The following is a 44,280-nucleotide window of genomic DNA, read 5'->3' as shown; positions in this document are numbered from 1 at the left end:
GAAGCGGTTACATTGTTAACATAAGGACCTGCTACAGAGATATTGCTGGCAGTAAAGCTGTTATTATACTCGCCAATACCAAGTGAAGCAATAGTACCGATAGGACCTTCCATATCATCAGTTATAATAATATCAGTGAGTGGAACATCACCAGTGTTGCTGACATTATAGGACCAGACAACGGTTGATCCTACTTCAACCTCATAGGAAGAAGGATCAGCGACATCATAACCATCGGTAAGTTTGACAACACTCAAAGAAGGATTAGCAGAGACTTCAGGATCAGAAGTCGGACCAACATTTGGACCACCACTGCTACCACTAGATCTTGTGATACAAATTCCCCTGTCCTTAGAGATGATAGCATCTTCCCATTCCGAGTAGGTGCTCTCATGACGATCATCTGTAGGATCGGGAGCCAGCCCAGGAGAGTTAGTTGAAATGCTTGTAAGACCACTCATTAGCAATGTGATCAAGAGTAGGATACCTAATGGTTTGATTATTGGATGCATACCGAACCGCCACCGTTTATATTATTGTATATTAATGAAGGTATAAAATAAAACCGTATATAAATATATCTATGCATTGGTGTATAATGATAATCATAATGATGCGTTTTATAAGCTTCAAAAAATAGCCAGAACAAAGCAAAACGCATGCATTAACACTGAAATCAAATGAAGAACAAATTAAGGAATACTAATTCACAAAATCAAGATCCGAATCAATATTGAAAAAATAAAAACGATAGAAGAATCAGCAAGTAAATTCCATTTATTTTGAACGCTGAAACGTCTTATTGAATGAGATGCGGCAATTTATCCTGCTATCAGAACATAGGGAGCTTTTTACCTACAACTTTCTCCTTTGCTGCATTATAGACAAGAAGTGCAGTTGCAACATCCTGTATCGCAAGACCTGTAGAATCAAATACCGTTATGTCCGAATCATCCAGCCTTCCGGGTTTTAGCCCTGCGATGACTTCACCAAGCTCGCAGCAGATATTATCGACTTTAATGACCCCACTTGACAAAGGAACATTTATCTCCCCGGAGTGTGATGCTTGGGCAATATCATCCACAACTACCCGGGAACGCACTAATATAGACGCTTCAAGTTCTTCCTTACCTGCAGCATCGGCACCAATTGCATTTATGTGAGTGCCTGGTTTGATCCACTCACGCTTCACAATGGGTTCCCTTACAGGAGTTACAGTAACAAGGATATCGCAATCGCACACATCCTCTATTGATGAACAGACAGTAATACTACAACCTGCTTTACACTCCATCTCCTGCTTAAACTGCTCAGCACGATCTCTATGTGCACTATAGACTTTAACTTCCCCAAGATCGAAAACATTAGCAATAGCAAGTAATTGTGTTCTTGCCTGATTACCTGACCCCACAATTCCCATAATACGGGATTCCGGACGTGCGAGATGTTTTACTGCTATTCCACCTGCTGCACCAGTCCTGATATCCGTCAGATAAGTAGCATCCATAACCGCAAGTGGAGCACCTGTTTCAGTGGAGTTCAGGACAAAAAGTGCCATAACCGTAGGTAGCCCTTTCTGGCGATTATCCGGATGGACATTCACGATCTTAACACCTGCCACATCCTGCTCTTCAAGATATGCAGGCATCGTACGCAGATCACCATTATGACCTTCAAAATACAGATAGGATTTTGGTGGCATCTGAACTTTCGTCCTACCATGCTGCTCAAATGCTTTTTCAACAGCATCCATTGCATCAGATATATTAAGCAACGACCTGACGTCGTTCTGGTCCAGCCATAGAATCTCCAAGATTTATCACCCATTAATAGATGGATAATGGACCGTATAAACTTTCTGGATTACTTTAGCACATCCAACTAGATTTTGCGACATCTTGATGTACTTTTAATATTAGTTATTTATAATGAAACAGATAGGGATCATTGTAACAGATCCTGATGATCCGACAGCTATTGCCTTTGGACAAGCTTGCCAAAAGAACAAGGTTGGTCATCAGATCATGGATCTTCAGAAAGCAGAAGTATCAACCGGGGGTCGAACTGAGTGGCATATAGGAAAGATCGACCCATTGCAATTCGATGCTATCGTTGTAAGGGATGTCGGTGCCGGAGCGTTCGAGGGAGTATCTTTCCGATTCGACATACTCAGACAGCTCGAGGAAGAAGGAGTCCTTGTTGTCAATTCACCCTCTGCAATTCAAAATGCTGCTAACAAATATTATGCATCCTGCCTGCTGTCCAACAAGGGACTACCCATCCCAAAAACAAAGGTTGTTCAGGATACTGAAAGTGCAATAGAAGTACTCGAAGAAATGAAGGATGTCGTAATAAAACCGGTTTTTGGATATAAGGGCATGGGGATCCACAGGATAAAAAACGGCATGATCATACCTGCCAATGGAACAGACCAGAAAAAACTTATTCCGGAACAAATAGATCAACTTCTGGAACAGAAAGGAATGTTATACATACAGGAATTTATCGAGAATCCGGGAAGGGATATTCGTGCATTTGTTGTCAATGGAAAACTCATCGGTGCAATATACAGGACTGCACCGGAAGGATCATGGATCAACAATCTGAGTCAGGGTGGATCCGTATCTCAATGCAAATTATCTACGGAGCAGGAAGAGATCTGCGTAAAAGCTGCCGGATCGATCGGAGCTTTCTTTGCAGGAGTCGACCTTGTAGAAAAGAGAGATACAAGTAACAATAAAGTAGACGAGAGTCTCATATTAGAGGTCAATGGTACACCCTCGGTGGCAGGGATATATAAGGCATGGGGAATTAATGCTGCTGATGATATCATAAGGGATGTTATTAAAGAAATATAACATGATAATTCATATTCATCGGGGAACTTTCAAATGGCAGAATATAAACAGTGTATCGTGATAAGGGATGACCTGAAGCTCTCAAAAGGGAAACTTGCAGTACAGGTAGCCCACGCTGCTGTATCAGCTGCAGAATGGGCTGGCCGCTCCGACCTTGAAAAATGGAAAGAGGGAGGACAGAAGAAAGTGGTCTTAAGGGCAGAGAAACTTCAGGACCTCTTTGAGCTTAAGGAAAAAGCAAGACGTGAAGGGGTAGCTACAGCATTGATCACAGATGCAGGCCTTACCGAGATAGCACCTGGAACGGTAACTGTCCTTGGGATCGGACCGGCAAAAGCGGAAGCTATTGACAAGATCACTGGTTCCTTGAAATTGTTATAAGTCTTATGGGGTGAAGCAATGGTATGTCGTCACTGCCTGTTAATAACCATAATATATTTTCTGATAGTGGTTTCGATAGGAGCATTTGCTATATCCAACATTCCAATTGATTCCCAGGACATACAAGAACTGCCTATATACAACTATTTAACAGCCGACAAGGGCAATTTTGTTATCGATGCCGAAGAACTGACAGTTCCAAAGGTCATTTATGAGAAAGCTGACCGTATCGAAGACAAACCGCATGCCACCTCGACCAGGTCTCCTGCATTGGGGATCGCTACTTCATATTACTACACTAATTTCTATGAGAATAGCCCAGCAACAATAGAAGTCTTTGTTGAGAACCGGGCAGACACACCTATCTTCGTTTATAGCTATGGTGTCGAATTATCTGATGAAAAATTTAAGGGACAGGAAACAGGACATACTATAGAACCCGGCGAAAAAGAAAAGATCGGATTTATCTGTATTGATATTCCTGCAAATGTCGATTCCATGGACGTGAAACTGGGATTTGGGATCCTTGCTAGAACGAGCTCTAACCAATGGTATGATTATGGATTACAGTTTTTGGAAGAGATCAGTCTTGAAGTAATGCCCATAGTGAATGAAACCACTATAGAGTACGTATCTAACGAAGAACCGTTATTCACGATCACAAATGACAAGGTGGACCCAAGAAGTGAAGATGTGCGTGCACTTGCCGCCTCCGGTGCAATGGTATATCCTGGGGAGTATAATATCTATCAGGTATGTTCACTTTTCGAACATGTTAAGAACGAGATCAAATACATGAGCGACCCCAGGGGAGAGGATTATTGGGCTACGCCTGATGAAACACTAAAAGTCTATGCCGGCGATTGCGACGATTCGGCCATCCTGCTTTCATCCCTTATAGAAGCTATTGGCGGAAGCACCCGGATGTACTTTACCGACACTCATGCTTTTACAACTGTATACATAGGAAAAGATGAGGAAGCAAGGGATAACATTGATGCAGTAAAAAAATACAATGGATGTGTTCCCGTGTATTATACAACCGATGAATATGGATCATGGCTGATACTGGACACAACATCCGGCCTTTATGCAGGAGACCTTCCAGCCGGAGCAATGCCAACAGATGATGCCTGGGTCTTTACGAACACAGAAACAGTTAATATAATAGATATTATTCCTGACTGAAGGAGAAAAACATGTACAAAGTCCCACCTGTAGAAGAACAGATAGGTATTGACCTTTATAGCAGCAATACTCCCGGTATAGGAGGAGCCCTTCGAACACAGATAGAGGATTTCATGGTCATTGAGATCACAAACCGTGAAGAAGGGGAAAAAGGAAAATACACTATTGTTGAGCTTACCAAACATAATTGGGAGACACACCATCTAATAAGGGATATTTCCAGGATACTGAGAATCAGCCAGAAACGCATTGGTTTTGCAGGTACCAAGGATAAGAGAGCAGTTACAACGCAAAAGATAAGCTTCTACGATGTCCCCGAGGAAAACATCGAAAAGATCAACCTCAAGGATGTTGAACTAAAGGTCCTCGGAAGATCTAACCGGAGTGTGGAGCTTGGGGACCTTACAGGAAACGAGTTCATTATAACTGCAAGAGATATCGATCTCGAGAAGGATGAACTGGAAAGCAGAATGCAACAGACCACGGAATCCATAAAGGAGCAGGGAGGAGTGCCCAACTTCTTTGGGATACAACGTTTTGGTGCATTCCGACCCATCACACATGTTGTCGGGGAATCCATCGTAAGGGGTGATATCGAAAAAGCAGCGATCGACTATATAGCAGCTGCCTATCCCGATGAGCCGGAAGAAACAAGAGAAGTACGTGAAATGGTCTTTAACAATCGGGATTATGTTGAGGGATTGAAAGGTTACCCATTACAATTGAGGTATGAGCGTGCCATGATGCATCATCTGGTATCTGATCCGGATGATTTTGCCGGAGCCATTGAAACCTTACCAATGAACATCAGGAAAATGTTCGTCCACGCATACCAATCATACATCTACAATACCATTATTTGCCAGCGCATAAAGAAAGGTCTGCCACTTAACAAGGCTGTCGTGGGAGATATTGTCTGCTTTAAGAATAAGGCAGGTCTTCCTGATAATTCCCGTATTGAAAAGGTCACCGAGGACAACATCGATGGCATGAACAATCTTGTCAAAAGGAAAAGGGCGTTTGTGACAGCACCGTTGATCGGTTATGACACGGTAATTGCATCCGGGACACAAGGAGAGATCGAAAGAAATGTGCTGGAAAAGCTGGATGTGCCTCTTGAAGGATTTAAAGTACCTGCCATGGAGAAGATGGGATCCAAAGGTCTTCGACGGGAGATCTTACTTGGAGTGGAACCGCAATATAGCATCAGCGAAGATGAACTGAACGCTGGAAAATACAGCGTTACACTTGATTTTAACCTTCCAAAGGGAAGCTACGCTACAACTGTTCTGAGAGAATATATGAAAGTGGAACCTTCAAGAATGAGCTGATCAGAGAAGGACCAAAAAAAAACAAGATCAAAAATAAGTATAAAATAAAAAAAAGGAAAGGAATGGTTTTTAGATCAGTCCTTTCTTTCCTTGCTCTTTTTAAGCATTGCGTCCATAAATGCCTTGAACGGCGGGGATGGCCTTCCGGGTCTTGACCTGAATTCCGGATGGAACTGGGATGCAAAGTAGAAATCGTTTGCAGGGACCTCTGCGATCTCCATCCTGTTCTTGTTCTTTCCAGAAAAGATCATACCAGCTTCCTCAATACGATCAACATAGTTCGGATTGACCTCATACCTGTGCCTGTGACGCTCGATAATGGTGTTTTCACCATATATCTTCTCTGCAAGTGAACCTTCCTTGAGGATGGCTTCATAGTCACCAAGACGCATTGTTGCACCCATGTCCACTACATTTTCCTGCTCAGGCAGCAGGTCTATAACCGGATAAGGTGTGTCCTCATTGAACTCGCTGCTGTTTGCACCTTCCAGTCCGACTACATTTCTTGCAAACTCGATCACTGCAAGCTGCATACCAAGACAAAGTCCAAGGTAAGGTATGTTGTTCTCCCTTGCAAATTTGATCGAGAGGATCTTGCCTTCAGTACCACGTTCCCCAAATCCGCCCGGAACAAGTATTCCGTCAAAACCAGCCAGATCATCAACACCCTTTGGATCATCATCAAAAGCTTCTGCATCGAACCATGTAATATCGAACTTGCAACCACATCCAATAGCACCGTGTTTAAGAGATTCCACAATGCTTATGTAGGAATCTTCAAGATGAGTATATTTTCCGACAATTGCAACCCTGACATTAGCAGTAGAGTTGTTCATTCTCTGAACCATCGTTTCCCACTTTGTATCTTCCAGAGTGGACTTAAGATCAAGTTTCTTTAAAAGGAAATCACTGAGACCTTCTTTCTCAAACCGGAGTGGGACCTCATAGATGTCCGCGGAATCGTGGGCACTGATGACCGCTTCGACCGGAACATCACAGAAAAGGGCGATCTTGGAACGAGTGCTTTCCATAAGTGCACTTTTGCATCTTGCAACGATCACATGTGGAGTGAGACCCAATTCCCTTAGCTCTTTAACAGAATGCTGTGTGGGTTTTGTTTTCTGGTCACCCTGCGAATCCATAGGCACCAGGGTCACGTGAAGAAATGCAATGTTCTCAGGAGACTCTTCCCTGTACATCTGCCTCAATGCTTCGAGGAATGGCATACTCTCTATATCACCAACAGTACCTCCTACCTCGATGAGACAGACATCCGCACCGCTCTTTGCTGCTATCCTGCGTATGCGGTCCTTTATCTCATTGGTTATGTGAGGAATGATCTGTACAGTTTTGCCAAGATACTCTCCCCTACGCTCTTTGTTTATGACTGCCTCGTAGATCTTACCGGTGGTCAGGTTGTGATCCCTTGTAAGTTCGGTATCAAGGAAACGTTCATAGTTCCCAAGATCGAGATCAACCTCCCCACCGTCCTTCAGAACGTAGACCTCACCGTGCTGATAAGGACTCATGGTACCTGCATCAATATTGATGTAAGGGTCGATCTTTATGGCTGTAACATTGTAACCTTTATTTTTTAGATTTCTGCCGACAGATGCTGTGGTGATCCCTTTCCCCAGACCACTCATAACTCCACCGGTGACGATGATATATTTCATGTGGATTCAACTACCTCATTTATTTTTAAATATTGGAAGCCTCGTTAACAGGTAAGCGATTAAAGATGTGAATACTATGGTAAAAGCTAATGCTGTATAAAAGTCGACCTCAAGTTCAATTTCCATATTGTTGCCTGATACAAGGCGTACAGCTATGTAGATCAGAGCTAAAATAATAATTAATGCCGAAAATAGTACAAGATTACGTACGTCAAATACTTGAATAAAAGACTCGGAGATGCCCGAAAATATATCCGATAAGTACCTTCCGGAATCGGATTCTTTATTTCTGGTTGTAACCGGAGCAGGTGATGACAGACTTTCATCTATATCGATCGGAGCAGGGGCATTTAACTGACCAGACATTCCGATATTGATAGTGAAACTTTCTGTTTTTGAACCATATCCTACCGTTACAAATATCTTGCCTTTGTTCAGGAGGCGCCCGTCAAAGGGAATGCGTGCAATGACAGGTATATATTCCTCATGTGAAACATAGGGATTGTCTTCCAGGAATGTCAGGTTGTCCTGAAGCCCATCGCTGGCAGATAAATGTACATGGGTCGGTGAACCGTAATTTATGATCACGATCTCAAAACTGTGTTCTCCACCGGGGGATAAGGGTATCTCCACTACATCAGATTCAAATTCAATGGAATTTACGCCAAGACGATTTATATGTACCTGTTGCAAGTGTACTCAACCTCGTTTATAGATCATTCCTTTTTTATATCATTCCCTCAGTTCAGGAGGGAGCATGTTAGGGATGCCATCCTCAATAGGGAAATACTCGTTACATTTTGAACAATAGAGTGTTCCAGAGATAATTTCCTTTTCATCTTCTTTTGAGATATTCAGGACAAGATCACCTTTGCATATAGGACATGCCAGAATATCCATGAGATCTTTCTTCATTTACGATCACCAGACAAAAAAGCATTACAATTCATATCAAGGTTTTGGTTTTTCACAAAAACATAATACCTTCATTCAAATAGATTAATCTATCAGTTATTCTCATTATAGGATTATGTTCGATCTGCTTATAAGGGTGCTTGATTTTGCATTCCCTATAATAATTACTATATTCATAGGACTTTTTGGAACGGGCTTCCTTATTGAAATGGGGCTTATGCAAAAGTTCTCAAGGTTCACAGAACCTATTTTCAAGCATACTCACCTTCCACAGGCCTGTGCATCTGCGTTCCTTGTATCACTTGGATCGACCGTTGCGGCGAACAGCATGGTTGTGAAAGTTAAGGACGAAGGATGTCTTGATGAGCGTGAAACAATGCTTTGTGCGATCCTGAACAGCACACCTGCATATATAAGGGAGATATTGACCTACCAGATACCTATTGTGCTACCGGCACTTGGTCCCGTTGTAGGTGGTTTCTATGTAATGGTCTTCATACTCAGTGCCTTTGTGAAGGTCTCTGTTGTTATCATCCTGAGCAGGATCTGGTTCAAGGAGCACACGTGTGCAATACCCAAGCCGGAAAGAACAGAACGCCCACATGTAAAGGATGCTATAGGAAAGGCATTCAAAAGACAGAAACGCCTTTTCACGAAGATAGCCATCATTTACCTGACAATGACAACCTTGGTCTTTGCTTTAAGAGAAAGAGGTGCTTTTGAGATGTTCAACGTCCTCCCACTTGCAGACATCTTCGGCATACCACCTGAAAGTATAATTCCCCTTTCAACGTATGTCGCAAGTCCTATCCTTGGAGTATCACTGCTTGGACCTATGATCAATGATGGAGGAATATCACACCTGCAAGCAATGATAGTACTTATGCTCGGAAGCATGTTCATGCTACCTATATTCAGTGTCAGGGCGATTATTCCACGTTACGTCTCTATTTTCGGACCAAAGATAGGATTGAGGATAGTGGCCTTTTCAACCGGAATGAGCATGCTTATAAGACTCATACTTTTGATCGTATTGTTATCCATAGCAAGAATATGAGTTATGGACCAGAAAGTTGACCAAAAAGAAAGAAAAACGACTGAAATTTAGAGAACTTATCAAAAAGAAGAAAAGAAAGGTCAGTCAGACTGACCTTTAGTGATGTTCACCTAACAGTTCATCCTTATTTTTATAGGCTTCACTGATTTGCTCAAGGCATTTCATGCAGATTTTTTTCCTCTCAAGCTCATAACCTTTTGAGAAGGAAGGGATGTTTATCTCCACATCCTGTAACTGCCCTTCTGCTCCGCAAAGGTCACATTCACCAAATGTTCCTGTTGTTTTGCTTTCGGTAGCCTCGTCATGGGCCTTTTTAGCGTTCTCAAGACAACCGCCACAAAGACCTTTCCATACACCCTCGGGATAGGAGTTCTCGAACTTTGGCGAGAACACTTTTACCGGGCATACTGTTGGAATTGCTACTCCGCAAAGATCACAATCTGCCATTTCACATTCCTCCTGGGATCAAAACGTTTGCGGCTTCCATTGCCATGTTCACAAATGGTTCCGGCCAGAGACCAATTGCCAGTACACCTGCAACAGCAAGGAGCAGTGCAACGACATATGGTGCTGGTTCTGAGATCCTCTCACCCTCTGCTGGCATAGCATACATGTATCTGACAACTCTTGCGTAGTAATACAGTGAAAGTGCGCTGTTAAGAATCGCGATCACTGCAAGCCAGACAAGTCCTGATTCAATCGTTGATGAGAACAGGACAAATTTGCTCATGAAACCTGCTGTCGGTGGGATACCGGCCAATGCGAATACAAAGACGGTCAGACAGAGTGCGGTTATAGGCATTCTCTTACCAAGACCTTTGAAGCTGTCAAGATGGTCAGCTTTCAGTATATCCTTGTTCTCTGATGTTGCCATGTAAACCACAGCAGCTGTTGCAATGAAAGCTCCTGCTTTCATAAAGCCGTGTGACATTGCATAGAGTATACCACCGGTCAATGCCATTGGGGTCATGACCACAAATGCCATTGAAATGTATCCTGCCTGAGCAAGGGATGAGTATGCAAGCATGCGCTTTACACTGGTCTGGGACAGAGCCACGATGTTACCGTAGGTCATTGTGATAACTGCAAGGATAGCAAATGCCATCTGCCAGTCTGCCTGAAGGGCTATCAGACCTGTGATAAAGACCTTGAAAGCTGCAACAAAACCCATCTTCTTGGAACCGGCTGCCAGAAGTGCAGATACCACGGAAGGTGCACCCTGATATGTGTCAGGTGCCCACATGTGGAATGGCACAAGTGCGATCTTGAAACCAAAACCTGCGATCAGCAGTACGAGGGAAAGAATTCCCATTGGACTGCTTGCCAGCAGGCCGATGTTCTGAGCAACTTCAGGAATGTTAGTGGTTCCTGTTGCACCATAAACATATCCGATACCGAGCAGCAGCAGAGCAGCTGAAAGGGATCCGATCATGAAGTACTTCATTGCGGCTTCAGTGGATGCAGGGTTCTTCTTCTCGAAACCTGCAAGACCGTATGTTGCAAGACTTGCAAGCTCGAATGCAACGAAGAGTACCATGAGATCGTTTGCTGATGCTACCATCATCATACCGATGGTTGCGAAGAGCACAAGTACATAGTACTCATCAGCGTGATCGTTGCCGTCAGTGTATTTGATGGATGCTATGGATACGAGTGTCGCAACTGTAAGGAACACGAGCTTGAAGAACTGTGATAGTGCATCGATGCTCAGTGAGTTCGAGAACATGAATGCAGTGGTACCAAAGCTGTTGAGTGTCAACACAAAGGCAACAAGACAACCAAGTGTTGCTATGTATCCGAGTATTTTCTTAGAGTGAGCTGAAAGGAACAATCCTAACAGCAGTACAGTAAGTCCTGTTACCAGGAGCGTTATTTCAGGTGCGAGTAACATTAGATCTGCCATAATCTCACACCCCCATTACAGCCATAAGGCTGACGATCTTTTCTGAATTCGTTATCATCATATCCAGCACCGGACTTGGGTACAGTCCAAAGTACAGTATAAGCAGGGCGATTATTCCCATGGACAGGGTCTGGTAGGACGAGATGTCCACGATCTCACCAAGCTTCTCATTGAAAGTGCCGAACATTGCCCTTTGCAATGCCCACAGGTGATATGCCGCTGTTATCACGATAGCCAGCAGTGCAATGATCACATAGATTGGCACATTAATGAAACTGAATGTCAGCACTAGGAACTCTGCAATGAAACCGGTCAGTCCCGGCAAACCAAGTGATGCCATGAAACCGAGTACCATGATCACTGTGAGCTTTGGCATCTTCTGTGCCAGACCTCCGAGATTGTTGATGATCCTTGTACCTGTTGCAGTCTGGATCACTCCGCATGACATGAACATAATGCTCATGATCAAACCGTGTGAGAACTGCTGGAACATTGCACCGGATACTGAGAGGCTCACAAGACCAGCGCAACCAAGGGTAACGTATCCCATGTGGCTTATACTTGAGTAGGCGATCATTCTCTTCAGGTCCTTCTGTGCAAGTGCAAGGAATGCACCATAGAGAATGCTCACTGCACCAAGAGCTCCCATGATCGTAATCATAAGGCTTGGAGTTGCTGTGAACGGTAACATTGGAAGCATTACCCTGAACAGACCATATCCACCGATCTTAAGCAGTATGAAAAGCACACTGCCTGCTGTTGGTGCCTCGGAATATGCATCCGGTAACCAGGAATGGAATGGAACTACAGGAAGCTTTACAATGAATCCAAAGAGCAGTGCAAGGAATATTGCATCTCTGAGAATTCCGGATTCAAAGAACTGGAACTGGCTGATCAGGTGATCAATGCCCATGTTCGGAGAACCGGTAAGTGCCCATGCGTTGAAGTATAGTCCAAAGATACCCAAAAGCATCACAAGGGATGCAACGTGGGTGTAGATGAAGAATTTAATACCTGCATGCTTCTTGTTGGAGCCACCCCAGATGTTCACCATGAAGAACAATGGTACGAGGGTAAGTTCCCAGAATATGTAGAATACGAAGAAGTCAAGTGATACGAAAACACCAATGACTGCTCCCTGCATTGCAAGCATCAGACCATAGAATCTGTTAGAAGCTGATCTGACATCATCCCATGTATAAATGATCAACAGTGGGATCACTATAGCATTGAGCAGTATAAGAGGCATGGAAACGCCATCAACACCAAGGTGATAGCTGATACCCAGGGATGGGATCCAGTTTGCCATTTCCTCGAACTGCATAGCTGCGGTCGTACTGTCGAATGAGAAATACATGTAGAGGGTCAGGACCAGCGTGATGAGAGTACCCACTAAAGCGGATATCCTTGCCTGTTCCTTTGTTTTTGTTAAGAATGTCACGGCTGAGAACAAAATCGGGATCAGCACGATCAAAGATAATATTGGTAACATTAGAAGACCTCCATGACCAACTTGATCAGTATGACCAGTAGTCCTACACCTGCAACAACTGCTGCTGCATAGTGCTGTATGACACCTGTCTGGAATTTCCTCAGGGAGTCACCTGCCTCAATAAGCAAGGTACTGGTACCATTGACAAGCCAATCCAGCATCTTGTCTGAATAGAACCCTGCGAGTGCTAAGCCCTCATAGATTATCTTTATAGAGAAGATCTCAACAAAGATCTGGTGCTGATAGTACCTGTTGTAGAGCAACTTGTAAACAGGGTTGTTCCTTGAAACAATGCTGCTCATGTCAACTACTCTCCTGTTATAGATCAGATAGGCAATGACAAGACCTGCAACTGCAACGATCAGAGGCATCCAGAGAACAAGAAGTGGTTCATGTCCGTGGTGTGCGAGGTGGTAGCCACCAAGCTCAGCAAGTGCTCCAATATCCAGGTGTTCAAAGTTCTTTTCAATGAAGTGATAGAATGAAGTCCTTGTCAATGCACCGAAGACCACTGCGAACACAGCAAGGATCGCAAGAGGTACTGTCATGGATGAAGGGGACTCGTGTCCACCATAATCTGTCCTTGGTTTCCCTGTAAAGGTCATGAAGATCAACCTGAAGATATACAGGGATGTAAGGAATGCTGCTGAGATAGCAAACAGGTATGGCAACCAGTTTCCGGTAGATTCTGCGAAAAGGTATGCACCCTCGATTATCGGGTCCTTACTCAGGAAACCACTGAAACCGATACTTGTACCAGGAATACCGAAACCTGCTAGCGCAAGTGCTGCAGCTGTCATTGTAGCAAATGTAATAGGCATTACCTTACCGACACCGCCGAGCAGTCTCATGTCATGTGTACCTACAGCGTGGATGACACTTCCTGCACAGAGGAAGAGCAATGCCTTGAAGAATGCGTGGTTGATGAGGTGGAAAATTGAAACTCCAACTGCCTCTGCACCGATTACTGCACCCAGACCAAGACCAAGGACCATGTATCCAAGCTGACTTACTGTTGAATAAGCAAGTACTCTCTTCAAATCGTTCATCACGATACCCATTGTAGCTGCGAACAGTGCGGTGAAAGCACCAAGGTATGCAACGACCATTAATGAATCAGGTGCTGCAATGAACATTGGGAAAGTACGTGCTACGAGATAGACACCAGCTGTAACCATTGTTGCTGCGTGGATAAGAGCGGAAACGGTCGTTGGACCTTCCATTGCATCAGGCAGCCACACATGAAGCGGGAACTGACCTGACTTACCAACTGCACCACCGAAGAACAACAGTGTAACAAGTGTCAGATGACTTACTTCCATACCCAGTACCGTTGAATTGATAGCAACGAGGTCAGGGATCAGTTTGAACATTTCGTTGAACTGAAGGACATATACTCCTTCCGGAAGATTTCCATTGAATACTGTGAATATGTCTGAAAAGAGCAGGACGATACCTGCAAGGAACATAACATCTCCGACTCTGGTGGTCAGGAATGCTTTCTTTGCTGCGGAAGCTGCTCCAGGTTTGTGGAACCAGAATCCGATAAGCAGGTATGAGCTAAGACCTACAAGCTCCCAGCAGATGAACAGCTGAAGGATGTTGTCTGAAAGGATCAGACCAAGCATAGCTGCTGTGAAGAGAGCAGTCTCTGCAAAGTATCTTGGCTTGGCAGGGTCATGTGACATGTAACCCACAGCATAGATGTGGATAAGCAAACTCACAAAACTGACCATTGAGAGCATTACCGCTGCAAGCGGGTCGATCAATATTCCGAGATTGAGTATTGCGAACCAGTGAACTGACTGAGTTACAAAATGCTCAGGATTCTGCAACAGGCCCACAGTGATAGCCAGTGATATCACACATGAAATGGCTATTGCCACGATCGGAATAATTGCACCGCCAGATGGCAATTTCTTCCCAAGGAAGAATGTAAGCACAAAGGCAAGTGCGGGAAGTAGTGGTATTAAAAATGCAAGGTTTTCCATTGCCATTTTTACCACCTCAGTATGTTAAGTTTATCAACATCGATCATATCTCGCATCCTGTAAATTGACATGAGTATCGCAAATCCGACAGCTGCTTCTGCTGCAGCGATTGCAATAGAGAACAGTGCAAATACCTGCCCTGTCATGTCATCGTTGTAACTTGAGAAGGCGACTAGGTTTATGTTTGCGGAGTTTAACATAAGTTCCACACACATAAGCATCCTGATACCGCTCTTCTGTGACATGAATCCATAGAGACCTATGGAGAACACGATAGCTGAAAGACCAAGATACCAGTTTAATGGGATCATCAGTTATCATCTCCTTTTGCCAAATAGATGGCACCTATCAGTGAGGAAAGTAACACTATTGAAAGGATCTCGAATGGTATCACAAAGTCTGTAAAGATAAGGACACCCAATCCTTTGATGTTACTCGGATCAGCGATATTCTGGGGAAGCTGTTCAACAGTTGTCCATCCTGTACCATAAAGTGAAACCAGTACCACTGCGAGGAACAAGCCTGCAATGATCATCCTTGTAAATGCCTTAAGGATGGTCTCGACTGAAGGAACCTCCATATCCAACAACCTTAAGATCTGTCTCTTTGGGTTGAACTGATGGACAATTGAATCCATGATAGTTGGACGTTCATTAGTCATTGTTCTCACTTCCCATATTCTTCTTAGTCAGCATAACTGCGAAGAGTATCAGAACTCCAATTGCTCCGACATACACAAGGATCTGGACAATACCCAGGAACTGTGCATTGAGCATGATGTATACGATAGCCACTGTGAACATCGAGAGAACGAGTGCAAGTGCTGCACGTACTATGTCCCTTGACACTACTGTCAGGATCGCAAATGAGATCAGCACAAGAGCGACAATAGCAAAAATGGCACCTTCAATTATACCTGTCATTTCACTCACCATTCTCCCCTACCGGAACTTCACGTGCCAGCATGTCCGGAGTATACAGTAATTCTTCATGTGTCCATCTGATCACACCTGTTGTGTAGACCTTTGTGCTTGAAAGAGCACCTTGTGGACATTGATCTATACAGAGACCGCAGAACATACAGTGAGCAATATCAATGGCAGGGAACCATCTTGTCTTTTCACTGTCCGGGCTAACCCGTGCCCTTACAATCTTTATCGCACTGTTAGGACAGGAGTTAGCACAAATACCACAGCCTATACATTTACTTTTATCAAGTTTTTGAAGCCCTCTGAACCTGTCAGGCAACTCGGAGGGAACCTCAGGATACCTTCTGGTAATAGGGGGCTTGTAGATGTTTTTAACCGCTCTAACAATATTTTTCAATACCATGGTATCACACTCCCAGATAAATACCCAAGATTATTGCCCATCCGAGGTTCAATAATGATAAGGGAAGAAGTCTTTTCCAGCTAAGGTCAACAACCTGATCGATCCTGAACCTTGGAACTGCCCATCTTAGCATGATGATTGTCAGAATAACAAGAGCAGACTTCAACAGGAAGTACACTGTTGGAAGGAAAATTCCCAGTATCGTGATATTGGTCAGGGCTGCAGGTAAATTCCAGCCGCCGAGGAACAATAATACAACAAGCATTGAACCAAGGATCAGATGGATATATTCAGCAAAGAAACCAAGACCGAATCTCATACCACTATATTCAGTGATCCAACCTGCCACCAGTTCTTCTTCAGACTCGTTCTGGTCGAACGGAAGACGTCCCATATCGGCCATCAAAGCAACGAAGAAGACAAGGAAACCAAGAGGTTGAAGGAATATGAACCAGATCGGGCTCTGTGCCTGTGCGATCTCAACAATGTTCAGTGAACCTACCATGATAGCTATACTTACCATAGTGATCCCGAGTGGAACCTCGTATCCGATCATTCTTGCAAAGTTCCTGAAAGCACCCAGAAGAGAGTACTTGTTGTTTGAACTGTATGCATACATGAACGCACCGATTATAGCGATCGAAGATACCGCTTCAATGTAAAGAAGACTAATATCCATCTCAGTTGCCACGATCGGGTACTCTACGCCATTAACAACAACAGCACCGAATGGGATCGCAACCAGCATCATGAATACAGATCCCATGAGGGCGATAGGTGCAGAAACGAAAAGCAACCTGTCAGCTTTTGAAGGGATCAGATCTTCTTTGGTCATCAATTTGATAGCATCAGCAACAAGCTGGAACAATCCAAAAGGACCTACATATTTAGGACCAAGCCTGAACTGAATATCACCTGATAGTTTACGCTCGAACCATACAACGAGCATTGCACCGCCGAAAACTACGCCGATCATACAGAGGCCAAGTAATGTACGGAGCCAGGGGTTGAATATAATATCAATACTTTCTGCTGACATTGTTATCACCTGTCCGCCTCACTGGTACAACCGTCCATACTACCTGCAATAGCTGCCACATCAGCAACCGTGGTCCCTGTTATGAGTGGAGGCAATGCCTGCATGGTCGGATAGACCGGTCCTCTTATCTTTACACGATGAGGTTTATCTGAGCCATCTGAAACTACATAGAAGCCCATCTCTCCACGTGGATCCTCTACCCTGTGGAACACATCGCCTTCAGGAACCCTCATTACAGGGGTCCTCACGCCATACGGGGAATCCTCATAGAAGAGTGGTCCGCTTGGCATCTGGTCCAGGCACTGTTCTATAATGTACATGGCCTCTAACATCTCATCGAGCCTTACCTCGATACGGGCTGCAATGTCACCATCTGTAGCTGTGCACACCTTGAAATCAAGGTCCTTGTAAACAAGATATGGTTCATCTTTCCTTATATCAAAGGCAACACCTGTTGCACGGAGGGCAGGTCCGGATACACCCAGATCCCTTGCGGTCTTTGCCTCAAGGATACCGACACCGAAACAACGCTGTTTGTAGATCTCATCGTCATTGAACAGTTTTCTGTAGTCAGCGATCTGTTCCCTAAGACCGGCGAAGACGGCAGCAGATCTTTCCTTGAATCCTTCAGGAAGATCGCCACGTACACCGCCGTACTTGAGGAACGTGTGTGTAACACGTGCTCCTGTTACCATGTCCATCAAAGACAGAATATCTTCCCTTTCCTTGATGGTGTACATGAACATTGATACAAAGCCAATGAACTCACCGAACTCACCCATACCAAGCAGGTGGCTCTGAAGTCTTGAGAGCTCCTCGAGGATGACCCTTATATACTGGGACCTTTCCGGAACTTCGATGTCTGCAAGTTTCTCTACAGCACCAACGTATGCTTCTTCGTTGGTCATTGCTGTTAGGTAGCATATCCTATCAACGATAGGAATACCCTGGAGATACGTCTTGCTCTCTAAAATCTTTTCAATACCCTTGTGAATGAAGCCTAACTCGATCTCAGCATCAACTACAGTTTCTCCTCTGAGCCTCAGGTTCAACCTGAAAGGTCCGGGCTGCATTGGGTGCTGTGGTCCGAGGTGGACTATCATTTCTGATGGGCCTACATTTTCATCCATATTTAAGCCTCACACCAAATTTCTGGCAGTCCTGTTCGGGAAGCCTTCATAATCTTTTCTCAAAGGCCAATCCCCTAACAGCTCCTCTGGAAGAACAAGCTGTCTGAGGTCCGGATGGTTGTTGAACTTAACACCGAACAGTTCGTAAGTTTCTCTTTCGTACCAATTAGCATTCCAATAGACAGGAACGATGGACTCGATCTCAGGAGCATCCCTTGGAAGCTTCACCTTAATGGTAAGCAATACAGGATGGTCGTATGAAGCTATATGATAAACAACCACGATCTCGTTCCTTTTAGGATAATCTATTGCAGTTTCGCTTGAAAGATGGTCAAATGCAAGTTCATCTTTCAGGTACTGACAAACGTCTTTGATCATTTCAGGTTCCAGGTAAGCAGAGATCCTTATGTCAGAATCTACCTTTGCGTCCGTAAGGGAGTCCTGGAACTTGTTGACCAATGAATCAATAATGCTTTTTGCATCCATGATATAACCTCAATAATCCGTCCCATGGTCCTTTTTGGCCATGATCTTCTTCTGAAGCTCAAGGAATCCCTGAAGCAGGGCTTCCGGCCTTGGTGGACATCCTGGAATAAAAACATCTATAGGGAACATTTTGTCAATGTTCTGCACTGTGCTGTAGGATTCATAGAAAGGACCGCCACTAATAGAGCAGTCACCCATGCATATTACCCACTTTGGTGCAGCCATCTGTTCCCACAGTTTCTGAAGTGCAGGAAGGTATTTCCTTGTCACGTATCCACTGATGATCATGACATCTGCGTGCCTTGGGGAATTACGTGGGATGATACCGAACCTGTCAGTATCATAGTGAGCACAACCTGTAGCGATCATTTCCACACCACAGCAACCCATTGGCTGAGTCATGAACCATAGGGAGTTCTTTCTACCCCAGTTTATTACATCCTGTGCTTTTGTCTTTTTCAAGAATTCATTAATAGCCATGGAAGTGGTGGTAATAACATCTGGAATCTCTTCCACGTACTCCTCCTGATCCTTGACCGGTACATTATCGTTTAATTCATCCATTTAAGAGCACCCTTCTTCCATAAGTAGGCATATCCAAACAACAAAACGAAAATGAAGATCAACATCTCAACGATCGCTGTTACCATATCGACACCATTGCCTATGTATACCATAGCCCATGGATAAAGGAAAAGAACTTCGATATCGAACACAACGAATGCGATCGCATAAAGATAATACTCAACATTGAACTGTATTCGCGCATCTCCTAACGGATCGGAACCACATTCATAGGTCGCATATTTATTAGGTGATTTGCTTCTGGGGCTTAGCAACTTGACCATGGCCATTGTTGCAGGTGGCATTAGAAGCGAAACAACAAGAAACACAGCAACCGGAATGTAACTATTGATAATATTGCTACTATCGATTATTACTGACATGATGAATCACCTGATGATTACTAATCGTAGATATTACAATCGTAAATATAGTATTCTCTATATAACTATTTCCAAAAAACAGTCATTCATGATAAAACATGACGATATATAGCATAGAAAGTATACAGAATGAAAGACTAAGATAAGTCATCGATATTTCTATTTTGAGTCATAATAAACGATATTTACAACAAATAATAGAAATAATAAACAAAATAATTATAAAATAGTAATTAAAATAAGAATGCTGAGAAGCAGGTAATGACCTGCCCTCTCGATCGTCAGACCAGTTTTGGCGAGAAATATTTCTTAATCATAGCACCACAGTTCGAACAGGAGATAACGAGCCATTCACCAACTTCTTCCGATTCATACTTGTCAAAGATGGATGAGCCGCAACTGGGGCACATATAATGCTCCTTAAAGTAGTAATGATAGAACTGAGGAGTCTTCTCAAGCCAGTCAAGAACTTCATGCATGCGCTCAAAATAACGCTGTTTTGAAGGTGTCTTGCTCTCTTGAATAGCATCATCAGCACGCTCACTGACATCTTTTGTATACTTCTGCGATTTAGAGGTTATCTTCTTGTAATCGCTTACATAGCGGGTAGTATTGTCCAGATAGTGCAGATATCCTTCATGTGCTTTTGGCTTTGAAGCATCCTGCACGGTCTTCATGAAATACTCGCCCATTACATCTTCCATAATATCTGCACATGCAGTACAGATATTATAGCCCTCATATTGCTTATAGTCCTGATCTTCTCCGCAGATCACGCATTTTTCCATATAGGATACCCCCTGCAGCTCTTCTTATTTGACCAGGACAGGCTTCATAGCTTCCCTTGTGAACATGATAGGGAAGATGTTAAGCACACCTAGAAGGTCTCCTGCCCGGACCTTTCCGGTCTCTTGCCCGAAAGCATAAACATATTTGATAGTTCGTGGCTTCTCCACAAGACAATTACCTTCCTTGGAAGATACCTTCAGGACAGAAGCTACCGCATGGTAAGTAAAAGCACACGGAATTGCAAGAGTGTCCGCATCTAATATGACCTCCTGTATAGCGATCTTCTTGTATTCGCCAGCGCGAAGTTCCACATCCTCATCAGCGATCATCATCTCCCACTTTGCACGGGTGGCGATCGTGAATTCATAGGGTGCGGCCTTGAACTTCGTTGAAATCAATTCACCGTCTTTACGAGCTACTACTTGTATCGTTTCCGTGGACATAAAATCACCATAATAGATGTTGGCATTTTAGTATAAATAGATTGTCATTATTGTTAATGAACAATTTGTAGTTGGCACTCCCGGAACTTCAATGATAGCTTCGACCCCCAAGTACCCAAAATAATAATTATAAGATAATATGGCATTTCAATATTAATAATTACTTCAAGATCCTCATATAGAAAAGAGCAGGTTCAAAAATGAAGCGTGTCAATTAATTACTGACACATGAATTGAACAAAATCCTTTTGAGTATTGAAGGACTTAAAAGGACAAAACTCGAGGGAAATTAATGAAAGTCAATGAAAACTGTGTTGGATGTGGCCAGTGCACTGCATTTTGTAAAAAAGATGCGATCATTGTTAAAAGTAAGGCATATATCACAGATAAATGCGTAGAATGCGGGATATGTGCAACATACTGCCCCATGAAAGCAATCGAGGTAGCTGAATGAAGGTCATAGTAATAGGAGCGGGACTTGGCGGTTTGCTAAGCGCGGCTAAATTATCAGGATCAGGATATGAGGTTGAGGTATTCGAACGCTTGCCTGTGACAGGAGGTAGGTTCACCAATATTGATATCAAAGGTTACCAATTGACCACAGGCGCGCTCCACATGATACCACATGGTCCAACCGGACCGTTGGCACAACTCCTCGAGGAAGTGGGCGCAGATGTCACCATCGAGCGCGATGAAGGAATGGCTTTCATGCGTATCTTCGAAGACATTGAGAACAACATTTATGAAGATGTGCCCTTTGGAAAGTTCGGGAAGGTATTCTCACTCTGGAACAGGATCAAGCTTGCGATTTTCATGATAACTACCAGAAAAAATCCCCCAAAGGACTGTTCCTTTGCAGAATGGATTTCCAGGAACTTTAATACACCTCTTGCATATCAAATGGCAGATTCCTTCTGCGGCTGGGCCCTTAGCCTGAAAGCAGCTGATGTTCCTGCAGAAGAAGTATTTGAAATATTTGAGAACCTGTACCGCTACGGTGGCCCCGGAGTACCTATCGGAGGTTGTAAAGCTGTTACTGATGCACTGGCGGATGTCGTCAGGAGCAACGGTGGAACCATGTACACCGATAAAGAGGTATCAGAGATCATCATCAAAGATGGAAAAGCTTCAGGCGTCATTATAGATGGTCAAAAATATCCGGCAGACCTTGTGATCAGCAATATAGGACATAATTTTACACATGACCTTTGTAAAGATGTGAAGATCAACGAAGAACACCAGCAATACCTGGACAGGATAAAAGTAACAAAGCCTTCTGCCGGAGTTAAGATCTGCCTTGCTGCAAATGAGCCACTGATCGGACATGGAGGTGTTCTGTTCACACCCTCGGCCAGACTTGTAAATGGTATTAACGAGGTGACCAACATCGATCCGGATCTGGCACCACAAGGTAAACACCTTGTTATGGCCCACCAGACAACCCAATGGGAAAGGATCCCTTATCTTGAGGATGAGATCGACCTGGGTATCAAGGATGTCGAAGAGATCTTTGCAGGCAAGGACTTCGAAGTGCTCCTTACACAATCATATTATAGTGGCTGGCCCGTCAACAGGTCATCATCAGGTTCAGACATCGGCAATACAACACCTATAGAAGGGCTGTATGTAGTGGGCGATGGTGCAAAAGGCAAGGGCGGAATTGAAGTTGAAGGCGTAGCCCTTGGTGTTAAGAACACCATGGAGCTCATTCTGGACAATTAAAAACTGACAAAAACTCTTTTTGATGGCGGCTTATTGTCCATCATCAATATTTGCCCCCTATATTCAGAAGTGGAACTGTCCCCCACCAACAATTATTTCTTTTTCGCAGAATTTCCAAACCTTTGACCCACTTTACCCCTTCAGGTCTGATCTGCGTCACAAATGTATCTTCGATTAAACTTATGTACTAATTCCTTCATTCATTCACCAATTATGCCCGAATTTGTGACCTTCTCACGCAATGTCTTCATTCCTGTTACGAACATTTGCAGGAACCGTTGCGGATACTGCACATTCAGGCGCGATCCGGACCATCCGGAAGCCCGCCTCATGAGTGTAGAGGAGATAATACCGATCCTGAAAAATGGAAAAGAAGCAGGATGTACTGAAGCGCTTTTTGTTTTTGGAGAATATGCCGAAGAGGTTCCCGAATACAGAAAGGAACTCAAAAAGATGGGGTATTCCAGCACCATCGAGTATGTCACTGAACTTTGTGAACTTGCCATCGAGATAGGACTACTGCCGCATACCAATGCAGGCATTCTTAACCGTCGCGAACTAGAGATGCTAAAACCACTCAACGTTAGCATGGGCCTTATGCTGGAAACCACTGCAGAATTGAAAGCCCACTGCGAATCTCCCGGAAAAGCTCCTTCAAAGCGCATCGAGATGATACGTACTGCCGGTGAACTGCGGATACCTTTCACAACAGGCATACTGGTAGGCATCGGAGAAAGCATAGAGGACAGGAAGCATTCCCTGGAAACTATCGCATCCATCCATAAAGAGTTCGGACATATCCAGGAAGTTATCATCCAGAACTTTATGCCTAAACCGGATACCCCCATGGCCGACCATATTCCACCTACAAAAGAAGAGATGATCCAGACAGTCTCCCTTGCAAGGGAAATCCTGCCGGATGATGTTGCAGTTCAGGTCGCACCAAACCTTATCGAGCCCCATATACTGATACAACATGGAGCTACCGACATTGGAGGAATATCACCCACCACCATCGACTGGATCAATCCCGAAGCTGAATGGCCAAGTGTGGTCGATCTTCAGCAGATGACAGGAGAAATACCCCTGAAAGAAAGATTACCGATCTATCCACATCATATTAAGAAAGGATGGTACAGCAGCAACCTTTCCGACCTTATAGAAACACTTACCGATAAAAACGGATTCAAGAGGAAACAGCAATGATCCCTGAAGATATCGTAGAAAGAGCATACCAGGGCACCACGACCAAAGAAGATGCTCTTAAACTACTGGAAGTGAAACCCTTTGAACTATATGCATTGGCAGACCAGCTAAGATATGAGGCAGTTGGAGATAACGTTACCTATGTTGTCAACCGCAACATCAATTTCACAGACAAATGTATCGGAACATGTGGATTCTGTGCATTCAAGAATAAAAAAGGATACGTGCTCTCACCTGAACAGATCAGGGAAAAAATTGATGAGGCAGTTGCAGCAGGCGCCACAGAGCTGTGCATTCAGGGAGGATTGATGCAGGATGTAAAACTCGACCTGTATCTGGACATTCTCAGGGCAGTTAAAGAAGACCACCACCACATTCATACCCACTGTTTCTCACCAATGGAAGTTTACCATGCCGCCACTTCCAGTGGCCTGACAATTGAAGAAACTCTTGCTGAACTTAAGAAGAATGGATTGAACACCATGCCAGGGACCGCTGCAGAGATACTGGCAGACCGGGTACGCGATATCATCTGTCCTGAAAAGATCACGAAACAGCAGTGGGTAGATATAGTAACATCCGCGCATCAGGCAGGGATCCCCACAACTGCCACGATGATGTACGGACATGTGGAAACATGGGAAGAACGCATTGATCACATACTCACCATCCGTGAGATCCAGAAAAATACCGGGGGTTTCACAGAGTTCGTGCCACTTCCTTTCATGCCCTACAATAACAGGATAGGGGACGAGATGCTTAAAAGTGGTCAGTTCATGACAACAGGAGTGGAAGACCTGAAAGTCTATTCGCTGGCACGTATTTTACTCAATACACATATAGAGAATATCCAGGTAAGCTGGGTAAAGCTTGGAAAGAAGATTGCACAGGTTGCCCTGCTATGCGGTGGCAACGATCTTGGAGGCACGCTAATGGAAGAAAGTATCTCAAGATCAGCAGGAGCATCTAATGGGGAAGTCATCACTGTGGAAGAACTGGAATGGATCATCAGGGCTGCAGAAAGAACGCCGGTTCAGAGAGACACCCTTTACAGGAGCATATTATAATGACCATTCCCAAAGATATCATTGAACGGGCATACAAGGGAACCGCAACAAAAGAAGATGCACTTGCACTTCTGAATGTTAACCCCTTCGAGCTTTACACACTCGCAGATGACCTGCGCAAAGAGGCAGTTGGCGATACAGTGACCTATGTAACCAACCGGAACATCTACATCACCAACATGTGCAAAGGAAACTGCGGATTCTGTGCTTTCCGGGAAGGAGAAGGATACATACTGACCATTGAAGAGATGCTCGAGCAGGTCGGCCAGGCAGAAAAAGCCGGTGCTGTTGAGATCTGCATCCAGGGCGGTTACCTTCCACAACTTGACCTTGAATTCTACAATGATATCGTAAAGAGCATACACACCACTTATCCAGATATGACCATACATGGATTTTCACCAATGGAGATCCACTATGCTTCGTCCCTTTCAAAAACACATCTTGAGGATGCTTTTGCCGAACTGAAAAGGAACGGACTGGGCACACTTACCGGGACATCTGCAGAGATCCTTTCAGACCGTGTACGAAATATCATCTGTGAGGATAAGATAACAACCAACCAGTGGATAGAGACCATTAAGGCATCTCACAGGGTCGGCCTGCGTACCAATGCCACCATTATGTACGGTCATGTGGAAACATGGGAAGAACGGTTCGACCACATACTGACAGTGCGCAATATACAGGAAGAGACCGGAGCGTTCACCGAACTGATAACAATGCCTTTCATGCCTTACAACAACCGTGTTGGCGAGGAGATGCTGAGTTCAGGGAAGTTCATGACCACTGGAATGGATGACCTCAAACTCATAGCTATTGCAAGAGTACTGCTCAACAACCACGTGGACAACCTTCAGGCATGCTGGGTCAAGCTCGGCAAGAAACTTGCACAGGTAGCTTTATCCTGTGGGGCAAATGATCTCGGAGGCACTCTTATGGAAGACCAGATCACCCTGGCATCCGGAGGAGCGAACGGGGAATACTTATCACCGGAAGAGCTGGAATGGATCATCACAAGTGAAGGCCGCAAGCCGATGCGAAGGAATGCATTATACGAGGAAATCTAATATGCGGGCAGTGATCCCATATAAAAAAGAGAATGCCAAATCAAGGCTATCTCCGGTACTTTCACAGAACGAGCGCGAGGAATTCGTCGAACTCATGCTAAGGGATGTGGTCAGCTCATTATGCTCCGCAGGGATAACAGAAATAGACATCCTTACTACCTCCAGCGAAGGAGTGCCTGACGATTTAGATGTGGATCTTATTGTAACCGATCCCGGACTTAATGAATCTATCAACTCATACCTTCAAAATGTTGATGAGCCAACCATGGTCATCATGGCAGATCTGCCCCTTGTGCGAAGCAGTCACATCAAAAAGATAGTATCATACCCCGAAGACGTTGTCATCGTTCCCGGAAAAGGTGGCGGTACGAACATACTGTTCATCCGGCAACCAAAGGAATTTACTGTCAAATACCATGGCTGCAGCTTTATAAGCCATTATGAGATCACAGAAGACCTTGGGAAGAGCATACGGATCTTTGACTCATTCCTTGCAAGCATCGATATCGATGAACCTCATGATATTGTAGAATTACTATTATACGGAAATGGTCTTTCAAAAGAATACGCTGAAAAACGATTTTGTGCCGAAACCGGAAAAGGGCGCGTAACGATATCACCGCTTTCAAAGCTTTCCGGTTTCATCTGAGATCCACTGGAGATATTTTTTCTCACCAGTGACCTCCCATGAAATTATGCATGGAAGATCATAGCTGTGAAGTAATACAACGGTTTCTTTTAATGCATCGAATCTTTCAGAGGTCGTTTTCAATATAAGTGCAACCTCATTATCCTCCACCATTTTATCATTCCACATATAGATGGAATTTATTGGATGGATATTAGCACATGCGGCAAGCCGCCTTGACACCAGCTCTTTTCCAAGCATGCGCGCTTCGTCCATACTTCCGGCTGTAATGTAAACTATAATATGTTGCATAATACAAAATATTGGCAGAGGACATATCTAGATATCGTCTGTTCATCTGCAGACCATGTATAATAGTCAAAATGAAACCTATCAACATAAAGCAATATTAACCTAAATATGCCAATTAGGTAGTATATATTAGTAGCACTTTCCGAAAAAGACATATTTCGTCGTTTTATTAGCTTCCAACAAACAGACACATATAAGAATTTCCATAAGCCAGTGAGCAACTCACGAAACCTATATTATTATCAAAGTAATAATGGTACATCACATCTGACTATCGGTGATAATGAATGAGCATCATTATAAATAAATATAAATGTGGGTACTGCGGTGCATGTGTGGGCGTCTGCCCAACTGGAGCATTAGAGCTCATCGAAACATGGATAGAAGTAGACAGTAAAAAATGTACAAGATGTGGCATCTGCCAGAAGATATGCCCGCTTGGAGCTATCGAGGTGGACAGATGAAAAAGGAATATGATCTTATTGTAATCGGCGCCGGTCCCGGAGGATCCATTGCTGCCAAAACAGCTGCAAAGGAAGGACTTGACGTACTTCTAATAGAGAAAAGACAGGAGATCGGAGATCCGATCAGATGTGCTGAAGGTGTGGGTAAATACAACCTGAAGCAACATATCGAACCCGATCCCAGATGGATATGTGCTGATCTGAAAGGCTCACGTATCTTTTCGCCGGATGGAACTGAGATCGAAATGGCAGAGGAGATCGCCGGCGGAGAGGTTGGATATGTACTTGAACGAAAGATATTCGACCGGGCACTTGCTAATGAAAGTGCTATTGCCGGGGCAGAAGTGATGGTTAAGACCAGGGCCACTGACCTTATAATTGAGAATGAGACCGTCTGCGGGATAAAGCTCATGCATATGGGAGATGAATATGAAGTGCGCTCAAAGATCGTCATCGGTGCTGACGGAATGGAATCAAAGGTCGGACGCTGGGCAGGTATCGACACATCGGTAAAGCCCGCAGACATAGAAACATGTGCACAATATCTGGTATCCAATGCAAATATCGACCAGGAATTCTGTTATTTCTACCTTGGAAATGAGATCGCACCTGCAGGGTATATATGGTTGTTCCCAAAAGGTGGCAACAAAGCCAATGTTGGAATTGGAATACTGGGTAGTAGATCCGGTGAAAATAGACCTATTGATCTTTTGAATGAATTTATTGAAAAGAACATGCCTGATGCAAAGATCATTGAAATGGTCGTAGGAGGAGTTCCGGTATCAGGTACCATAGACAGGACTATCGCCAATGGCCTTATGCTCGTCGGCGATGCTGCCCGACAGTCCGACCCTATCACCGGCGGAGGGATCATTAATGCCATGGATGCAGGAAAGATCGCCGCAGAGATTGCTGTAAAAGCAATAAAGAAAGGAGATTATTCTACAACGACCTTGCAGGAATACGAAGACCTCTGGAGAGAAACAATTGGCAGGGAGATCGACAACAGCCTGATAGTCAAGGAAACGTTTGTCAATTTCACAGATGAGGATCTGAACTCACTTGCTAACTCACTCAAGAACGTTAACTTCACAAGCATGAGCCTTCTGGACCTCTTACTTGCTCTTTTCAAAGCAAACAAAAAACTTCTCTGGAACCTCAGGGGACTCTTTAAGGACATTGTTAAGAACGACGTTGACTTTAAATATAGATCCTGATCCGACCTTTTTAGTCCCATCCTAAAATGGATGGAACAAAATCTTATTTTAAATTATCTTCTCCAGAACTCCGGAGTAAGCATAACTATAACAGTGAACACTTCAAGTCTGCCTATCCACATATTGGCGATCAGCACAAGCTTTCCAATGTCAGGAATAGTACTGAAGTTTGCCATGGGTCCGACAATATTAAAGCCTGGACCTATGTTACCAAGAGTTGCTATGGATGCTGTAATGGAACTGGTAAGGTCCATTCCAAATATGGAAAGGATAGCTGAACTTACCAGAAAGATAAGGAAATAGATCACCACAAATGAGATGATCGCATGCATAATGTCAACTGGAACGCTCTTTCCATTGAATTTGATAGGCCTTACAGCTTTAGGGTGGATCGCTTTGAAAAGCTCACTTCGTGCGTATTTTAGCAAAAGGAGAAGACGTACGACCTTTATACCACCTGCAGTAGAACCAGCACAACCACCAATGAACATCATCGCCAGTAAGACGACCTTCCCCGAATCAGCCCACAGGTTGAAGTCAGTGGTCGCATACCCTGTTGTCGTCAGTATAGAGACAACCTGGAAAACGGCATACCTGAAAGATGTGGGAATCGAATCGGGCGTGTCCCTCCAGAGTATCAATGTCAGAAGGACCGTCGCAAGACCTACGATCACAAAATAGAACTTGAACTCATTGTCCTTTAGAAGGCTTTTTTTATCCGAATATAAGGTCTTGTAATGCAGGGCAAAGTTCGCACCTGCAATGAACATAAAAAGCGTGATGATACCTTCGATGAGAGGACTGTTAAAAGCTGCAACACTGTCTGCATAAGGTGAAAAACCTCCACAAGCCATCGTGGTAAAAGTATGCGTACAGGCATCATAGAAGGACATACCTGCAATGAGCAGTAGAAGAAGCTCCACTACGGAAATAGATACGTAGACAGCCCAGAGTATCTTTGCGGTTTCCCTTATCCTTGGCTTTAGCTGGTCCTCCTTGGGACCCGGGGCCTCAGCACGGAACATCTGACGCCCTGCAACTCCCAGCTTTGGGAGAATTGCAATGAACAACATGATAATCCCCATACCACCAATCCATTGGGTCATACTTCGCCAGAACAGAAGACTTCTTGAATGGGTTTCAATATCTACGAAGACTGTTGCTCCGGTCGTTGTAAAACCTGACATTGATTCGAACAGGGCATTAAGAAACGTTACTCCGTCGAACATATACGGAATAGAACCAAAGAGTGCTGCGGCAAACCATCCAAAAGCAACTATAGCAAAGCCTTCACGTTTCTCCCATTCCCTTTCATCTGATGAGGAATACCTAAATGAAAGTATAGATCCAACGATGGTAGTAAATGAAAACGCGACTGCAAAAGGATATGGGGATTCACCATAATAGAGGGCAACTCCCAGAGGGACCAGCATCATTGGACCAAGAAAACGAAGAAGTGAGCCCAATACGCTAAATACGATCCCGAAGTTCATAAAAACACGCCTATTTTAAGTTACTTGAACAATCTTTCGACATCCTGATGTGCAGAAGGCAATGAGAATATGAGCACACGGTCGCCTTCCTTGATAATATAGTTACCGCGAGGTACGAAAGTATCGCCTTTATGGACCACCATGCTGACAAGTGCACCTTCAGGGAACTTGACGTTCTTCAAAGGTTTTCCAACTACCTTTGACTTGCTTGATGCAGTATATTCAATGATCTCCGCCTTTTCACCCTCGATCATAGTCAGGGCTTCAATGCCTGTACCCATGGTCAGTTTCAATACTTCATTAATGGTGGCTTTCCTTGGACTTACAGCACGATCCACACCTACAAGTTCGAACAGTGGAACATAATCAAGATGATCAGCACGTACAACGACCTTTTTGGCACCAAGCTGCTTTGCAAGCAGAGCACATAACAAGTTCTTTTCATCACTGTCCGTCACAGCGATAACAACATCCATATCCTGAACACCTTCTTCTTTGAGAAGGTTGATGTCCGTTCCATTGCCTTTCAGAACAAGTACTTTTGGAAGTGCTTCAGCAATGAACTCACAACGGTCCATATCCTTTTCGATAATCTTTATAGATACATGACTTTTTTCAATAAGCTTTGCAAGATAGAAACCAACGGTACCTCCACCGATGATCAGCACCCTGCTGACGTTATCCTCATGCCCTGCAAAAAGGCCTCCTACATCAGCCATAGCATCAGATTTCCCGATGACAACAACATGATCAGCACTATGTATCACATCGTCCCCATGAGGAATAATAATGTCTGACTGCCTGTAAATAGCACTAACTATGCAGCAATCAGAAAGATCCAGGTCCTTCATATTCTTGTCCACAAGATCGCTTTCTTCAGATACGACGAATTCCATCATCTTGATCTTGCCATCTGCAAAGACCTCAGCATCAATAGCCGAGGGGATAGAAAGGATCTCGGCAACCTCTGAAGCGAGGGAGAGTTCCGGACAGATCATGACATCAATACCTATCTGTGTGCGGGTTGCAACCGGCCTGTCAATATAATCAGGATTTGTGACCCTTGACATTGTTTTGAATGGTCTGTAAGAAGGAGCCAGCAGTTTGGCTGCTGTACATGCAACAATGTTCACTTCATCTGAACCGGTCACAGCAACAAGAAGATCGGCATCGTTGATCACCTGTCCTAATATGGATATATTGGCACCATTCCCATGAATGACCTGTACATCGAGCTCATCTGCACGTGCACATGCATCCTCATCATTATCAATGACGATAACATCATTGTTGAGATAAAGGGAACTTGCTATATGATACCCTACCTCACCGGCTCCGACGATTATGATTTTCATAAAGATCACACTAACCTATGAAAATAAATTGGAAGTATAAGATATGGTTAATAACCGGTATCTGTGTTAAAGTTTACTCCACAGAAATGACGACCTATAAAAAAATAAGAAATTTCCCCGTCCTGTCATCAGGAATCAACAGGACCGGGAATAGCATTAGAAATAGTAGTTTCAAAAGCGTCTTTCATCTTGTCAAAGAATCCTTTGCCACCTTTTGATCCTTTGGACTTACTACCACTGAGCTTATCGAGCTGTTCCAGCAGACCTTTCTGTTTATCAGTGAGGTTTGTAGGTGTCTCAACAACGATCTTCACAAGCTGGTCACCCTGGCCATGTCCATGAAGATGTGGCATTCCCTTGCCTTTCAGACGTAGTATTGAATGTGTCTGGGTTCCTGCTTTGATCTTCATCTTGACCTTGCCATGAAGCGTCGGGACCATAACTTCAGAGCCAAGAGCTGCCTGAGAGAACGTAATCGGGACCTCATAGACAATATCATCACCTATGCGATCGAACTTCTCATGAGGTTTTATATGGATCACAACATAAAGGTCACCCGATGGTGCACCCGGACTTCCTGCTTCACCCTCTCCGCCGATCTTCAGACGCAGACCGGTATCAGCACCTTTTGGAACTCTTACTTCGATCTTGCGTACTTTCTTCTGCTTACCTGAACCTTTACAGACAGGACACGGAGATTCGATGATCTGACCCCTACCGTGACAATTGTCACATGTAGTAGTGGTCATGAAGTTACCAAGAGGGGTTCTTCGTGAATGGGTCATCTGACCGCTGCCACGACATTTCGGACAGGTGGTCGGACTTGTACCCTCCTTTGCACCCGTACCTCCACAGGTCTCACAGTTCTCTGCCCTTGGAACATTGATCTTCACCGGTTCACCGAAAGCAGCCTGCTCCAGAGTTACGGCCAAGTCATATCTCAGATCAGAACCCCTTGTCGGACCCTGCCTGCGACGACCTCCACCGCCAAAGCCTCCAAAACCACCAAAGCCGCCTCCGAAGATACTGCCAAAGATATCACCAAGGTCTTCGAAACCGCCAAAATCAGCATTCCTGAAAATATCTTCTGTGCTATATCGACCGTCTATACCTGCATGGCCAAACCGATCATACTGTGATCTTTTCTCATCATCGGATAGCACAGCATAAGCTTCGGATATCTCCTTGAACTTCTCTTCAGCACCATCACCCTTGTTCTTGTCAGGATGGAATTTCATCGCAAGTTTGCGATATGCTTTCTTGATATCGGTCTCAGAGGCATCCTTGGCTACACCAAGTATTTCGTAATAATCACGTGTGGTCGACATTAAATCTCCTTCATGGATAAATTAAAGTGCAGATGGGAAGCATCTGCACCTATACAGTCAAGATATTTATTTGTCTTCGTCGACAACCTCATAGTCCGCATCGACAACAGTTTCATCGGATCCGGAGTCTGAAGTGGATGCCCCTGCATCTTCGGAAGCTTCAGCACCTGCAGCTGCTTCCTGCTGTGCCTTCTCGTACATTGCAGCGGAGACCTTGTAAACAGCTTCCTGTAATGCTTCGGTCTTAGCTTTGATAGCTTCGATATCTTCGCCTTCCAGAGCCTCTTTCAGATCAGCCATAGACTTTTCGATCGTGGCCTTCTGTTCGTCGGTTGCGACATCTCCAGCCTCTTTCAGGGTCTTCTCAGAAGCATTGACAAGAGATTCTGCATTGTTCCTGATATCTACCTCTTCCTTACGTGCCTTGTCCTCTTCCGCATGGGATTCAGCATCCTTCACCATTTGATCGATCTCCTCATCGGACAATCCACCAGGTTTCTGGATAGAGATAGACTGTTCTTTACCGGTACCAAGGTCCTTTGCATTCACATGAAGGATACCATTGGAATCAATGTCAAAGCTCACTTCGATCTGTGGCATTCCCCTTGGTGCAGGTGGTATGCCATCCAGTACAAAACGACCAAGTGTCTTATTAGCAGAAGCAATTCCTCGCTCACCCTGCAAGATGTGGATCTCCACAGATGGCTGGCTGTCTGCAGCAGTTGAGAATATCTGGCTCTTCTTTGTAGGAATGGTAGTATTCCTTTCGATCAGCGGTGTTGCAACGCCTCCAAGGGTTTCGATACCAAGTGTCAGAGGAGTAACATCGAGCAACAGAACGTCATGGACCTCTCCACCAAGTACACCTGCCTGAATGGCTGCACCTACTGCAACTGCCTCATCAGGATTGATGTTCTTGTATGGGTCCTTTCCAATGAAATCCTTCACAAGATTATATACCGCAGGGGTTCTGGTAGAACCACCGATAAGAAGCACTCTGTCAATGTCCTTTGGAGTTACTTTTGCATCACTAAGAGCCTGTTTCATGGAAACAAGTGTCTTCTCTACAAGATCTTCGGTCATCTTCTCGAACTGTGCCCTTGTAACATCAATATCAATGTGTTTTGGCTGGCCGTTAGAATCTGCTGTAATGAAAGGCAGGTTCACGTTAGTTGAAGCAACGCCCGAAAGCTCGATCTTTGCCTTCTCAGCAGCATCATTAAGGCGCTGGAGTGCAGCCTTATCATTTGACAGGTCGATACCTTCAGCTTTCTTGAACTCATCGACCAGGAATTCTGTGAGCCTGTGATCAAAGTCATCGCCACCAAGATGTGTGTCTCCACTTGTGGAAAGTACTTCAAAGATACCGTCTCCAAGCTCAAGAACGGATACATCAAAAGTGCCTCCTCCGAGATCGTACACAAGGATCTTGTGGTCGCCTTCCTCTTTGTCAAGACCGTATGCGAGAGATGCAGCTGTAGGTTCGTTGATGATCCTCATTACCTCAAGTCCGGCGATAGTACCGGCATCCTTGGTAGCCTGCCTCTGGGAATCATTGAAGTAAGCAGGTACAGTTATAACAGCCTGTGTGATGGTCTCACCAAGATATGCTTCAGCGTCATCCTTGAGCTTGCGAAGGATCATTGCAGAAACTTCCTGTGGAGTGTAATCCTTATCGTTCAGATTTACTTTATAGTCTCCCTCACCGATGTGACGCTTAATGGAGCTTACACTGTTATCAGGGTTGGCGATCATCTGTCTTTTTGCGACCTGTCCTACAAGCTTTTCCCCTTTCTTGGAAAAACCAACTACTGAAGGAGTGGTCCTTGCGCCCTCTGCGTTAGGGACAACAGTAGGTTTTCCGCCTTCGATAACAGCCATACATGAATTAGTAGTTCCAAGATCAATACCTAATATCTTTCCCATGATAATACCTCACTTGTCTTTGATTATTAAATACTTAATAGCAATTTGGTTTTCTTTATGATATTACTAAAGAGATATACCCTATAATATCAAATGTTAGTTCTCATCCGGATTATCTGCAATTGTTACCATTGCATGACGTATGACCTTCGAGTTCAGTTCATATCCGGGCTTACAGACATCAACAACATGGTTGTCAGGATGTTCTGAGGTCTGGACATGCATCATTGCTTCATGAAGGTGCGGGTCGAATTCTTTACCGGTGCAATCGATCTTTTTCAGGCCTTCCTTTTCAAGGATAGAGACGAATTGTCTGAATACCATCTCAACACCTTCAATAACTGACTGAACGTCATCAGCCTTTTTTGAAGATTCAAGAGCACGCTCAAAGTTATCATATACTTCCAGCATTTCGACCATTATATTTTCCAGAGCGAACTTGCGGAAGTCTTCCTTCTCACGCACACTTCGCTTTCTGAAGTTCTCGAACTCAGCCCTCTGGCGGATCAGTTGTTCTTTAAGTTCTATTATATCAGAATCCGTGGAAGTGCCATCGTTATTTTGGTTATCGGCCCCATTCCCGGCCAGGTTTTCCGACAAATCGTCACCTTTACAGCCAGTACACGAATCCTTCTCTTCTTTAGTTTTAGATTTCTTTCCAGATTTACCTACCATTGATCACGACTCCGCCATAATTTATTAGCGGTATAACATAACAGCAGATGATTGTTTGAAGTTCTATAAATGCGTTACGGTATTGTGTGCATGCTAAACTAAAAAAGAAGAGACCAAAAACAAGCTCCAACAAGCGCCTTTGGTCAAAATAGTTCAGGCATATTCGGCCTGCATCTTATAGGAAAGCAATTTGACAAGCAACATGCTTGCTATCATACAGATCGCAAGTGCTGACACCAGCCGATCCCATCCCAATACACTGAGACCGTCCTTCAGGACAAAATCAACGCCTCCAAAGAACGAAAAGATAGAGATGGTAGCTGCAAGTGACACGACACATCCACCGATAAGCGCACCTATCTGGTCGGCACCCCTCTTCTCAAAAAATACCGAACCTACTATGAAAACCACAGCAAATATCAGCAATATGACAGAAGAAGGCATTGGACTGATGCCACTAGAAAGAATGTTCATGACTCCAATAGCCATACCTATCATAAAAATGGACATGGTACCTGAAACAGCAAGCGCCTGTAAAAAAGGATTATCTGAAATTTCCGCATTCATCCTTTGTATCCCTCGCGTTGTAATTTGTATTGCTGATATATATAGTAATTGTCGAGGACACACAATAAATAAAGAATATATTCAGGCCACCATAATCCACAGTAAATAACAAATAATATGATAGAATCTCACCTTACATGAAAATACTTCTTTCGGAATATGCTGTCAGCACCGGCATGGGTGGAACCTACCTATTAGAAGGTAAAGCAATGCTCCACACCCTGGCATCAAGTTTTTCACGCCTTGGCCATGAGGTGATATACACATCGTCCGGACCATCGATAGAATATGGCAGTTCTGTTGCTTCCAGCGAGGACAGTATCAATGAAATTCTGGAAAAACAGGCAAAAGATGGCGATGCAGCCCTTGTGATCGCACCTGAAGAGCTTTTACCCGGGATCACAGCCATAATCGATGATAACACACTGAACCTCGGCTGCTCCTTTGAGTCAGTAACTATTTGCTCGGATAAACTGGAATGTACCAGAAAACTGGAAGCCGCATCCATTGCGATCCCGGGAACTTATTCTGCTGACCAGGCAATACCAAAAGGTAAACGCTGGATAGTAAAGCCAAGATACGGGTGTGCATCAGAAGATACATTCGTATGCCACGACCCGAAATTGGAAGAAGGTCAGCTCGCAACGGAGTATATCGAAGGAGAACACCTAAGTGTCAGCCTAATCTGTGGAAAGGAGACACTCCCATTAACAGTGAACAAGCAGATGATAGATATCGATCCCGAGAAGGATGAATCTTCTGTTAATTACTGCGGCTGTACGACACCATACCCCACCGACAGGAAGCAGGAGCTTTATGAAACTGCCATCGAGGCAACCAGAATACTTGAATGCAACGGATACACCGGAGTGGACATAATACTGGGAGACAGGCCATATATAATAGACATAAATCCAAGACCCACAACATCCCTTGTGGGTATTACTAAGATAATGGACAGGGAGATAGCAGAACTTCTGATAGCTAATGCTCTTGGGCAACCACTCCCACAGATAAATATTACAGGAAATTACTCGTTCACCAAAGAGGAATTGATATGAGATATATTGGAATAGATATTGGTGGAGCTAATACAAAGGTCTCCTCCTCTGATGGAGAAATCAAAGAACTGCTCTACATCCCTTTATGGAAGGACACCACACTTCCATCAGCCCTTAAGGAGCTATCAAAAAGACTCAAACCCGATGCTCTGGCTGTTGTGATGACAGGAGAACTTGCAGACTGTTTTGCGGACAAGGATGAGGGAATCAGCTTTATTATGAACGCTGTGAACAACGCTTTCGACTGCAAGATCGAATACGTGAACAACAGCGGACACTTCCAGGACAGTACCCGGAACACAAGGGACCTTGCTGCTGCCAATTGGGCTGCATCTGCCCGTCTGATAGGAAAAGAGGTAGGAGATTGTATTTTTGTGGACGTGGGTAGCACCACAAGTGACATAATACCTATCAAAAAAGGCAAACATGTGGCAGGAGATACCGATTTTTCCAGGCTGCTTCGCAGTGAGCTGGTATATGCAGGAACCTTGCGTACGAACCTTGCTGCCCTGCTTAAGACCGTAGAACTGAAGGAAGGAACATGTCGTGTCTCATCCGAGCTTTTTGCCACCACTGCTGATGCATACATGCTTCTTGGGGATATAGAAAGGGACCTGTTCACATGCGAGACCTCGGATGGTGCCGGCAGGGACAGAATCGATTGCATGAGAAGGCTTGCACGTGTCGTATGTGCCGACCTTGCAGAGATCTCTGAAGAAAACCTGCTAATGATAGCAAAAGATGTGAAAGAAACACAGATATCCCTGCTTTGTGAGGCTATATCCACCGTGGCTGAGAAGAACGGGCTTGACACTATTGTCTCCGCCGGACTGGGAGAATTCATGATCGAAGAAGCTGCAATGCGTCTTGGCCTTGATTGCTTCTCCACTTCCGACAAGTGGGGACCGGAGATCTCAAAGGTTTTCCCTGCTTACGCTGCTGCAAAGTTGCTTGAAGAAGAAGAAAATGTGAACTAATATCCTGCGATAAGAAATGAAAGTAGTCCTTAAGATCGGTGGAAGCCTGATAGAACAAGCCGAGGATCTGTTAAAAGCAGTCACGGAACACATTGCCAGCACAGGAAGCAAAGTAAAGATAGTGGTCGTGCCGGGAGGAGGTATCTTTGCCAATGGCATTAGAGAAGCAAGCAGGGCACATTCGATCGGTGATGAGGCTGCCCACTGGATGGCTGTGGCAGCAATGGAACAATATGCATACCTGCTTATGGACAAGAGCAGGGTGCCTTTGATAGATGATACGGATGATGTGCCTGAAGGGATATCCATCCTGCTGCCATACCAATTGCTAAAAACCACTGACGAACTCGAACATTCATGGGATGTCACATCAGACACCATAGCTGCGTGGGTTGCGCATCGAATCGATGCAATACTTGTCAAAGCCACAGATGTTGATGGCGTGCTAAATGAAGGTGAACTTATCGAAGAGATAACTGCTAAAGAGCTTGAGAGCATGGGTGAGACCTGCACTGACCGGATACTACCACATATATTGGACAAATATGGTATGGACTGTGTCATCGTTAACGGAACCTGTCCGGAAAGAGTGGTTGCTGCTATCGAAGGGAAAATGGTAAGGAGTACACACATCAAGGGGAATATTTAAATTACATACCGCGTATGTACAGAAATCGTTATAGCTTATCGCGACACGAACCGTTTCGTTCAAGCATTATACATATTTACAGAATCAAAAGGAGTATTACAATGGCAAAAGTTGAACAATGCACATCATGTGGAGTTCGCCTTGCTGAGAAGGGATACACAAGATTCCCATGCCCAGCATGTGACACCGAGCTTGGAAGATGTACCAAGTGCAGACAACAGAGCAACCCTTACACATGCCCTAAATGCGGCTTTGTAGGACCCTGAGGGACCAATATGGGAGAAGTAGCAGCAACAATGAAGATCATGCCAGCAGGCGTCGAGACCGACCTGGATGACCTGAAGAACAAACTCGAAGCAGCATTGCCAGAAGGTTCATCGATCTATGCATCAGAGACAGAACCAATTGCATTTGGATTAAAGGCACTTAAGGTAGTAGTCCTTGTAGGCGACCTTGAAGGTGGCACAGAACCTGTAGAAGAAGCTTTTGCAGCTGTCGAGGGTGTCGAGAGCGTGCAGGTTACCGAATTGGGCAGACCTGTATAATCGCAAAGAACTTTTTCTGTTCTCTCTTTTTTCTTTTATTTTAATTTGCCTTAATTTCTAGTAATTTCTCTAAATATCATCACGGGCTCGTAGATCAGGGGGAGATCGTTACGTTCGCAACGTAAAGGCCGCGGGTTCAAATCCCGCCGAGTCCATATTGGACCCTCATAACATTTCTGCATTAGCAATTCAATTTCATTTTTTATTCGTAGACCTTTATAGAATCCTTATTAAGAAATAAAGTTACAGCAGGTCAGACCTTAAAGAACATAAATATCCATACGGCATAATAATACAAATACTATATATTCAAGTAAATAATCGCAATTTATTTAAAGTTCGTGTTACTTCATATGTATGGAATAATAACTATTCTTACGAAAGGGAGAATGAAACATGAAGAAAACAATAATTATCGGATCAATTATTGCACTTATCTGCCTTACAGGCCTTTCAAGTGCACATTTTACGATGATATTCCCAAGTGACAGTGAAGATAGTGTATGGGATATCACCCCGGAAGACTACATTGCAGAACTTGGCGATACAAAGACCATCTATGTAATGTGGGGACATCCTTATGAACACATCTCATTTAACATGTCAGACGTACCTGAGATCAAGGTAACAAAACCTGACGGTGCAGTCGAAGTTCTCACTCCGGAAGAAGTCATGATGGACAGCATGGATGAGGAAGGTAACATGGGAACTTTCCTTTCATACAAAGCATCATTCACAGTCGACCAGTATGGCGACACTGTTGTATCAGTCAAGTATGAAGATGCGGACGAAGACATGATCGATTACACCAAAGCAGTAATCCACTGTGGAGAAGAAATGTGGTTCGGCTGGGATTCAATGGTTGACCAGCAGACAGAGATCATCCCATACATGCGCCCATATGGCATGGAAGAAGGATTCGTCTTTGCAGGAAAAGCACTTTACAATGGTGAACCCCTGGCAGACGCCGATGTTGAGGTTGAGATATACCACGACCTTGAAGCAGGAATTGAGATCGTAGAACAAGCAGAAGAACTTTACCCATATGATGCGCCAATGGTATTCACAAGGCTCACAAGATCTAATGCTGACGGAGAGTTCATGTACACTCTCGATGAACCTGGCATCTGGTTCGTTGGTGCTACCATGGAACCTGAAGAAGGACAACCTGTAAGAGGAGTGTTCATAATTCCGGTACTTGAAGAATTCCCTGCAGAAGAGACAGAAATTGCAGTTAGCGAAGAACCTGAAGAAGAAGAAGAAGAAGAAACTACACCAGCCACACCCGGATTTGAATCTGTGTTCGCAGTTGCCGGACTTCTTTCAGCATTGTTTATCGCAGGAAGAAAATTATAAAATGAATTAGGGGGATGAATTCCCCATCAATCTTTTTTTATACTTGATTATCAGTCATCCACATTAAATTAGATAAAACACAAAACTCGTTATAATAAATATTACAAAGGAGAAAACAAGTATGCATATATCTGACGGCGTGCTATCCCCTGCAGTGATAACTGCAGGTTGGGTAATAACGATACTTCTACTCCTTGCAACCCTCTGGTGGAGCAAAAGGGATGTGGACATCGCCGAAGAGATACCAAAGATCTCCGTCATGACAGGAGCTTTCTTTGTGGCATCCCTGATACATGTATCAATTGGACCTACCAGTGTCCACCTTGTCCTCAACGGACTTCTTGGAGTGGTCCTCGGGACCCTCGCATACCCTGCTATCTTCATTGGCCTTGTCCTTCAGGCTTTATTGTTCCAGCATGGCGGCATAACAAGTATTGGCGTCAACGTCATCAATATGGGTATACCTGCACTGATCGCCTACGGGATCTTCAAAAAAGGGTATTCAACAGGTATCAGCCCCTCCATACTTGGAATTATCTGCGGTTCAATGGCAACAATGCTCTCTGCAATAATGCTCGCCATCGTGCTCATATCCACAGGAGAGGAATTCACAGAGGTTGCCTACGCGGCTGCTGCTGCCAACATACCGATAATGATAATCGAAGGAATATTGACAGGATCTGTGGTCACATTCCTTCTAAAGGTCAGGCCTGAACTGCTACCCATCAACAAGGAGAAATAAAAATGGCCAATTATAAGATAATATGGGCACTGGCATTTGCATGTGTTCTTTTAACAGTAATTGCACCTGCTGCATCCGCACACCGCGTCTATGCACAGGAGCAGGTAACTGAGGTACAAATACGATCATGGTATGGAGGCGGAGACCCAATGCCAAATGCCGAAATCAACATTTATGCCATAAAGAACGGCGAGGAAGAGCTTTACATCACAGATATGACCGATGAGGAGGGGCTATACTACTTCGAACCAAAACTTGGTGTTGTAGAATACAGAGTAGTAGTTTCCAAAAGCGGACATCAGAAAGAGATCACTTTCAACGTTGCAGGTTCTGAAGGCTCCGGTGAAGAAGCTGAACTCCCACTCTCAGCAAGAATAATAGCAGGATTTGGGTACCTTGTGGGGCTTGCTGGTTTTGGAATGTACCGGTCAGCGCGCAAAACAAAATAAAGAACAACTACTAAAAAACGATACAGGAGAATAACACATTGGACTACCCCGAAATAGACAGGTATGCTTCAATTGATTCACCCATACATAATTTCGACCCGCGTGCTAAGATCATTACGTTCATGGTAATGATATTCTCCTTTGTTTTTTTGGACAGCATTACAAAAGCCCTTGTTGGCCTGGGGATAGCCAGCCTGATATACATTATAGCAAAACTTCCAAAGGCATTTGTGATACATCGACTGAAAGTTGTTTTCCTGTTCCTGTTCCCCCTACTTATCATCATGCCGCTTACCGTTGACGGACAGGTCATCGCACAGTATCACAGCATAACGATCACACTGGAAGGATTCCAGTACTCCTCTCTGGTCATAATAAGAGCGCTTTCAGCTGTTACACTTGCACTTATAATGCTTGGGACCACACGTTTTGATATCACGATCAAGGCACTCTATATGCTCAAAGTACCGGGAACGCTCATACAAATGTTGATGTTCACTTACAGATACATATTCGTGATAATGGATGAGTTCCAGAGAATGTGGAAAGCCATGGGATCAAAAGGATTCAAACTTAAAGCGAACAGGTATGGGTTATCCGTTCTCGGGAACATGATAGGGATGCTGATCATAAAAAGCTATGACAGGGCACAGCGTGTTTACCAGTCAATGATATCCAAAGGCTATACTGGTAACCCCGGGACAATAGTGAACTTCAAAATGCAAGCAAAGGACTATGCTATCGCCCTGCCCATGATCCTAATTGCACTCTTTATGCATACCTATCACCTGGTGTTATAATGAAAGAAGCGATTTGTGTAAAAGGACTTACATATTCATACCCTGACGGAACCCCTGCACTGGAAGACATTAACATCACCATCAATGAAGGGGAAAAGATAGTGATCATCGGACCAAATGGTGCCGGAAAGACCACTTTCTTCTTACATCTTAATGGGACTCTCAAAAGCCAGGATAACAGGATACTGATAAAAGGAAAAGACATAAACAGAATGAGCAATAGTGAAAGGATCCGAAAAGTAGGGATCGTATTCCAGGATCCCGATGATCAGCTATTCATGCCAACAATATTCGATGATGTTGCTTTCGGACCCATAAACATGGGGATGCCTGAAGAAGAAGTTAAAGAGAGAGTAAAGAAGGCACTTTCAAAAGTCGGACTTGAAGGATTTGAAGAAAGAGTTCCACATAATCTGAGCTACGGACAGAAAAAAAGGGCAGCACTTGCAGCCGTACTTTCAATGGAACCGGAAATACTTATCCTTGATGAACCTACTGCAAACCTCGACCCGAAGAGCAGGGCAGACTTTATCAAAGTAATCAACAACCTGAACAAAGAAGGAATTACTACGATGATAGCTATGCATGATGTTAATGCATTACCCGATCTTGCAGACAGGGTCTATGTGCTCAACAAGGGCATCATTGCTGAAGGTTCACCAATGGAAATATTCTCTGATTGGGACCTGCTGAAAGATAATAACCTCGAGGCTCCGGATATTTTTAAATTCTTCAAGGTTCTGGGATGTTTCGGATACAATTGCGAAGATCTGCCACTCTCACTTGATGAAGCTGTAGAGGTACTTACCAGAACCATTGAAAAAGAGAACGGACATGTGCATCTGCATATCCATGAGCATACACATGCAGAAATAAAGGATGTTATGCACTCATACAACCATCATACAACATGGCATGAGTAAAAAAAATAAAAGCCGGTCACTCATCGCCTATGAAGAAAGATCTTGCGTTCGTAACCGCATCCATTACCATTTCTTCAATATCAAGCTTTTCTTCTTCCCTGACAATTAGATCGAATGCAGCATTGATCTCCGGGCGTGCAGGAACTGCACCACATCCGGATGTCGGCATAATGGAGACATCATAGGTACCAATACGCCTTGCAAGATCAATGATCTCAGTCTTGTCAAGTCCGATCAAAGGATGATAAAGAGGTATTCCAAGGCCGTATATCTCAGCATGCATGTTAGCAGCTGTCTGTGAAGCGACCTGCCCGATGGAAGAGCCAGTAACAATGCCATCAGCGCCTTCTTTTTTCATTATTTCATATGCCATGCGATACATAGTGCGCTTGCACAGAAGGCAGGTGTTCTTCTCATTACATTTTTTAATGAATGTATCAAGATTCTTGCCATGTGGAACATCATACATCTTGATGCGATCTGCAGGAGACCACCTCTGTAACACTTCCACACATTTTCTCGCTCTTTCATGCGCACTTTCCTCAGCAAAAGGCTCATTGTTAGCATAAACAGGTATTATCTTCACACCCCGCCTCATCATAAGCCAGGCTGCTACCGGAGAATCAATGCCTCCAGACATTAGAACGATCATCTTACCCTGAGTCCCAAGAGGTAATCCGCCCACACCTTTCACGATATCAGTGAATACATATGCCCTGTTCTGCCTCATTTCAACGAAGATCTCACGATCAGGATCAGAAAGGTCCACTTTCGGAGTCTTTCCAAGGGA

General features: G+C 44.2%; 50 protein-coding genes, 1 tRNA gene and 1 pseudogene (1 of these 52 running past the window's edge). 24 read left to right on the top strand and 28 right to left on the bottom strand.

Going from position 1 to position 44,280, the window contains the following annotated elements:
- Both E7X56_RS06980 and ala read right to left on the bottom strand, forming a co-directional pair.
- A pseudogene (locus E7X56_RS06980) lies at window positions 1-461 on the bottom strand (hypothetical protein); the annotation flags it as partial.
- A 371-nt stretch (window positions 462-832) separates the two neighbouring features.
- Window positions 833-1,813: an alanine dehydrogenase gene (gene ala / locus E7X56_RS06975; RefSeq protein WP_135606085.1), complete on the bottom strand. Its 981-nt coding sequence runs from the start codon at window positions 1,811-1,813 to the stop codon at window positions 833-835.
- A gap of 115 nt (window positions 1,814-1,928) precedes the next feature.
- On the opposite strand from ala, the gene mptN reads away from it, so the two are divergent.
- Genes mptN through truD form a run of 4 tightly spaced genes read left to right on the top strand, consistent with a single transcriptional unit; the run spans window position 1,929 to window position 5,758 of the window.
- Window positions 1,929-2,858: a tetrahydromethanopterin:alpha-L-glutamate ligase gene (gene mptN / locus E7X56_RS06970; protein WP_135606084.1), complete on the top strand. Its 930-nt coding sequence runs from the start codon at window positions 1,929-1,931 to the stop codon at window positions 2,856-2,858.
- Between the two features lie 33 nt (window positions 2,859-2,891).
- Entirely contained in the window at window positions 2,892-3,239 is a 348-nt protein-coding gene (pth2, locus tag E7X56_RS06965) for a peptidyl-tRNA hydrolase Pth2 (RefSeq protein WP_135606083.1), read from the top strand.
- An 18-nt stretch (window positions 3,240-3,257) separates the two neighbouring features.
- The gene (locus E7X56_RS06960) at window positions 3,258-4,427 is read left to right on the top strand and encodes a transglutaminase family protein (protein ID WP_135606082.1); all 1,170 of its coding nucleotides are present in this window, start codon (window positions 3,258-3,260) and stop codon (window positions 4,425-4,427) included.
- An 11-nt stretch (window positions 4,428-4,438) separates the two neighbouring features.
- Window positions 4,439-5,758 (top strand): tRNA pseudouridine(13) synthase TruD, encoded by a 1,320-nt coding sequence (gene truD, locus E7X56_RS06955; RefSeq protein WP_135606081.1) that lies wholly within the window; start codon window positions 4,439-4,441, stop codon window positions 5,756-5,758.
- A gap of 74 nt (window positions 5,759-5,832) precedes the next feature.
- Here truD and pyrG read toward each other — a convergent pair whose 3' ends face one another.
- Genes pyrG through E7X56_RS06940 form a run of 3 tightly spaced genes read right to left on the bottom strand, consistent with a single transcriptional unit; the run spans window position 5,833 to window position 8,349 of the window.
- Window positions 5,833-7,434, bottom strand: coding sequence for a glutamine hydrolyzing CTP synthase (gene pyrG / locus E7X56_RS06950; RefSeq protein ID WP_135606080.1), 1,602 nt, complete (start codon window positions 7,432-7,434; stop codon window positions 5,833-5,835).
- 15 nt (window positions 7,435-7,449) lie between these two features.
- Entirely contained in the window at window positions 7,450-8,127 is a 678-nt protein-coding gene (locus E7X56_RS06945; RefSeq protein WP_135606079.1) for a hypothetical protein, read from the bottom strand.
- 39 nt (window positions 8,128-8,166) lie between these two features.
- A complete protein-coding gene (locus E7X56_RS06940) occupies window positions 8,167-8,349 on the bottom strand; it encodes a methytransferase partner Trm112 (RefSeq protein ID WP_048195261.1) in 183 nt (60 codons plus the stop codon).
- A gap of 115 nt (window positions 8,350-8,464) precedes the next feature.
- On the opposite strand from E7X56_RS06940, the gene E7X56_RS06935 reads away from it, so the two are divergent.
- Entirely contained in the window at window positions 8,465-9,406 is a 942-nt protein-coding gene (locus E7X56_RS06935) for a nucleoside recognition domain-containing protein (RefSeq protein WP_135606078.1), read from the top strand.
- 96 nt (window positions 9,407-9,502) lie between these two features.
- Here the strand turns inward: E7X56_RS06935 and E7X56_RS06930 are convergent, their stop codons facing one another.
- From E7X56_RS06930 to E7X56_RS06860, 15 genes are all read right to left on the bottom strand, one after another.
- Window positions 9,503-9,853, bottom strand: a complete 351-nt coding sequence (locus tag E7X56_RS06930) for a F420H2 dehydrogenase subunit FpoO (RefSeq protein WP_135606077.1) — start codon at window positions 9,851-9,853, stop codon at window positions 9,503-9,505.
- Window position 9,854: 1 nt separating this feature from the next.
- Window positions 9,855-11,309, bottom strand: coding sequence for a F(420)H(2) dehydrogenase subunit N (fpoN, locus tag E7X56_RS06925; RefSeq protein WP_135606076.1), 1,455 nt, complete (start codon window positions 11,307-11,309; stop codon window positions 9,855-9,857).
- Window positions 11,310-11,313: 4 nt separating this feature from the next.
- Entirely contained in the window at window positions 11,314-12,801 is a 1,488-nt protein-coding gene (gene fpoM, locus E7X56_RS06920; RefSeq protein WP_091688486.1) for a F(420)H(2) dehydrogenase subunit M, read from the bottom strand.
- Complete coding sequence (gene fpoL / locus E7X56_RS06915) at window positions 12,801-14,798, bottom strand: F420H2 dehydrogenase subunit FpoL (RefSeq protein ID WP_210409254.1); 1,998 nt, start codon at window positions 14,796-14,798, stop codon at window positions 12,801-12,803. The genes fpoM and fpoL overlap by 1 nt, the downstream gene beginning before the upstream one ends.
- 2 nt (window positions 14,799-14,800) lie before the next feature.
- A complete protein-coding gene (fpoK, locus tag E7X56_RS06910; protein ID WP_135606074.1) occupies window positions 14,801-15,103 on the bottom strand; it encodes a F420H2 dehydrogenase subunit FpoK in 303 nt (100 codons plus the stop codon).
- Window positions 15,103-15,453, bottom strand: coding sequence for a F420H2 dehydrogenase subunit FpoJ (gene fpoJ, locus E7X56_RS12195; RefSeq protein WP_256360051.1), 351 nt, complete (start codon window positions 15,451-15,453; stop codon window positions 15,103-15,105). The genes fpoK and fpoJ overlap by 1 nt, the downstream gene beginning before the upstream one ends.
- On the bottom strand, window positions 15,446-15,715 hold the full coding sequence (locus E7X56_RS12190; RefSeq protein ID WP_091688481.1) for an NADH-quinone oxidoreductase subunit J: 270 nt from the start codon (window positions 15,713-15,715) through the stop codon (window positions 15,446-15,448). The genes fpoJ and E7X56_RS12190 overlap by 8 nt, the downstream gene beginning before the upstream one ends.
- 1 nt (window position 15,716) lies before the next feature.
- Window positions 15,717-16,124, bottom strand: a complete 408-nt coding sequence (fpoI, locus tag E7X56_RS06895) for a F420H2 dehydrogenase subunit FpoI (protein WP_135606073.1) — start codon at window positions 16,122-16,124, stop codon at window positions 15,717-15,719.
- A gap of 4 nt (window positions 16,125-16,128) precedes the next feature.
- The gene (gene fpoH, locus E7X56_RS06890) at window positions 16,129-17,163 is read right to left on the bottom strand and encodes a F420H2 dehydrogenase subunit FpoH (protein ID WP_135606072.1); all 1,035 of its coding nucleotides are present in this window, start codon (window positions 17,161-17,163) and stop codon (window positions 16,129-16,131) included.
- A gap of 5 nt (window positions 17,164-17,168) precedes the next feature.
- On the bottom strand, window positions 17,169-18,293 hold the full coding sequence (gene fpoD, locus E7X56_RS06885; RefSeq protein ID WP_135606071.1) for a F420H2 dehydrogenase subunit FpoD: 1,125 nt from the start codon (window positions 18,291-18,293) through the stop codon (window positions 17,169-17,171).
- Between the two features lie 9 nt (window positions 18,294-18,302).
- A complete protein-coding gene (gene fpoC, locus E7X56_RS06880) occupies window positions 18,303-18,779 on the bottom strand; it encodes a F420H2 dehydrogenase subunit FpoC (RefSeq protein ID WP_135606070.1) in 477 nt (158 codons plus the stop codon).
- A 9-nt stretch (window positions 18,780-18,788) separates the two neighbouring features.
- The gene (gene fpoB / locus E7X56_RS06875) at window positions 18,789-19,343 is read right to left on the bottom strand and encodes a F(420)H(2) dehydrogenase subunit B (RefSeq protein ID WP_135606069.1); all 555 of its coding nucleotides are present in this window, start codon (window positions 19,341-19,343) and stop codon (window positions 18,789-18,791) included.
- On the bottom strand, window positions 19,331-19,726 hold the full coding sequence (fpoA, locus tag E7X56_RS06870) for a F420H2 dehydrogenase subunit FpoA (RefSeq protein ID WP_135606068.1): 396 nt from the start codon (window positions 19,724-19,726) through the stop codon (window positions 19,331-19,333). Before fpoA ends, fpoB begins: the two co-directional genes overlap by 13 nt.
- A gap of 281 nt (window positions 19,727-20,007) precedes the next feature.
- Entirely contained in the window at window positions 20,008-20,514 is a 507-nt protein-coding gene (locus tag E7X56_RS06865; protein ID WP_091688467.1) for a hypothetical protein, read from the bottom strand.
- A gap of 24 nt (window positions 20,515-20,538) precedes the next feature.
- Window positions 20,539-20,958, bottom strand: coding sequence for a DUF22 domain-containing protein (locus E7X56_RS06860; protein WP_135606067.1), 420 nt, complete (start codon window positions 20,956-20,958; stop codon window positions 20,539-20,541).
- Window positions 20,959-21,250: 292 nt separating this feature from the next.
- Between E7X56_RS06860 and E7X56_RS06855 the strand changes: the two genes are divergently transcribed.
- The 6 genes from E7X56_RS06855 (at window position 21,251) to cofC (ending at window position 26,672) form a co-directional block, all read left to right on the top strand.
- Window positions 21,251-21,412: a 4Fe-4S binding protein gene (locus E7X56_RS06855; protein WP_135606066.1), complete on the top strand. Its 162-nt coding sequence runs from the start codon at window positions 21,251-21,253 to the stop codon at window positions 21,410-21,412.
- Window positions 21,409-22,680, top strand: a complete 1,272-nt coding sequence (locus tag E7X56_RS06850; protein WP_135606065.1) for an NAD(P)/FAD-dependent oxidoreductase — start codon at window positions 21,409-21,411, stop codon at window positions 22,678-22,680. The genes E7X56_RS06855 and E7X56_RS06850 overlap by 4 nt, the downstream gene beginning before the upstream one ends.
- Before the next feature lie 213 nt (window positions 22,681-22,893).
- Window positions 22,894-23,886, top strand: coding sequence for a 7,8-didemethyl-8-hydroxy-5-deazariboflavin synthase CofG (gene cofG / locus E7X56_RS06845; protein WP_135606064.1), 993 nt, complete (start codon window positions 22,894-22,896; stop codon window positions 23,884-23,886).
- Window positions 23,883-24,953, top strand: coding sequence for a 5-amino-6-(D-ribitylamino)uracil--L-tyrosine 4-hydroxyphenyl transferase CofH (gene cofH, locus E7X56_RS06840; protein ID WP_135606063.1), 1,071 nt, complete (start codon window positions 23,883-23,885; stop codon window positions 24,951-24,953). Before cofG ends, cofH (E7X56_RS06840) begins: the two co-directional genes overlap by 4 nt.
- Window positions 24,953-26,023 carry a 5-amino-6-(D-ribitylamino)uracil--L-tyrosine 4-hydroxyphenyl transferase CofH gene (gene cofH / locus E7X56_RS06835; protein WP_135606062.1) on the top strand — a complete coding sequence of 357 codons (1,071 nt, stop codon included), beginning with the start codon at window positions 24,953-24,955 and terminating at the stop codon, window positions 26,021-26,023. Before cofH (E7X56_RS06840) ends, cofH (E7X56_RS06835) begins: the two co-directional genes overlap by 1 nt.
- A 1-nt stretch (window position 26,024) precedes the next feature.
- On the top strand, window positions 26,025-26,672 hold the full coding sequence (gene cofC, locus E7X56_RS06830; protein ID WP_135606061.1) for a 2-phospho-L-lactate guanylyltransferase: 648 nt from the start codon (window positions 26,025-26,027) through the stop codon (window positions 26,670-26,672).
- Here the strand turns inward: cofC and cutA are convergent.
- Window positions 26,649-26,963, bottom strand: a complete 315-nt coding sequence (gene cutA, locus E7X56_RS06825; RefSeq protein WP_135606060.1) for a divalent-cation tolerance protein CutA — start codon at window positions 26,961-26,963, stop codon at window positions 26,649-26,651. The two genes, cofC and cutA, sit on opposite strands and share 24 nt — an antisense overlap.
- 287 nt (window positions 26,964-27,250) lie before the next feature.
- Here cutA and E7X56_RS06820 point away from each other — a divergent pair, with 287 nt between their 5' ends.
- Window positions 27,251-27,427: a 4Fe-4S binding protein gene (locus E7X56_RS06820; protein WP_135606059.1), complete on the top strand. Its 177-nt coding sequence runs from the start codon at window positions 27,251-27,253 to the stop codon at window positions 27,425-27,427.
- Window positions 27,424-28,644 (top strand): NAD(P)/FAD-dependent oxidoreductase, encoded by a 1,221-nt coding sequence (locus E7X56_RS06815; RefSeq protein WP_135606058.1) that lies wholly within the window; start codon window positions 27,424-27,426, stop codon window positions 28,642-28,644. The genes E7X56_RS06820 and E7X56_RS06815 overlap by 4 nt, the downstream gene beginning before the upstream one ends.
- Window positions 28,645-28,697: 53 nt before the next feature.
- On the opposite strand, the gene E7X56_RS06810 is transcribed toward E7X56_RS06815, so the two are convergent.
- From E7X56_RS06810 to E7X56_RS06785, 6 genes are all read right to left on the bottom strand, one after another.
- On the bottom strand, window positions 28,698-30,137 hold the full coding sequence (locus E7X56_RS06810; RefSeq protein WP_135606057.1) for a TrkH family potassium uptake protein: 1,440 nt from the start codon (window positions 30,135-30,137) through the stop codon (window positions 28,698-28,700).
- Window positions 30,138-30,157: 20 nt separating this feature from the next.
- Entirely contained in the window at window positions 30,158-31,492 is a 1,335-nt protein-coding gene (trkA, locus tag E7X56_RS06805; protein ID WP_135606056.1) for a Trk system potassium transporter TrkA, read from the bottom strand.
- Between the two features lie 128 nt (window positions 31,493-31,620).
- The gene (gene dnaJ, locus E7X56_RS06800) at window positions 31,621-32,820 is read right to left on the bottom strand and encodes a molecular chaperone DnaJ (protein WP_135606055.1); all 1,200 of its coding nucleotides are present in this window, start codon (window positions 32,818-32,820) and stop codon (window positions 31,621-31,623) included.
- 66 nt (window positions 32,821-32,886) lie between these two features.
- Window positions 32,887-34,746, bottom strand: a complete 1,860-nt coding sequence (gene dnaK / locus E7X56_RS06795; RefSeq protein WP_135606054.1) for a molecular chaperone DnaK — start codon at window positions 34,744-34,746, stop codon at window positions 32,887-32,889.
- A gap of 96 nt (window positions 34,747-34,842) precedes the next feature.
- Window positions 34,843-35,421 (bottom strand): nucleotide exchange factor GrpE, encoded by a 579-nt coding sequence (gene grpE / locus E7X56_RS06790; RefSeq protein WP_135606053.1) that lies wholly within the window; start codon window positions 35,419-35,421, stop codon window positions 34,843-34,845.
- Window positions 35,422-35,574: 153 nt separating this feature from the next.
- Window positions 35,575-35,988, bottom strand: a complete 414-nt coding sequence (locus E7X56_RS06785) for a heat-shock protein (protein ID WP_135606052.1) — start codon at window positions 35,986-35,988, stop codon at window positions 35,575-35,577.
- Between the two features lie 137 nt (window positions 35,989-36,125).
- Here E7X56_RS06785 and E7X56_RS06780 point away from each other — a divergent pair, with 137 nt between their 5' ends.
- The 11 genes from E7X56_RS06780 to E7X56_RS06730 all read left to right on the top strand — a co-directional run bounded on the left by E7X56_RS06780 (window position 36,126) and on the right by E7X56_RS06730 (window position 43,490).
- Window positions 36,126-37,049 carry an ATP-grasp domain-containing protein gene (locus E7X56_RS06780; protein ID WP_135606051.1) on the top strand — a complete coding sequence of 308 codons (924 nt, stop codon included), beginning with the start codon at window positions 36,126-36,128 and terminating at the stop codon, window positions 37,047-37,049.
- Window positions 37,046-38,026: a hydantoinase/oxoprolinase family protein gene (locus tag E7X56_RS06775; RefSeq protein ID WP_135606050.1), complete on the top strand. Its 981-nt coding sequence runs from the start codon at window positions 37,046-37,048 to the stop codon at window positions 38,024-38,026. The genes E7X56_RS06780 and E7X56_RS06775 overlap by 4 nt, the downstream gene beginning before the upstream one ends.
- Before the next feature lie 16 nt (window positions 38,027-38,042).
- Window positions 38,043-38,675, top strand: a complete 633-nt coding sequence (locus E7X56_RS06770) for an amino acid kinase (RefSeq protein WP_135606049.1) — start codon at window positions 38,043-38,045, stop codon at window positions 38,673-38,675.
- A 101-nt stretch (window positions 38,676-38,776) separates the two neighbouring features.
- On the top strand, window positions 38,777-38,941 hold the full coding sequence (locus E7X56_RS06765; protein WP_081955807.1) for an HVO_2753 family zinc finger protein: 165 nt from the start codon (window positions 38,777-38,779) through the stop codon (window positions 38,939-38,941).
- A 9-nt stretch (window positions 38,942-38,950) separates the two neighbouring features.
- Complete coding sequence (locus E7X56_RS06760) at window positions 38,951-39,220, top strand: elongation factor 1-beta (protein WP_091688425.1); 270 nt, start codon at window positions 38,951-38,953, stop codon at window positions 39,218-39,220.
- 83 nt (window positions 39,221-39,303) lie between these two features.
- Window positions 39,304-39,375 (top strand) — tRNA-Ala (locus tag E7X56_RS06755).
- Window positions 39,376-39,616: 241 nt separating this feature from the next.
- Entirely contained in the window at window positions 39,617-40,576 is a 960-nt protein-coding gene (locus E7X56_RS06750) for a DUF4198 domain-containing protein (RefSeq protein WP_244603437.1), read from the top strand.
- Between the two features lie 121 nt (window positions 40,577-40,697).
- Window positions 40,698-41,318, top strand: coding sequence for a cobalt transporter CbiM (gene cbiM / locus E7X56_RS06745; RefSeq protein ID WP_135606048.1), 621 nt, complete (start codon window positions 40,698-40,700; stop codon window positions 41,316-41,318).
- Between the two features lie 2 nt (window positions 41,319-41,320).
- Window positions 41,321-41,767 carry a carboxypeptidase-like regulatory domain-containing protein gene (locus E7X56_RS06740; protein ID WP_135606047.1) on the top strand — a complete coding sequence of 149 codons (447 nt, stop codon included), beginning with the start codon at window positions 41,321-41,323 and terminating at the stop codon, window positions 41,765-41,767.
- Window positions 41,768-41,805: 38 nt separating this feature from the next.
- Entirely contained in the window at window positions 41,806-42,567 is a 762-nt protein-coding gene (gene cbiQ / locus E7X56_RS06735; protein ID WP_135606046.1) for a cobalt ECF transporter T component CbiQ, read from the top strand.
- Window positions 42,567-43,490, top strand: a complete 924-nt coding sequence (locus tag E7X56_RS06730; protein ID WP_135606045.1) for an energy-coupling factor ABC transporter ATP-binding protein — start codon at window positions 42,567-42,569, stop codon at window positions 43,488-43,490. The genes cbiQ and E7X56_RS06730 overlap by 1 nt, the downstream gene beginning before the upstream one ends.
- 16 nt (window positions 43,491-43,506) lie before the next feature.
- Here the strand turns inward: E7X56_RS06730 and thiI are convergent, their stop codons facing one another.
- On the bottom strand, window positions 43,507-44,280 hold the 3' portion of the coding sequence (thiI, locus tag E7X56_RS06725) for a tRNA uracil 4-sulfurtransferase ThiI (protein ID WP_135606044.1). Its footprint extends 405 nt past the window's final position; 774 of the gene's 1,179 nt are visible here — the last part of the coding sequence; its start codon lies beyond the right edge, outside the window; it ends in the stop codon at window positions 43,507-43,509.

This window comes from Methanococcoides sp. NM1 (genome assembly GCF_900774285.1).
GTDB classification, from domain to species: Archaea; Halobacteriota; Methanosarcinia; order Methanosarcinales; family Methanosarcinaceae; genus Methanococcoides; species Methanococcoides vulcani.
This window is presented reverse-complemented; position numbering and strand designations above follow the sequence as displayed.

Coding starts and splice junctions, on each gene's coding strand:
- E7X56_RS06815 (WP_135606058.1), top strand. CDS start 27,424: ATGAAAAAGGAATATGATCTTATTGTAATCGGCGCCGGTCCCGGAGGA.
- mptN (WP_135606084.1), top strand. CDS start 1,929: ATGAAACAGATAGGGATCATTGTAACAGATCCTGATGATCCGACAGCT.
- dnaK (WP_135606054.1), bottom strand. CDS start 34,746: ATGGGAAAGATATTAGGTATTGATCTTGGAACTACTAATTCATGTATG.
- cutA (WP_135606060.1), bottom strand. CDS start 26,963: ATGCAACATATTATAGTTTACATTACAGCCGGAAGTATGGACGAAGCG.
- fpoI (WP_135606073.1), bottom strand. CDS start 16,124: ATGGTATTGAAAAATATTGTTAGAGCGGTTAAAAACATCTACAAGCCC.
- trkA (WP_135606056.1), bottom strand. CDS start 31,492: ATGAAAATCATAATCGTCGGAGCCGGTGAGGTAGGGTATCATATAGCA.
- E7X56_RS06960 (WP_135606082.1), top strand. CDS start 3,258: ATGGTATGTCGTCACTGCCTGTTAATAACCATAATATATTTTCTGATA.
- truD (WP_135606081.1), top strand. CDS start 4,439: ATGTACAAAGTCCCACCTGTAGAAGAACAGATAGGTATTGACCTTTAT.
- E7X56_RS06775 (WP_135606050.1), top strand. CDS start 37,046: ATGAGATATATTGGAATAGATATTGGTGGAGCTAATACAAAGGTCTCC.
- dnaJ (WP_135606055.1), bottom strand. CDS start 32,820: ATGTCGACCACACGTGATTATTACGAAATACTTGGTGTAGCCAAGGAT.
- E7X56_RS06850 (WP_135606065.1), top strand. CDS start 21,409: ATGAAGGTCATAGTAATAGGAGCGGGACTTGGCGGTTTGCTAAGCGCG.
- cbiM (WP_135606048.1), top strand. CDS start 40,698: ATGCATATATCTGACGGCGTGCTATCCCCTGCAGTGATAACTGCAGGT.
- E7X56_RS06935 (WP_135606078.1), top strand. CDS start 8,465: ATGTTCGATCTGCTTATAAGGGTGCTTGATTTTGCATTCCCTATAATA.
- fpoC (WP_135606070.1), bottom strand. CDS start 18,779: ATGGATGCAAAAAGCATTATTGATTCATTGGTCAACAAGTTCCAGGAC.
- E7X56_RS06780 (WP_135606051.1), top strand. CDS start 36,126: ATGAAAATACTTCTTTCGGAATATGCTGTCAGCACCGGCATGGGTGGA.
- cofC (WP_135606061.1), top strand. CDS start 26,025: ATGCGGGCAGTGATCCCATATAAAAAAGAGAATGCCAAATCAAGGCTA.
- E7X56_RS06730 (WP_135606045.1), top strand. CDS start 42,567: ATGAAAGAAGCGATTTGTGTAAAAGGACTTACATATTCATACCCTGAC.
- fpoA (WP_135606068.1), bottom strand. CDS start 19,726: ATGTCAGTAATAATCGATAGTAGCAATATTATCAATAGTTACATTCCG.
- cofH (WP_135606063.1), top strand. CDS start 23,883: ATGATCCCTGAAGATATCGTAGAAAGAGCATACCAGGGCACCACGACC.
- pyrG (WP_135606080.1), bottom strand. CDS start 7,434: ATGAAATATATCATCGTCACCGGTGGAGTTATGAGTGGTCTGGGGAAA.
- fpoL (WP_210409254.1), bottom strand. CDS start 14,798: ATGGCAATGGAAAACCTTGCATTTTTAATACCACTACTTCCCGCACTT.
- fpoM (WP_091688486.1), bottom strand. CDS start 12,801: ATGTTACCAATATTATCTTTGATCGTGCTGATCCCGATTTTGTTCTCA.
- fpoJ (WP_256360051.1), bottom strand. CDS start 15,453: ATGACTAATGAACGTCCAACTATCATGGATTCAATTGTCCATCAGTTC.
- E7X56_RS06750 (WP_244603437.1), top strand. CDS start 39,617: ATGAAGAAAACAATAATTATCGGATCAATTATTGCACTTATCTGCCTT.
- E7X56_RS06785 (WP_135606052.1), bottom strand. CDS start 35,988: ATGAATGCGGAAATTTCAGATAATCCTTTTTTACAGGCGCTTGCTGTT.
- E7X56_RS06860 (WP_135606067.1), bottom strand. CDS start 20,958: ATGTCCACGGAAACGATACAAGTAGTAGCTCGTAAAGACGGTGAATTG.
- E7X56_RS06765 (WP_081955807.1), top strand. CDS start 38,777: ATGGCAAAAGTTGAACAATGCACATCATGTGGAGTTCGCCTTGCTGAG.
- E7X56_RS06820 (WP_135606059.1), top strand. CDS start 27,251: ATGAGCATCATTATAAATAAATATAAATGTGGGTACTGCGGTGCATGT.
- pth2 (WP_135606083.1), top strand. CDS start 2,892: ATGGCAGAATATAAACAGTGTATCGTGATAAGGGATGACCTGAAGCTC.
- E7X56_RS06770 (WP_135606049.1), top strand. CDS start 38,043: ATGAAAGTAGTCCTTAAGATCGGTGGAAGCCTGATAGAACAAGCCGAG.
- cofG (WP_135606064.1), top strand. CDS start 22,894: ATGCCCGAATTTGTGACCTTCTCACGCAATGTCTTCATTCCTGTTACG.
- fpoK (WP_135606074.1), bottom strand. CDS start 15,103: ATGATCCCATTAAACTGGTATCTTGGTCTTTCAGCTATCGTGTTCTCC.
- E7X56_RS06740 (WP_135606047.1), top strand. CDS start 41,321: ATGGCCAATTATAAGATAATATGGGCACTGGCATTTGCATGTGTTCTT.
- fpoN (WP_135606076.1), bottom strand. CDS start 11,309: ATGGCAGATCTAATGTTACTCGCACCTGAAATAACGCTCCTGGTAACA.
- E7X56_RS06760 (WP_091688425.1), top strand. CDS start 38,951: ATGGGAGAAGTAGCAGCAACAATGAAGATCATGCCAGCAGGCGTCGAG.
- E7X56_RS06855 (WP_135606066.1), top strand. CDS start 21,251: ATGAAAGTCAATGAAAACTGTGTTGGATGTGGCCAGTGCACTGCATTT.
- fpoB (WP_135606069.1), bottom strand. CDS start 19,343: ATGGATGAATTAAACGATAATGTACCGGTCAAGGATCAGGAGGAGTAC.
- grpE (WP_135606053.1), bottom strand. CDS start 35,421: ATGGTAGGTAAATCTGGAAAGAAATCTAAAACTAAAGAAGAGAAGGAT.
- E7X56_RS12190 (WP_091688481.1), bottom strand. CDS start 15,715: ATGACAGGTATAATTGAAGGTGCCATTTTTGCTATTGTCGCTCTTGTG.
- E7X56_RS06865 (WP_091688467.1), bottom strand. CDS start 20,514: ATGGAAAAATGCGTGATCTGCGGAGAAGATCAGGACTATAAGCAATAT.
- fpoH (WP_135606072.1), bottom strand. CDS start 17,163: ATGTCAGCAGAAAGTATTGATATTATATTCAACCCCTGGCTCCGTACA.
- fpoD (WP_135606071.1), bottom strand. CDS start 18,293: ATGGATGAAAATGTAGGCCCATCAGAAATGATAGTCCACCTCGGACCA.
- cofH (WP_135606062.1), top strand. CDS start 24,953: ATGACCATTCCCAAAGATATCATTGAACGGGCATACAAGGGAACCGCA.
- E7X56_RS06810 (WP_135606057.1), bottom strand. CDS start 30,137: ATGAACTTCGGGATCGTATTTAGCGTATTGGGCTCACTTCTTCGTTTT.
- E7X56_RS06940 (WP_048195261.1), bottom strand. CDS start 8,349: ATGAAGAAAGATCTCATGGATATTCTGGCATGTCCTATATGCAAAGGT.
- E7X56_RS06930 (WP_135606077.1), bottom strand. CDS start 9,853: ATGGCAGATTGTGATCTTTGCGGAGTAGCAATTCCAACAGTATGCCCG.